The sequence below is a fragment of the Aliagarivorans marinus DSM 23064 genome (assembly GCF_000429485.1).
GTDB classification, from domain to species: Bacteria; Pseudomonadota; Gammaproteobacteria; order Enterobacterales; family Celerinatantimonadaceae; genus Aliagarivorans; species Aliagarivorans marinus.
The window spans coordinates 195,096-252,603 of sequence record NZ_KE386907.1; the positions used below are offsets into that span (position 1 = coordinate 195,096).

Sequence of the window (57,508 nt, forward strand, 5' to 3'; positions counted from 1 at the left end):
TGGTGGGTCGTGAAGGATTTGAACCTTCGACCAATTGATTAAAAGTCAACTGCTCTACCAACTGAGCTAACGACCCACATTTTATCTTTCAAAGTTGACCCGTTTCAGGCTTGCTGCCTACCCCGTCTCAACGGCGGCCTATGATACGGATTTAGCGTTCGTGTGCAACTTAATTTTGCATCTTTTTTTCCAAGCGGCGGTTTAATAAACGCATCCGATGAAAAGCCGAACATTTTGCTGAAAATTACAGCTTTTCAAGCGCTTATTTAACCAAGCTTGGCCAATTCTTTTTCTGCTAAACCGGCTGCACTGCTTCCCGGATACTCACTCAAAACCCGCTCAAAATACTGCTTGGCTTTTCCTTGATCACTATTGAAAGTGGCAATGGTGCCTAATTTTAGTAAGGACTCTGCTGCTTTGTTAGATTCAGGGAAACGATCGACCACAATTTCGAATTGGGTAGAGGCTTGATCGCGCTGGCCACGGGTAAAGTGTAGCTGGCCCAACCAATAGTGAGCGTTCGAGGCATAGCCTGACTCAGGGTAGCTGCTAATAAACGCTTCAAACGCCGGTATCGCCGCGTCGTAGTCACGCTGCTCCATCACCAAGGCCACAGCCGCGTCGTAGGCTTCATCTTCATTGGCGCTAGCAACTGGCGCTTGAACTTGAGGCTTTGCGGCAGCGGTATTTAGCTGGGCGAAGCGTCGGTCCAACTCTTGGTAGATTTCGCGCTGGCGCTGCACCATCTGCTGCATTTCGTAATCATTTTGCTCCATCTGGCCCATCAGAACCGCTACGCTATCGAGCAGCTCATCCAGTTGGTTTTGCATATCCAGCTGAACCTGATTACGCGCGGTTAGCATGCGCTCTAAGCGCTCTACCCGCTGGGTCACCGTCAAATCACTGGTCACGGCCACACGGGGCGTTTCAGAGGCGTCTGTACCACTGGCATCAACCACCGGAGCGGCGGCTGTGGCGTGGGTAGAAAATAAAGCGGCTACCAAGGTAGCCGCAATAGTCTTAATTCTCATAGTCAATCGCCTAACACGAGATTAGTAAACGAGAACCGCGCGACGGTTAGCAGCCCAAGCAGCTTCAGTATGCGAGCTGTTCACTGGCTTTTCTTGGCCGTAGCTTACGGTTGAGATTTGTGAAGCCAGCACACCTAGGCTTTGCAGGTGACGAGCTACAGCTTTAGCACGACGCTCGCCCAAGGCAACGTTGTACTCAGGCGTACCGCGCTCATCGGTGTGACCTTCAATCAGAACGGTTACCGATGGGTTGTCTAGCAGGTATGCAGCGTGTGCTTCTAGAATTTCAATGAACTCACCGCTAATTTCAGAGCGGTCGAATTCGAAGTAAACCACTTGGCTTTCCTGACGCATAGCTTCAACGCGCTGGCGTTCTTGCTCTTCTGCAGTCAGGATTGGCGATACACCATCAATCTCAACGTCAGCACCACCTTGTTGCGCGCCTTCGCCTACTTGTTGGCTGCCACCAGTGCTTTCTTGTGAGCTAACGTCACTGTCGGTTACTGAGTTAGAGCTACATGCCACTAGACCCAGCGCAGCTACACCTAAACATGCTGCTTTCAACAGATCTTTTAATTGCATTATTATTTTCCTTATTAAGGTTTTCTAGTTAAGAAACGGCGACCATGCTGGCGCGCGGACGTTGCCCGCCTTCGCCGGTAGGGTTGCCTTAAATCGACCATCCATTGATACCAAGGCCAGCACTTGTTTTCCACCGGCTACGGTGGAGTACATGATCATGCTGCCATTGGGCGCAACAGTTGGTGACTCATCCAAACGCGTACGCGTTAACACTTGTACATATCCTGTATCGAAGTCCTGGCGCGAGATGCGGAACTCGCCGTTTACGCGGCTTACCATCACCAGCGCAGAGCCATCGGGTACCACACTGCCGCCTAGGTTCATATCGCCTTCCCAAGTCACACGCTTAATGCGGTTGCTATCGAGGTTTACGCTGTAGATTTGCGGGTTACCGCCACGCTCTGAAGTAAACAGCAGCTCTTTGCCAGAAGGCATCCAAGTCGGCTCGGTATCAATACGGCGGCCTTTGGTTAGCTGACGAAGCTGCTTTGTCTCCAGATCCATCACATAGATATCTGGCTGACCACCTTTAGATAATACTAAGGCCAGCGAGTTACCATCCGGTGACCACTGCGGTGCACCATTAATCCCCGGGAAGGAGCTGACCAGCTCACGCTGCTGGTTGTAGATATCGTGGATGTAGATCTCGGCTTTACGGTTCTCAAAGCTCACATAAGCTAGCTTACGGCCATCTGGCGACCATGAAGGCGACATCAGCGGCTCTTGCGAGCGTAACAAGGTGCTTTCATTGTAGCCGTCGTAGTCTGCCACGCGCAGCTGGTAGGGATAACTGGCGTTCTCATCGACCACCACATAGGCGATGCGGGTTAAGAACGCACCTCGCTCGCCGGTCAAGGCTTGGTAAACGCGATCCGAAATCAGGTGCCCCATCTGGCGCATCTGCGGCTCACTAACGGTGCGGAAGCGATCCAATAGCACATGGTCATAGGTCTGAACCAACACGCCATCGCGCAGCTCTTGATTGCCCGATGCTTGCCCACGCAGGATATCCACCAAGGTGTAGCTGACGGTGTACTGGCCTTCTTGCTCAGCCGCAACCACGCTGCCCACAAGCACCGCCTCAACGCCTAATGCCGCCCACGCATCGAAGTCTACTTCGCTGTCGTCTTTCGGGGTTTGTGGCATTTGATTGACCGCGATGGGGTTAAACGCGCCGCTGCGACGTAGGTCGTCGGCAACCACCTTGGAGATGTCTAGAGGCACATCGCCAAAGCCTTGCCAATCAAAGGGGATAACCCCGATGGGACGAGCGCTGTCAACGCCCTCGGTGATGACAATTTCCAAACTGGCTTGAGCCCCTGCAATACTGCATAGCCACAGGCCAAACGTCAGCATCAGTCTTTTCATCATTCCTATTATTCCGGTCTTAAGATAAGCGTAATATTTCGCATTTGCGCAAACACTTCTGGGTCGTCCGACACTGGTAAACTGTTAACACTGTTTACCGCCCTGACGGCAGATTCACAAACGCGTCTGTCCCCTACTCCCTGGTCCACGGAAATCACGAACCCGGATGGCGCGAGCCGCAGCTCGAGCTTACATTCTTTGCCTTGCATACTGTTGTCGGTGCGCCAGTTGCGCTGGATGGCCGACAAAATCAAAGCCCGATATCGTTCAACCTCAGAGAGCACTCGGCGCTGCTGGCGAGCGCTGTTCTCTGCGGCCATTTCTTGCTGCATCTGCTGCTCAAAGGCCGCTTCCTGCTGAGCGATTTGTTCTTGGCGAACCCGCTCGGCCTCGGCGGCAGCGGCTCGCTCGGCGGCCTCTTTAGCAGCCTGCTCTTTGGCGATGCGTTCCTCTTCAGCCTTACGGGCAGCTTCTTCCGCCTGGCGCTGTTCTTCTAGCTTGCGCTGGCGAACCTCTTCAGCCTTCTGGGCTTCCGCTTCGGCGATGCGTTTTTGCTCTTCCTGCTTCTTGCGTTCAGCTTCAGCGATACGGCGCTGCTCTTCTTGTAGCTTGCGCTCGGCTTCAGCTTGCTTTGCACGCTCTTCTTCAAGGCGCTGCTTTTCGCGAGCCCGGCGCGCTTGCTCTTCGGCGCGCGCTTGTTCTTGTTCTTGTTGACGTTTTTTCAGTTCCAGCTCACGGATGCGCTTCTCTTCTTCGATGCGCTGACGGCGCGCAAGTTCCGCTTCTCGTTCAGCTTTTTCGATGCGCGCCTGTTCCGCCTGCTGTTTTTGCTGCTGCTGTTGCCTCAGTTGCTCAACATGGGCATCAATCTGTGACTGCTGAACAGCCACCGCATTAATGACCGGCGCACTGGGCTTAGGCTTCATTTTTACCCGCTCAATATTTACCGACCACAGTAACACGCCGAGGACAACACAGTGCAACACGGTGGAAAGAAATAATGAAGTACCAAACTTAAACTTCAAGGCTACCCTGCTTCTAGTTCTCTGGTTGAGTCATCAAACCCACTGAGGGCACACCTGCTTCTTGCAACAGCACCATCAGATTAATTACTTGCTCGTAACGAACGTTCTTATCGCCACGCACCACCACCGGCGCATCCGGATTAAGTTGCAGATGGGCGATCACCAACGCCTGGATATCATCGGCCGATAAGATCTGCGAATCATCGTTATCGCCACCAGTGTCGAGGTAGTAAAGGCCATTTTCGTCCACAGAGGCGACCAGTGGCGCGTTGCTCTCTTCTGGCAGGGGCTCGGCACTGCCCTGCGGCAGATCAACTTTCACCCCTTGGGTGATCAGCGGTGCGGTCACCATAAAGATCACCAACAGCACGAACAATACATCCACGTAAGGCACGATGTTGATGGTGGCTTCGGTTCTGCGACGGGTACGGCGATATTGGTTCATCACAAGCCCCTAGTTGCCCGACGCATGCGCCTGACGATGCAAGATGCCCGAGAACTCGTCCATAAAGTTAACGTAGTCGTTCTCAAGCTTGGCCACTGCTGCAGTAAAGCGGTTGTACGCGGTTACAGCTGGGATAGCGACAAACAGGCCCACAGCGGTCACGATCAGCGATTCCGCCATACCCGGCGCCACCATCGCCAGCGTTGCTTGCTGTACTTCCCCCAGCGCAACGAAGGCGTTCATAACCCCCCACACGGTGCCGAACAGACCAATGTAAGGACTGATCATGCCCATGCTGCCCAGTGTAGGTAGGTGGTTTTCCAGGGACTCAACCTCGCGCGACACGGAAACGCGCATGCTGCGGTAGCTGCCTTCCAGCACCGCATCGACACTCTTGGTGCCGCTTTTGTGCAGGCGGATATACTCGCGGAAGCCAGAATGGAAAATCTGCTCCATGCCCTGCAACTGATCTGAGCGGGCGTTCGCTTCTTGGTAGAGTTTATTGAGATCAACACCGGACCAAAAACGCTCTTCAAAACGTTTCACCGAACCCTTGGCGTTTTTGTAGGTTTTAATGCGGTTGATGATCATGGCCCACGAGGCCACTGACATGGCAAGCAGCGCCAGCATAATCACTTTGACCAATGGACTGGCGAGCCAGAAAAGCCCAAGGATCGACATATTAGCGTGCACGGATGAATTCCTCTTTAATTTCAGCCGGTAAAGCACAAGCTTTCATGGCAGATAGCGCAACACTGGCAACCGTTACAGTCGCTTCGGCAATCAGTTGTTGCTGAGAGTTGAAAATGGCTTGGGAAAAGCGCACTGATGCGCGCTTTACTTCAGAAACTTCGGTGGTGACTTGCAGCAAGTCATTAAACAGGGCGGGACGTCGGTATTGCACCGCGAGATCGCGGACAACAAAGCACAGATCATCTTCCATCAGACGATCCTGGTCATAGCCGCGCTCACGCAACCACTCGGTGCGCGCGCGCTCAAAATATTTGATGTGGTTGGCGTGGTAGACCACACCACCAGCGTCGGTATCTTCGTAATAGACTCGAACGGCTAAACTAGACATTGACTATCTCGTTAACTTGCAGCGCAAACTACTATACACAGCGCAGTCCTACAGGTTAAGAAGCAAGGCCAACATTTTGAGCTGCATCGTCCAATTCCAGTGTTAACTGCCTAAATTATGACTAATTTGTCTTAATAGGCGGCTAATCAAGCACTTCTGCAGCTCCGAAAAGTTACTTTTTGCGATCTAAACCAAGGTGTAGATAGGCACGGTCTGAGGCGATGCGCCCGCGTGGCGTGCGTTGAATGTAGCCTTGCTGGATCAAGAAAGGCTCAAGCACATCCTCGATGGTTTCCTTGTCTTCACCGATGGCAGCGGCCAGGTTATCCAAGCCCACCGGCCCACCGCCAAACTTGTCGATAATCGCCTCGAGCAGTTTACGGTCCATGTAATCAAAGCCAGCGCTGTCGACGTTCAGCAGTTCCAAGGACTGTGCGGCGATCTGCTGGTCGATCTTGCCTTCATGTTTTACCTCGGCAAAATCACGTACCCGACGTAGCAAGCGGTTGGCAATCCGTGGCGTGCCTCGCGAGCGTCTGGCCACCTCAAACGCGCCCTCTTGGTCCAGGCCGACGTTCAGGTAATGAGCACTGCGACTGACGATAGTGGCAAGATCTTCAGTGCGGTAGTACTCGAGCCGCTGCACAATACCGAAACGGTCGCGTAGCGGCGAGGTAAGCATGCCAGCGCGTGTGGTTGCGCCAATCAAAGTAAACGGCGGTAAGTCCAACTTGATTGAGCGGGCAGCAGGCCCCTCGCCAATCATGATATCCAGCTGATAGTCTTCCATTGCCGGATAAAGCACCTCTTCGACCACCGCGCTAAGGCGATGGATTTCATCGATAAACAACACATCGCCCGGCTCTAAGTTGGTAAGAAGCGCGGCTAGATCGCCGGCTTTTTCCAAAACCGGCCCGGAGGTGGTCTTGATATTCACGCCCAACTCGTTGGCGATGATGTTAGCCAAGGTGGTTTTACCCAGACCAGGTGGCCCGAATACCAACAAGTGGTCGAGGGCATCGTCACGGCGCTTGGCCGCTTCGATAAAGATTTCTAGCTGCTCCACCACCACCGGCTGACCGGTGTAATCGGCCAAGCGCTTGGGGCGGATCGCGCGATCAACGGTTTCTTCTTCGTTAATGGCGCTGGCACTGATGATACGATCGGCTTCAATCATGTGCTTTCCTTACAACGCGGCCTTAAGCGCATCGCGGATCAACTCTTCACTGGACATGCCTTCACGATAACAGGCTTTCACCAGCTTGTCGGCCTGAGCCGACTTGTAGCCGAGGCTCTCCAGTGCCGCCAGCGCTTCGGCTCTGGCATCCGCATTAACCGGGAACGACAGGTCACCGTTGACCGCCATACTGTCGGCAATTGGCGTAGCCGGTAGTTCCGCCACCAGATTCTTCAGGCGGTCCTTCATCTCAACCAGTAAACGCTCTGCAGTCTTTTTACCAATACCCGGCACCTTCACCAAGGAGCTAACATCGTCGTATTGCACCGCATGGATAAACTGTTCGCTGGTAAGCCCAGAGAGAATGGCCAAGGCCACCTTTGGACCTACTCCGTTGACCTTAATCAGCTCACGAAACAGGGTTCTGGACTGGTGATCGTTAAAACCGTATAGCAGCTGAGCATCTTCGCGAACGATAAAATGGGTCAGTAGCTTAACTGGTTGCTCTAGCTCCGGTAGTTGATAAAAGCAGTTCATCGGTAGCTGAACTTCATAGCCCAAGCCATTTACATCGATGACCACAAACGGTGGGGCCTTTTCAATCAGTGTTCCAGATAGTTGCGCGATCACGGAAAGGTCTCTTACTGTAAAAATCTGCAGTAAGCTTAACAAACCACCTGGATATTTATCCAGTTATTTTGTTCAGGCGCTCTGAGGTAGCTCACTCAATCTGCGACATTCAGCTAAACAAAGCCCTTTACAAAGCTATGGACTTTCAAGGACTTGTTCGCGCATCATAGCCCTATCACCCAATAGCAGTGGGCTCACTCAGCGCTATTGGTGCTTTCTCAGTTCTAACTCATCACATGCAACAGGAAATCCCATGGCAGAGCGAAAGCCAGTAATCGGACTTGCACTAGGCAGCGGCGCCGCCCGCGGCTGGGCACACCTCGGTGTCATCAGAGAACTCGAAGAGATGGGCATTCGACCCAGCGTGATCGCCGGCTGCTCAATCGGCTCGTTGGTTGGCGCAGCTTACGCCGGCGGTCAACTCGATACACTCGAGAAATGGGCCTTGGGACTGTCGAGTTGGGACGTGTTCAACTTAATGGATTTTTCTCTGCACAAGGGCGGGCTGGTCACCGGCGACAAAGTATTTGACGCCGCAGAGCAGCAGCTCGGCTCCTCTAACATCGAAGACCTCCCCCATCGTTTCGCCTGTGTTGCCACCGATCTCGAGACTGGTCGCGAGATCTGGCTACAGCAAGGTAAGGTGCGCGACGCGGTGCGCGCGTCTTGCGCCATGCCCGGCCTGATGGCCCCATTCCAACGCAATGGCCAGTGGCTGGTCGATGGCGCGGTGGTTAACCCCGTGCCGGTCGCGCTCTGTCGCGCCTTGGGGGCGGAGCTGGTGATTGCGGTTAACTTGAATAGCTATCATCGCAGTGAGTCATTGTTGCGCTCGGAGAACGGCGGTCTGGTACAGCCCAGTACGCCAGATGATCCAGACAACGGCTTTTGGCGCCTGCTCGGTGGTGGCAAAGACTTTATCAACTCGATGCTCACCAAGGTTAACCTCAACAACGATGCGCGCTCGCCCGGCATGGTGGGTGTGATGTCGGCGTCTATCGATATTATGCAAGAGCGTTTGGCGCGTGCACGTATGGCGGGCGATCCACCGGAAGTGCTGTTGAATCCTAAACTGGGAGAGATTGGTGTGATGGACTTTCATCGCGCCGAAGAGGCGATGGCCGAAGGGCGGCGGGTTGCGAAGGTAATGCGCCCGGCCATTTTCGAAGAGCTGCAGCTTTTGAGCTAGTCGCCTATTAACCGTTGCGAGTTTGCTAAACGGGAGGTTGTACTAGCGGCCTCCCTCACGGCGACGCACATACTGGACCAGTAAGACCGCCACCGACACAAAGCCCACCAGCTCAAACAGCGCCTTGCTTAATCCTGAACTACTGGCGGCAGCGAACAAGCTAACAATCACCAGCAACACTAAAACTACTCTACCCAGCATAGGTCCTCCTTGAGTGACCATGCTAAGCATCTGAGCGCGCGCTGAGAAATGCGTATCCGCTATAAGCTATAACCGCACAACGGCCTATCTAGAACTAGCGCCCTCTCACTGCATGACCTTGCCCCGCAAAACAGGTAATCGCTCTATCTTCAGTTTTTTCTAAGGGCTTTTTCGTGGCAATCACCCGACTCGCGGGTGACCATACTCGGGCAGGTGCGACAAAGTGAGTGCGGATCGGCGGTGATGGCGTGACCATAATGACGCTCCAATGCAGTTGGGTTTGTCAATAGTTAGACGCAGCGAAGGTAACGATAGTTCTTCGTTCCCTAAACCAGATACCCAAAGCGTGCACTTGCTCAATGTTCGTCAAATAAGTCTTTGTTGCGAATATACTTGCGCATGAAGTGATAGCTGATGGGCATCATCAACCAACTGAGCAGCGATTTACTAAAGCGGAATACCGCGGAGGTATTCTCGTAGATCTTCTCGTTGTGTAGCCACAGCATTCGGCCAACGTGCCAATACACCATCGGCAGCGGCGGAAGAAAACTCACCACATCGAGGTCACACACCACCCGATAGGTTCGCCGATGCAAGCAATAACCACGCTTAAAGCTCCAAAGCCCACAACTGGGCTGGCCAAAGGTGACCACCCGTTTAATACAGCCATGCCAACGGCGCTCAAGGCGATCGGCCAACAGTACCGACATTGCTCCGCCCGAAGAGTGGCCGGTTAGACTGACCCGCTTGCCCTGCTCCACCAGTGGCGTGAGGGTATCAATAATCTCTTGCTCGACGGTTTTGATGGTGTCAACGCGATCAGGCGGGCAGCTAATTTGGCTTAGCAATCTCTGATAGCCAGCGTGAATCTTGTACTTCACTTCGCCTTGTTGGTAGGTCACTGGCACGAAGTAGAGGTTGGTCAGCCAGTCAGAGAGCGATAAAGAGCCGCGAAACACCACGATCACTTCTTCTTTGTGCGCTTGCCAAAACACGCGCACCGTAGGCCTTCCCCAGCGGTCAAAGATCTCGCGAATACCAAATTCGCTTAACGGGTACTGTTCGATGTCGTTATTTGGGTAGGCCAACCGACATAGGATGGCATAGCGCTCGTACTGATATCGCTTCAGCTTTTTTAACTTTGCCACGGTCTCGATTTGTCACGCAGAACTGGCACCGAGCTAATCAAACTTTGGTGACAGTAGTGTGACATTTTCGCGACAAGCGGCGCTTCACTAACTAACGCGCGTAAAAATTGCGCCAGTAGCGCTGGGCACGTTCAGGTGTCGGTTCGATGGGCGTAAGCAGGTAGGTATCGTTACTATGGTGCAGCATAAAGAAGCCATTGGCCTGGCGGATCTCGCCGCAACACGCGCTGGACTCAGAGGCGATACGCCCCCATTGCGAATCAAAGCCCTGCTCGAAGGGCAGTAAGATCTGCACAAGCTGATCCTCACAGCTGGGGTCAAAGCCAATCTCTATCTGCCAGCCATCTATCTGACCCTGCATGTTCGGGCCGCTGAGCGCTTTCGGAGTGCGGATATCTACCACCAGCACGCTACCGAGCAACCGGTTTAGGGTATCTGCAAAGCACTGCTGAGTTTGAATGCGCGCCACCAAGCGCTGGGCATCGCCGGATTTGTCTTGGGAAGAGAGCTGGGTATGTTGAAGATTGTCCAGCGCCAAGCGCAGCTCAAGGTATGCGCCCTCAGTACCGGTGATAGTGAGCTGATTTGCTGCATTACCCACACTGGTAACAAGCAGCAAGGAGAGAAGAAAAAGTCTTTTAGTCATCGCTTAAATCCTGATTGCTGGCGAATCTTACGTGGATTTTGCGGCAAAATCACCTCCGCAGCTTGAAGGTTGGCGAATCGCTGCAAAATCGAACGAAACCAACTCAATAACACTCAAGTTGTTTCAGCCAACCAAATTTCCAGCCGCTGTTCCAGCCAGGTAGGCGCATCGAGAGGCAAATCATGCCCAGCCCATGGATGACGACACACCGACGCGCCAAGAAACTTGGCGAGTACTTCGCTGCAACGCGCAGAGACCAGTCGGTCTTGCTCGGAACTCACCAGCAAGCAGGGACAGTGCGGCGTGTGCAATGCGCGAAGTTTGCTGGCCAGCACTACCTGCCTCAGCATGTTTATCCCAGTGAGCGGATAGCGCCGCTTTGCGTCGATAAACCCCGCTAGCGCGCGTTCCCGAGCTGACTGCGCATTACTGGTAAGCGCTAAGATCCTCCGCTCGCTGGCCTCGGTGCCCGACCACAACAGCGGGAGTAAACGCCACCAAATCGTCCAGTTTAATCGCTGATGTGGCAATGACAGGTTGGCTACGCTGGTGTTCATCAAGGTCAAGCTAGCAATTTCATGGGGATAGCGGCGCTGCCAATCCAGCGCCAACATCGCCCCCATCGAAATTGCCACCAAATGCAAAGGCCTTGGCTTGGGTTGCTGCAAGCGCACTTGAATGCGAAAGCTTTGACAGGCGCTATAGCTGTTAAGCGGACTCGCTAAGTGATTGAGTCTGCCGTTGCCAGGCAGGTCAACACAGATCACTTGTGAGCCCGGGAAGCGCGCCGCTAGCCGCTCCGGCCAGTCCAGCCAATGCGCCTGATTACGAAAGATACCTCTGATAAGCACGATATCGGCAGTCATCGCTCAACCTCTCTGTACCAAAACGCCAACGCGTCACGACGCAACTGCTCGGTATTGTCACTGCTTTGCCATTGCGGGTAGCTGATCGCCGCGCGCATAAGAAAATCCATTAGCACCAAATGCCGGCGCAACACCCGCTGCACGCGGTGTGGCTTCATTGGATGATACAGCCCCAAGGAAGAAAACAGCTGCAAGGGGTTTTTCTTTAGCCATCGCCAAGAGCCCATTTCCAGCGTTAAGGGGATGAGCGTCTTGCCCTTATCAAGGCTATCGCCATAGGCATAATCCCAGATATCGCCGTGGGTGCAGTAATGAAGTGCTTGGGGCTCGAACAAATAAGCTTGGTGGGGATAGCTTCGAAAGAACAGCTCGCGCAACTGATACACCTGCGCCAGGTGGGGAATCGGTGTTTTTGAGCAAGCCAAGGGAAACCAGATGCGGTCGTGGGTGCCAAAGCCGCTGTGTAAGTCGAGCAGCAGCGTGCTAGGGCTGGACTCTACAACGTGTTGCATCACGAATTCCAGCAAGTGCTGGGCCTCCGGCTCCATCGCTTGGCCTGCTGCTCCGCGATACCAAGGCAGACACGCACTGATTCGATGCCCGCCTATCAGCCACAGCGCCGAATCTGACTCAACCGGGGCATTGCGCATCAGATCCACGCCATTGCCATTGGCCCTTCGCTGCGTGTGCATACCGCTTGGATTAACCAAGGGCACGAAATAGAGGCGCAGTCGCTCTAGCTGCTCATGTAACTGGGCATCCCAGCTTAGGCGCTCCAGCAAGCTTTGCAAAAAGGCCAACACCACTTGGGTACCAATCCGCTCAACGCCGTGCACCCCGCCCACCAAGCAAAGTGCAGGCGCATCGGGGGGCGCATTTCCAAGGCGAAGGTGATAAACCGGGTAGCGCAGCTCGCCAACGCGGCACAGCACGCCCACCTGCATATGCTGGGGGTAGTCATTAATCAGCCTTTCCAAATGTTCAAGTTCTGGAAATTGCATACTAACAACGCTGTATAGGGGTTAATTGATAGATGACATCAGAGCGAGTGCAAAGCCTTTGATTTTGCTTGCAACCTTCCCTTCAGTTACACTGTGGCTACGGTCAAACTATAGACTAACTTGATGGCAAATAACGAAAAATTAGACTTCTCTACGGTACTCGCCACTGCCGTGCATGACATGAAGAACTCACTATCGATGCTGACTCAGACAACCGAGTCTCTAGCCCGTGAGTCTTCAGCCCTAGGCCTTAGCAACAGTGACCAGTTGTCGCGCTTGCACTACGAGGTCAATCGAGTAAACGGCAGCCTGATGCAGCTCCTTGCACTCTACCGTTACGATAAGCAGCAGATGACGCTAAGTATCGAAGAAGTACTGCTCGATGACCTGCTGGTCGACTTAGCCAGTAACCACCAAGGACTCGTTGGCAGCTTGGGCAAAACCCTCGAGATTGACGTTGACCCCGATCTCACCTGGTACTGCGATCCGATACTACTTGAGTACCTACTTAACGATATCGTGGCAAATGGCTTACGCTATTGCCGCAATCAGATTAAGCTTTCCGCTCAGATCGTCGATAACAAGCTGAGCATCAGCGTATCTGATGATGGCGATGGCTACCCGGACTCTATCATTGAGCTGGCCAACAGCGAAGATGCAGTCACCGCGCAATTTTTGCAGAACCGAAGTGGACTAGGCTTATACTTTGCGAAAATCATCGCGTTGGCGCATACGAACAATGGGGAGCAAGGAAAGGTATCGCTGGCCAATGGTGGAGAACTTGGCGGAAGCGTGTTCTCTCTCTGCCTGCCTTAGAAATAATGGAACTACAAGGTAACGTTTAGTCTTATGATAGTCACACTGATATTGCTGGGAGTTGGTGCCTTACTGTTTTTGCTTATCGGCTACAACATGGTCCAGCAATTCAAACAACAGCAGGAAGCAGATCGCCGGCATACGCTTGCCAAATACAAGGCCATCATCACCGAAACCGAAGAGCTGCTGCTTAACTCATCACGCATTCCTTATAGCAAAGAGCTGATCCTGATCCTTCACCGCCGTGTTCTTGATGCGCTAATGCAAATTAAGAAAACCGATCCCGGCGTAAAGGGGCTGGAGAATCGCTTGGCCGCCACCAATGGTCAGATTCAGCAGATCCAAGCTTCCAGCCAAGAGATCGACCAACGCTTTCGCGCGCCCGGTAACGACAAAGATGCTCTGCAAATGCTGCAGCTGGTGAAGAAGATCCGCGGCGTTCTGCGCGTTGAACACTCCAAAAGCAAGCTCAACGCACAAGCCTTTGTACTGGAAGATCGCCGCCTTGAGCTGATGCTACTCAAGATTAACATCGAAAACGCCCTCAATCGCGCTCAGGAAGCGATGGCACTGCGTCAGTGGGGCACCGCAAGGCAACTACTTAACAAAGGCATTGGCGTGCTCAGCAACCTCTCTGACCGCGATGCTTATCTGGAAGAGAAGCTCAATTTTATGCGCCAGCTAAACAGCGAGATGGCAGATAAGCTTAAAAGTGTTAGTCAACAAGCGGTTGAAGAACAGGCTGAGAAGGATGCTGACGATCTGGATGTATTGTTCCAACCTAAGAAGAAATGGTAGATCTTGGTTAGCAACATCCCTTTTGCTATTGTCCCTGTTTAAAGGAATCACGCCCAACAAAAAAGCACGCCTCGGCGTGCTTTTTTAGTTCTTGTAGCCACCTACTGGAGATGGCTTATTCACCGCCCTACTTCTTGGGCTTCTTGCGTTTGTCTTCGATGTCCCACTTGCCACCGCTGAAGTAGGCGCGCCAACCAGTAGCTTTGCCGTTTACTTCAGTGCTCAGGTACTGCTCCTTGGTCTTACGTGAGTAACGTACCAGGGCTTTGTTACCGTCTGGGTCTTGCTGCGGGCCATCTGCCAGATAGATAAACTTGGCTGGCAGGCGGTCTTTGAAGCGATGCAGCTCTTCGACCAGCGGCGCACGAGTTTCCCGTGAGCGTGGGAAGTTACTAGCGGCCATAAAGATGCCCGATGCGCCATCGCGCAGCACGAAGTAGGCGTCGCTCTTCTCACACGGCAGCTCCGGCAGGTGTACCGGATCTTCGCGTGGTGGCGCCACTTCACCATTTTTCAGGATCTTACGGGTATTACCACAGCTCTCGTTGGTACAGGCCATGTACTTGCCGAAACGACCGGTGCGCAGTTGCATGTCGCTGCCACACTTCTCACACTCAACCACTGGGCCATCGTAGCCTTTGATCTTGAACTTGCCTTTTTCAACCACGTAGCCTTCACAATCGGGGTTGTTACCACAAACGTGAAGCTTGCGATCTTCATCGATCAGGTAGCTGTCCATGGCGGTGCCACAGATTGGGCAGCGCTCTTTAGCGCGCAGTGCTTCGGTTTCCTGCTCCTCGCTGTCGGCGGCTACCGCTTCTTCACCGGGGATCAGGTTGATGGTGCATTTACAGCGCTCTTTTGGCGGCAGGGCATAGCCCGAACAGCCCAAGAACACACCGGTACTCGCAGTACGAATACCCATCGGACGGCCGCAGTCTGGGCAGCTGATGTCGGTCAGTACCGGGGTGTTAGCACGCATGCCGCCTTCGTCAGCTTCGGCTTTAGATAGCTGGCCGACAAAGTCGTCATAGAAGTTATTCAGGGTATCTTTCCACTCGATGTTGCCATCAGCCACCAAGTCGAGCTTTTGCTCCATGTCGGCGGTAAAGTCGTAGCTCATCAAGTCGCTGAAGCTTTCACACAGGCGCTCAGAGACAATCTCACCCATCTTCTCGGCGTAAAAACGACGGTTTTCAGTACGCACATAGCCACGGTCTTGAATGGTTGAGATGATCGACGCATAGGTAGAAGGTCGGCCAATACCGCGCTTCTCCAGCTCTTTCACCAGCGAGGCTTCGTTGTAACGCGCCGGCGGCTTGGTGAAGTGCTGTTTAGGATCGATTGCATCAAGATTAAGGTTATCGCCCGACTCAAGCACAGGTAGCTCCACGTCGCCGTCTTTGCCGGATTTGGCAACGGGCTGCACCTTGGTCCAACCGGCAAAGCGTAGGATCTTACCTTTCGCGCGCAGCTGGTAGTCACCGGCTTGCACGGTAATGGTGGTGGTATCGTATTGCGCATCTGTCATCTGACAGGCCACAAACTGGCGCCAGATCAGCTCGTAGAGCTTACGGCCATCGGCATCGATCTCTTTGCCCAAGTCTGAAGCCAACACGTTGACGTCTGAAGGACGGATCGCTTCGTGCGCCTCTTGCGCGCCCTCTTTGCTGGAGTAGCGGCGTGGCTGCTCAGGCAGATACTGCTCACCGAGGTTATCCGAGATGTAGCCGCGCACTGCATCGACCGCATCCTGACTTAGGTTGGTCGAGTCGGTACGCATATAGGTGATGTAACCCGCTTCGTACAAGCGCTGGGCCAACATCATGGTGCGTTTCACCCCGTAGCCCATGCGGGTGCTCGCCGCTTGCTGCAGGGTTGAGGTAATAAACGGTGCCCGCGGCTTGCTGCGGGTTGGCTTGTCTTCACGGCCAACCACCTCATACTTCGCCGCTTCCAGCGCTTTGACCGCAACATCGGCCTGCTCTTGGTTGACGGGCTTAAAGGCGCTGCCCAGGTAACGCACCACTTCCATGCGCAGTTCTTGCTTGCTGGCAGTTTGCAGATCGGCGTGAATGTCCCAGAACTCTTCCGGCACAAAGGCTTTGATCTCGCGCTCTTTCTCTACCACAAGACGGACGGCAACAGACTGTACCCGACCTGCAGAGAGACCACGGGCGATCTTCTTCCACAGCAGCGGCGATACCATGTAGCCAACCACGCGGTCGAGGAAGCGACGCGCCTGCTGAGCATTAACCCGGGCCATGTTCAGCTCGCCGGGCTCGGCGAAGGCCTCTTGGATGGCGCTCTTAGTAATTTCGTTAAACACAACGCGCTTAAAGCGTTGCTCGTCGCCACCGATGATTTCCCGCAGGTGCCAGGCAATTGCCTCCCCCTCGCGGTCCAAATCCGTTGCGAGATAGACAGTGTCGGCGTCTTCGGCCAAGGCTTTAAGTTCGTTAACGACCTTTTCTTTGCCAGGAACGATCTGGTAGTTAGCCTGCCAGTCCTTTTCTGGGTCGACGCCCATACGCGCGACCAGCGACTTTTTGTCTTTCTCTTTCTTTATACGGGCCTTCTCTTCTGCAGACAGGCCTTTAGTAGAAACAGGGGCGGCTTTCTTTTTGGTGGTAGTACTGCCACTGGTGGGCAGATCTCGAATGTGACCCACACTCGATTTCACGACGTACTGTCGTCCCAGATACTTATTAATGGTTTTCGCTTTGGCTGGCGATTCCACGATGACCAGTGATCTACTCATGCTTTCGTATTCTTCTCCACAATTGCCCGAGCGTTGGCAGGTTTGTTGGTGGTTCTATTTTTTAAAATTGCCCGAGATTCCCTTTAGGTCAATCACTTTTTTTTACCGGTGTTCTGTTGGCTGAGATTTTAATCACTCGACCACCCTTAGGTGACTTGCTAACATCGAAGCCGACGTAGTTAGCTTAGCTTGATAGCTAAGAACTGGATCATTCCCGGATTCCGATAAGGGAAAAACACCGCACCATACACCGGAGTGCGCTGTTGTAAAAGGAATTTTATGAAGCATTTTGAAGTAAACTTTGATGGCCTGGTCGGCCCAACCCACAATTATGCTGGTCTCTCATTTGGCAACGTCGCCTCGCAGCATAATGCCAAGCAAGTCGCCAACCCACAGCAAGCCGCCAAGCAAGGCCTCGATAAAATGAAGGCGCTGGCTGACTTAGGATTTAAGCAAGGGGTATTAGCCCCCCAGCAACGCCCAGATCTGCAGCTGTTGCGCCGTATCGGCTTTAGTGGCAGCGATGCCAAGGTTATCAGCCAGGCAGCCTCGGCAGCCCCCGATGCGCTGCTTGCCGCCTACTCGGCCTCAAGCATGTGGACAGCCAACGCCGCCACCGTCTCTCCAAGCGCGGATACCACCGATGGCAAAGTCCATTTCACCCCGGCAAACCTCACCAACAAACTGCATCGCTCCCTGGAGCCGCAGGTTACCGGCAATATTTTGCGCGCGGTATTCAATGACTCGAAGTACTTTGCCCATCACCAGCACCTGCCGGAGAACGACTATTATGGCGATGAAGGCGCCGCCAACCACACCCGCTTGTGCGGGCAATATGGCGATGCGGGCCTAGAGCTATTTGTTTACGGGCGCTCTGCGGCCGACGCCAGCCAGCCCGCGCCCACCCGCTACCCGGCCCGGCAAACCCTGGAGGCCAGCCAAGCCATCGCTCGCCTGCATGGCCTGTCGGAAGATACCGCGCTATTCATCCAGCAAAACCCTCAGGTGATAGACAAGGGCGTGTTCCATAACGACGTGATTGCTGTAGGTAACCGCAACGTATTGTTCTATCACCAAGAAGCGTTTCTTGACACAGAGAAGCAACTCGCGCGCATGCGCCAGGCCCTGCCGGATGTGGACCTGCACTTTATTGAAGTGCCAGCGGCTCAGGTGAGTGTTGAAGATGCGGTAACAAGCTACCTGTTCAATACCCAGTTGGTGAGCCTTGCGGATAATAAGATGGCGCTGATTGCGCCTACCGATTGTCAGGAGAACCCCGCTGTTGCCGCCTACCTCAGCGACCTGCTAAGCCAAGACACGCCCATTCAAGATGTTCACTATATGGATGTGAAGCAGAGCATGCGCAATGGTGGGGGTCCTGCGTGTTTGCGACTGCGCGTGGCGCTAACCGATCAAGAGCTATCTGCGGTTAACCCCTACACCCTGCTGGACAACGAGCTATATACCACCCTCAATCAGTGGGTCGATAAACACTACCGTGACCGCTTGAGCTTTGACGACCTCAAAGATCCACAGTTGGTCACCGAGGTGTGTACCGCTTTGGATGAGCTCACCCGCATCCTCAATATCGGCTCGGTTTACCCCTTCCAACAGTAAGCAAATCACTGAGCAGTAGCCATAAAAAACCCCGCGATGACGCGGGGTTTGTGTTTGTAGCCTTTGGCGCTTAGGCATTGGCGAGTTGCTTCAGCTCATCAGCAACAAACTCGACCTCTGGCCCAATTACCACCTGTAGCGCGGTTTTGCTGGCCACAATCACACCGGGCACATGCTTTTTAAGCTCGCTTACAGCTACTCGGTCTGAATCTTTCACTTCGAGGCGCAGACGGGTGGCACAGTTATCAATCAAGGTCAGATTGTCTTTGCCACCAAGTAGTCGCAGCACCAAACCGGCGACCTCACCATGACTGCTTGCACCAGCGGCTGTACCTTGTGCAACCTCATCACTTTCGGCAGCTTCACGGCCCGGGGTTTTCAGATTAAAGGTGAGGATAAGGCCTCTGAACACGAAGTAGTACAGCACAAAGAATACAAAGCCTTGGGCAACCAACATAAGCGGCTGATTAGCCAGCGGCGTTTGCGACGATAGCACCAAGTCCACCAAGCCTGCCGAGAAGCCAAAGCCGGCAATCCACTGCATACTGGCGGCGATAAATACCGACACGCCGGTTAGCAAGGCATGCACCACGTACAAAAGCGGCGCGACAAACATAAAGGCAAACTCGAGCGGCTCGGTAACCCCGGTAAAGAACGAACAGAAGGCTGCCGCAACCATAATGGAGGCCACCTTGGCTTTGTTCTCGGGGCGAGCGGTGTGGTAAATCGCCAGTGCCGCACCCGGCAGGCCAAACATCATCACCGGGAAGAACCCTGCCATGTAACGTCCGGTCTCACCCAGAACCGCTGCGCCTGAATCCAGCGCTTCCTGACCGGCCCAGAAGTTACCCAGATCATTAATGCCCGCCAAGTCGAACCAAAACACCGCGTTCAGTGCATGGTGCAAGCCAAGGGGGATCAATAAGCGATTGAAGAAACCATAGATACCCGCGCCCACGTTGCCCATCTCAGTGACCTGAGTACCAAAGCCAACCAAGCCGCTAAATACCACCGGCCATACGTACATCAGCACAAACGATAGCGCCATGGCCACCACTGAGGTAACAATCGGCACCAGGCGCTTACCACTAAAAAAGCTCAGCGCCTTGGGCAGCTCGACTCGATAGAAGCGGTTGTAGATCTCGGCGGCAATCACCCCGCTCAGGATACCCACGAACTGGTTGTTGATTTTAGAGAAGGCCAGCTCAGAGTTGGTGGTGATTTCAACCAGCCCAATTTGGGCAACCGCGCCCGCTGAGCACAAGGTGGTGACCACCATAAAGCCGATAAAGCCTGCCAGCGCAGCCGCACCGTCTTTGTCGCGAGACATGCCGTAGGCCACGCCAATGGCGAACAACACCGACATGTTATCGATAATTGCCGCACCCGATTTAATGAAGAACGCCGCCAAGGCGTTATTGCCGCCCCACCCTGCCGGGTCAATCCAGTAGCCAACCCCCATAAGAACAGCGGCGGCAGGCATTACCGCCACCGGTACCATTAACGCGCGACCAATTTTTTGTAAGTAGCTAAACATAGTTCCCTCATAATCGTTTGGTGACAGATGGTGTTTGCTCGAGCTTAGTGCTCCCTCAAACATATTTCGCACAGTAAATTATGATTCATTTAAGGGAAACTTTAAGTCGTTAAAAGTGTGACAAATGACGACTTAAAATACGTAAAAGGCGGATTTCAATGATTTACAAGCGCGCTTATTTCTCTTCGTGAAATATTGTGCTAAGTTAATTTCAGAAACGAATAAAGGAGTAATACCGTGCGCCTAATCCCCCTAGATACCGCTCAACAAGTAGGCCATTGGTCGGCCCGCTATATCGTCGACAAGATCAACGCCTACGCCCCTAGCGAAGCGCGACCTTTCGTACTCGGTTGCCCTACCGGTGGCACGCCACTGGCCACTTACCGCCGCTTAATTGAGCTTCATCGCGCAGGCGAAGTGAGCTTTGAGCACGTGGTAACCTTCAATATGGACGAGTATGTCGGCATTCCTCAGGATCACCCAGAAAGCTACCACAGCTTTATGTATCAGAACTTTTTCGATCACATCGACATCCCCGCCGAGAACATCAACCTGCTCGATGGCAACGCCGAAGATCTCGAGGCCGAATGCCTGCGCTATGAGCAGAAGATAAAAGCCTACGGTGGCATCCATCTGTTTATGGGGGGCGTGGGTGTCGACGGCCACATTGCCTTCAATGAGCCAGCCTCCTCACTGTCATCCCGTACCCGGATTAAAACCCTGACCTATGACACCCGTATGGCCAACTCACGCTTTTTTAGCAACATTGAAGAAGTCCCCAAGATGGCGCTTACCGTTGGCGTAGGCACTCTACTCGATGCCGAAGAGATTATGATCCTGGCTAGTGGCCACAACAAATCACTGGCGATTCAAGCCGGTGTAGAAGGCAGCGTAAACCATTTATGGACCATTTCTGCGCTGCAGTTGCATCCTAAAAGTATGATCGTCTGCGACGAGCCATCGACCTTGGAGCTTAAAGTTAAAACTGTTAAGTACTTCAAAGACTTAGAATCTGATAATATGCGCAATCTTTAGGGGAGTAGCATGTACGCGTTAGTAAATTGTCGCATCTTTGACGGTCAGCAACTGTTCGACCAGCACGCCGTTATTATCGAAGGTCTAAGGGTTAACGCCCTCCTCCCCTTGAGCGAGATTAACCAAGATATCCAACAGATTGATCTCCATGGTATGACCCTGTGCCCAGGCTTTATCGACCTCCAGCTAAACGGTTGCGGCGGTGTGATGCTAAACGATGAATTCTCGCATGCCACCTTAGCGCACATGCATCAAACCAACCTGCGCAGTGGTACCACATCGTTTCTTCCCACGCTGATCACCACCAACGACGAGATGATGCTGCAAGCGCTTGAAGTGATGGGCAATCTACCAGCACATAGCCAAACCTTGGGTTTACATCTCGAAGGCCCCTACCTTAGTCATGAAAAGCACGGTATCCACTCAACCCAATTGATCCGCTCACTCGACAAGCCCGCTATCGACACCTTGCTAGCTCACGCCGGTGTGATTACCAAGATAACCCTGGCCCCGGAGTCGACTACCCCAGAGCAGGTAGCCTTGCTAAGTGATGCTGGCATTCTGGTTGCGCTCGGCCATAGCAACTGTAGTTATCAGCAGGCCAGCGAGTTTATCGCTGCCGGAGCGCGCTTTGCGACCCACCTGTTCAATGCGATGAGTAGCTTAACTGGTCGCGATCCCGGTTTGGTGGGCGCGGTGTACGACCATCAATTGGCCTGTGGGATCATCGCCGATGGGCTGCATGTGGCCGATGCCAATATCCGTGTCAGCCACCGCTTGCTCGGCGACAAGCTCTGCTTGGTCAGTGATGCCACCGCCGCGGCAGGTGCGGATATCGACAGCTTTGATTTTGTTGGCACCACTATCTTTGTTGAGCAAGGGCGCTGCGTTTCCAAAGATGGCACCTTAGGCGGTAGCTCCTTAACGATGATCGACGCGGTAAAACACTGTGTAGAACAGGTAGGTCTGCCGCTTGTCGATACGCTACAGATGGCGTCGCTCAACCCGGCCAAAGCCATTGGACAAGATTCACGATTAGGTAAAATCAAGGCCGGTTACTGTGCTAATCTCACTGCTTTTGATAGTCGCTACAAGGTTGGGCTGACTATCTCTGATGGGCAGATACACCGCTTCGACACCTAAACAGCAGCCACGGACCACTCTATTGAAAAAGCAAATCGTCAACGTCGATCACGTCAAACAAGTTAACTCGGCCACCGTCTATCGCATCATCGACCAACAGGGGCCGATATCGCGCATCCAGGTCGCCGAGCAAACCCAACTGGCACCCGCCAGTGTCACCAAGATCACCCGCCAGCTGCTGGCGAAAAAGCTGATCAAGGAAGTCGCTCAGCAGGCCTCAACCGGCGGGCGACGTGCTATCTCGTTGATGGTGGAAGAGCAGGCCTTTCACTTTGTCTCGCTTAAGTTAGGCCGTGGCTGTGCCGACATCGGCCTGTTTACCCTTGGCGGTAGTTTAGCGGCCAGCGAGCACGTAGCGTTTGATGCCTTAGATGACGAGGCGGTTGCCGACGAGCTTACCCGGCTGCTCAAACGCTTTATTCAATCCCATGCGAAGTCTTTACAGTTGATTGCTATCGCGGTGACCTTGTCTGGCTTGGTCAATCCCGGTGAAGGCTTGGTGGTGTATACACCCCATTATCGCCTGCGTAACTACCCGCTAGCGCAACGCCTGCAAAACGTGTTCTCGCTACCGGTCTATCTGGGCAACGATACCCGCGCTGCCGCCCTTGCAGAGCATTACTATGGCGCTACCAAAGATAGCCTCGACTCGGTGCTTATTTCGGTTCATGGCGGCACCAGCGCCGGTATCATCATTAACGGCGAAGTGTTTATGAGCCAGCATCGCGATGTGGGCGAGATTGGTCATATCCAGATTGACCCATTCGGTAAGAAGTGCCATTGCGGCAATATCGGCTGCCTGGAAACACTGGTCTCTAACCCGGCTATCATCGAACAGGTTGAGACCATGCTGACCCAAGGCAGCCCTAGTAGTTTGTCAGTGGATGAGCTCAGTATCGAGTCCATCTGTGATGCTGCGAATGAGGGCGACTTGGTCGCCAGGCAGGTGCTGGTACGCACCGGTCAGATGCTGGGTCGCGCCATCGCCATCATGATCAACCTGTTTCATCCGCAAAAGGTGGTACTTACCGGCGAGTTGATGCGCGCTAAAGAGATTGTGTTAGATGCGATTAACCAATGCGTCGAACATCAAGCATTAGCATCGTTTCGCGATAACCTGCCCATCGTTCAAGCAGAGGTAGTAGACCAACCGGCTTGGGGTGGCGTAGCGCTAGTGAAGCGCGCGTTGCTCAATGGCGAGTTACTTCAAACGCTGCTTAACAGTGACGACGAATAACTCGCTACTGAATGTCCGGCACAGCCCGCCAGTCTGCCACTCTGGGGTTAAGCACCCCGGCAGCTTCCAACGCTTTGTGTAAACTGCCGCGCTGCTGTAGCTCTGTCATTCCCCGATCGAGGGCGTCACTGACCACCTCAGACAACGGATGATTTTTAGACACCATGAAGTGACGGCTTTGCTGGAAATTCACTCGCCAATCACTGATTGGTAGAAAACGACCATTGGGATGGTCAATGGCGAGCTGCTGATTATCTGGAAACTCGAAAAAGGCGAAATCTGCCCGACCACGCTTGACCATGGTCAGTATTGCATCGGCACGGTTTGCGAATTGAATGTTGCTGAAGCCATGTGCTTCTAGAACCTCGATATCGTTGTACCAGGTCTTCTCCACCAGCACACTCGCCTCTCGGATGTCAGCTAATGACCAAGTTCGTTCTAGCAGTGGCGAGTCTTCGTGCACAAAGAACCCCTTGGTGAACTCGTCCTTGCTCACTACCGGCAGCGAACGATTGACTGTGTTATCGAACTCGCTGATCCACATATCAGAGGCCAGCAGCAACACACTACCAGACTTCACCATACGGATATTACGCGCAGGCGTGGTGGAGGCGACAAAGTCGAACTCAAAATCCAACCCTCCCAGCGTTAATGCCTGCTTCAGCAACAGCAGCGAAATTGACGGGCGAAACGAGTAGCTACTGCGGTAATCGCTAATCGTCATGGGATCGCCACCTTTCTCCTCAACCAACTGCAAGTAGGATTGATAAACGATGGGATCGCCAATAATGCTGATCTGAAGCGGATGTTGTTCGGCAAATACGCTGGTTTGAAATAGTAGGACCAAGGCGATCCAGAGACTTTTTTTCACGCGCAACCTGTTAATGAGTTGGGATAACTTACTAATGCTATTGATAATTTATTGCTTAACCACAGAGGTTTGGTGGCTATTATTGAAAGCTAGACTTTAGTTTGCAGAGCGTCCAATCCTCGCCTCACAATCCATAAAAAAAGCACGCCGAAGCGTGCTTTTTTAGTCAACTTGCGACTAATTAGTGATCGTGAGCATCACCGGCCCCTTTCGGGAAGCGAATACTTTCGACCAAGTCTTGTACATCTTGTGGCACTTCTGCGGTCACTTTATTCACCGCGATAGAAACCACGAAGTTCACCAGCATACCCAAGGTACCAATGCCCTCTGGAGAGATACCAAACCACCAGTTTGCAGGCACGTTGGCCGCGGGGTTAATGAACTTGAAGTAGATAATGTAGGCTGAGGTAAACAGGATACCCGCCAACATACCGGCAATCGCGCCTTCTTTGTTCATCTTCTTATAGAAGATCCCAAGGATAATCGCCGGGAAGAAACTCGATGCCGCTAAGCCGAAGGCAAACGCCACCACCTGTGCCACAAAGCCAGGCGGGTTAATCCCCAGATAGCCGGCACAGATTACTGCGAGGACTGCCGCACAGCGCGCAGCCAGTAGCTCTTGCTTGTCGGTCATATCCGGTTTAAACCCTTTTTTGAGTAAGTCGTGGGATATCGATGTGGATATCACCAACAACAAGCCCGCTGCCGTGGACAACGCTGCCGCCAAGCCCCCCGCGGCCAGTAGTGCCACAACCCAGTTAGGCAATTGCGCCAGCTCTGGAGAGGCCAGTACGATAATGTCGCGGTTAATCGACATCTCGTTGCGGTCATCGCCCGAGTAGAACATACGGCCATCGCCATTCTTATCTTCCCACTTAACCAGGCCAGTTTTGCTCCAGTTGTCGATCCACCCCGGAGCCTGCTCCGCCGGTACACCTTTCATCTCAGGGCCGTTGATCGACTCGATCATGTTGACGCGAGCAAAGGCTGCTACCGCTGGTGCAGTGGTGTACAGGATTGCAATGAAGATCAGTGCGTAACCTGCAGAGATACGCGCATCTTTAACCCGAGGTACAGTGAAGAAGCGAATAATCACGTGAGGCAGACCCGCAGTACCGACCATCAGCGCTGCACAAATAAAGAACACGTCGACCGTGGACTTGGAGCCGTCCGTATACTGATTAAACCCGAGCTCTTGGGAAAGACCATCGACCTTATCCAGCAGATACATCCCCGAGCCATCGGTGACGGTGCTACCAAAGCCTATTTGCGGGAATACATTACCGGTTACCGCCAGCGAGGTGAAAATCGCCGGTACCAAGAACGCGAAAATCAGTACGCAGTACTGCGCCACTTGGGTGTAGGTAATCCCCTTCATACCGCCCATCACCGCGTAGAAGAACACGATGGCCATACCGATGATTACGCCGAGGTTAATGTCGACCTCCAGGAAGCGCGAGAACACCACGCCTACCCCACGCATCTGTCCCGCAACATAGGTAAAGGAGACAAAGATTGCGCAGAATACCGCCACCATACGCGCGGTCTGAGAGTAGTAACGATCGCCGATAAAGTCTGGCACGGTAAACTTACCAAACTTACGCAGATAAGGAGCCAGACATAGCGCCAACAGCACATAGCCACCAGTCCAACCCATCAAGTACACACCGCCGTCGTAACCAATAAAGGAGATAATCCCCGCCATGGAGATAAAGGATGCTGCCGACATCCAGTCAGCGGCGGTTGCCATACCGTTGGCAACCGGGTGTACGCCTTTACCAGCAACATAAAACTCGCCGGTAGATGCAGCGCGGGCCCAAATAGCAATACCGATGTAGAGCGAGAAGCTCAAGCCAACCAGTATGAAAGTCCAAGTTTGAATATCCATTTCGTATCCTGCCTACTCTTCTTCTACGCCGTACTTTTTGTCGAGCGCGTTCATTTTCGCTACATAAACAAAAATCAATGCCACGAACACATAAATCGCCCCTTGCTGAGCGAACCAGAAGCCGAGCTTGAAGCCGCCCAAGCGTATAGCGTTCAGCTGATCAACCAGCAAAATCCCGCAGACATACGAGACGACAAACCATATGGCCAGCAGTGAGCCCATAATGGTGAGATTTTCTTTCCAGTAGGCTCTCGCCATTTCATCAGATTGAAATGCCATTTCATCCTTCTCCTTGTTAGCTGAAAGGCTATTAACCCACCGCTCAATGGTTAATAATTTGTTACAGCAAAAAGGTAAGCTGCGCACTGTCGTTTGAAACTTAGACTTTGGTATAGCGGCTACTGGACGATTTGAGTTGGCTCACAGAACCAAGGGCTTTTTGGCCATTTCCACCGCAGAATTGCCACTAAAGTCTGACACCCGGTGCATGGCCAAAAGCTCTTGGAGTTACGGGATTTTTTCGAGTTGGGCAAAAAAAAGGCTTTTGCAATGCAAAAGCCTAAAGGAAACGTGCTTGTGAAACCTTCAACACTACTCCCCTCTGATGTAGTGTTCGCCGACCAAAGCAAGAAGGTTTGAAGCTACATGTCTAAAATTATCACTCAAATCTTCAATTGCAACCTTTTATTTACATCACGATCACATTTACAGCAAGCATTTTGCTGTCTAATCAATAAGGCATGAGGATTGTTTTACGGCGTGATGAATCCAGTTTTCCACAAAAACCGTAAACAACAGTAATTACCGCAATTGCTACAGTAAGTTACTCGTCTGAAAATAAAAATTTCTTAATTTTTAGAACGTTATTTTTACCGTGGTATAGACTTATTTTTGAGCCCTTTGAAATTTTTGTCGCCAACTCACGATCTAAATGTGGGTAAAGTAGTCTTAGGAGGCCTTGGCAATGAGTATTTTCGACCATTATCAAAAGCGCTATGAACTGGCCCAAGAAGAAGAACTTTCGCTAGAGCAATTTTTACAACTTTGTAAAGAAGACCCCGCAACCTATGCAAGCCCTGCCGAACGCCTGTTAATGGCAATCGGTGAACCCGAAACCATAGACACCTCCAAAGACCCCAGATTAAGTAGACTCTTTTCGAACCGTGTGATTTCTCGTTATCCGGCCTTCGCCGACTTCTACGGTATGGAAGACAGCATCGAACAGATTGTCTCCTACTTAAAACACTCCTCCCAAGGTTTGGAAGAGAAGAAGCAAATCCTGTATCTACTCGGCCCTGTGGGCGGTGGTAAATCGTCGTTAGCCGAGAAGTTAAAGGCTTTGATGCAGCAAGTACCTATTTATAAGCTAAAAGACTCGCCGGTCAACGACCACCCTTTCTGCTTGTTCGACCCCAATGAAGACGGCAAGATTCTGGAACAGGAGTACGGGATTAACCCACGTCACCTGAGACCGATAATGTCGCCTTGGGCGGCTAAACGTTTGACTGAGTTCGGTGGCGACATCAGCAAGTTTAAAGTAGTTAAGTGCCACCCCTCTATTCTTCATCAAGTGGGTATCGCTAAAACTGAGCCCGGCGATGAAAACAACCAAGACATCTCCTCGCTGGTGGGCAAGGTCGATATCCGCAAACTGGAACATTTCGCGCAGAACGATCCCGATGCCTACAGCTACTCCGGTGCACTGTGCCGCGCAAACCAAGGTTTAATGGAGTTTGTGGAGATGTTTAAGGCCCCCATCAAGGTGCTACACCCACTACTTACCGCCACCCAAGAAGGCAACTTCAACGGCACTGAAGGCCTGAGCGCGATACCGTTTGATGGCATTATCTTGGCGCACTCCAACGAGTCGGAATGGCAGAGCTTTAGAAACAACAAAAACAATGAGGCCTTCCTCGATCGGGTATACATCGTGAAGGTGCCTTACTGTCTGCGCGTCAATGAAGAAGTAAACATCTATCAAAAGCTGCTAGACAACAGCGAGCTGAACACCGCCAAATGCGCACCTTCTACCCTAGAGCTGCTGGCTCAATTTTCAGTGTTATCACGCCTGAAAGATCCGGAGAACTCCAGCGTGTACTCGAAGATGCGGGTCTACGACGGTGAAACCCTTAAAGACACCGATCCAAAAGCAAAATCCTATCAAGAGTACCGCGACTACGCCGGTGTCGATGAGGGGATGGAAGGGTTATCCACCCGCTTTGCCTTTAAGATCCTATCGCGCGTGTTCAACTTCGATACCACCGAGGTGGCCGCCAACCCGGTTCACTTATTCTATGTGCTAGAGCAGCAAGTGGAGCGTGAGCAGTTCCCGCAAGAGATGGCTGACCGTTATCTTGAGCACCTCAAAGGTTATTTGATTCCTAAGTACGTCGACTTCATCGGCAAAGAGATCCAGACCGCCTATCTCGAGTCTTACTCTGAGTACGGTCAGAACATCTTTGACCGCTACGTCACCTACGCCGACTTCTGGATCCAAGACCAAGAGTATCGCGACCCCGATACTGGCCAGTTGTTCGACCGAGCTGCCTTGAACGCAGAACTGGAGAAGATTGAGAAGCCAGCGGGTATCAGCAACCCGAAAGACTTCCGCAACGAGATCGTTAACTTCGTACTTCGGGCGAAAGCCAGTAACTCAGGCTCAAATCCAAACTGGACCAGCTACGAGAAACTGCGCACCGTTATCGAGAAGAAAATGTTCTCCAACACCGAAGATCTGCTGCCGGTTATCTCGTTCAACACCAAGACCTCGGCGGATGATCAGAAGAAACACGACGACTTTGTCGCGCGTATGATGGAGAAAGGCTACACCCGTAAACAAGTCAGGCTACTGGCTGAGTGGTACCTGCGCGTACGGAAATCCTCGTAGCGAAGGAGGTAAAAGCCTATGGCTCATTTCATCGATCGCCGTCTTAACGGCAAGAACAAAAGCGCTGTCAATCGGCAGCGCTTCTTACGGCGCTACAAAAAACAGATCAAGGAAGCGGTGTCTGATGCAGTTAATCAACGCAGCATCCAGGACCTGGAAGCCAGTGAGAATATCAGTATCCCCCAGCGGGATATCAACGAACCCTTCTTCCATCAAGGCCAGGGAGGCGACCGCCAGCGGGTGCTGCCCGGTAACGATCAGTTCACCAAGGGCGATAAAGTGGAGCGCCCACCACAAGGCCAAGGTAGCGGCAGCGGCGATGGCGACGCCAGCGACTCCGGCGAAGGCCAAGACGAGTTCCAGTTCAATATATCGAAAGACGAGTACTTGGATATTCTGTTCGACGATTTGGAGCTGCCTAACCTGCAAGAAACCGATGTCGACCAGCTCATCGAGTACAAAACCTCTCGCGCTGGTTTTACCAATGACGGCGTACCAAGCAACATTAATATCGTGCGCAGCCTGCAATCTTCGCTGGCGCGGCGTATTGCTATGGGAGCCAGCAAGCGCTCTCGCCTGCGCGAACTAACCACTCGCTTGGAGGAAGCACGTAACGACCCGCACTGCCCTCAGCAAGATATTGTCGCCTTAGAGCAGGAGGTGGAAGAGCTTAAGAAGATGCTGGCCGCGATACCCTTCATTGACACTTTCGACCTTAAATTCAATAACTTCGTCAAAACACCGGTGCCCAGTACTCAGGCGGTGATGTTTTGCCTGATGGACGTATCCGGCTCGATGGACCAAGCCACCAAAGATATGGCCAAACGCTTTTTCTTGTTGCTCTACCTATTCTTGACCCGCAGCTACGAGAAGATCGAAGTGGTGTTTATCCGCCATCACACTCAAGCCAAAGAGGTAGATGAGCACGAGTTTTTCTATTCTCAGGAAACCGGCGGCACCATCGTATCAAGTGCCCTGCAACTGACTAAGGAGATCATTGAGGAGCGTTATCCTCCCAGCCAATGGAACATCTACGCCGCTCAAGCGTCCGATGGCGATAACTGGGCCGATGATTCGCCCAAATGTCGTCAGCTGCTCGATAAGCATTTGTTACCTGCTGTGCGTCACTACTCGTACATCGAAATAACTAGCCGTGCCCACCAAACGCTATGGCATGAATACGCTGAACTGTCACAGCAATATGCCAATTTCGCTATTCGCCATGTTAAGCATGCCGAAGAGATCCTGCCCACTTTCCGCGACCTGTTTGCGAAAAAAGTAGCCTGAGGTAGTTATGTCAGCCAACAAGCCCTTACCTGATGGACCGGATTGGACGTTTGACCTTCTGGAGGATTATCACCAGGCTATCGCCGAGGTAGCCAAGCTGTATCGCCTAGATACCTACCCCAACCAAATTGAGGTAATCACCGCCGAGCAGATGATGGATGCCTACTCTAGCGTGGGCATGCCCATTGGCTACAACCACTGGTCCTATGGCAAGAAGTTTATTCAAACCGAGCAGACCTATAAGCGCGGCCAGATGGGCTTGGCCTACGAGATTGTGATCAACTCCAGCCCATGTATCGCCTATTTAATGGAAGAGAACACCCTGCCGATGCAGGCGCTGGTAATGGCGCACGCCTGCTATGGCCACAACAGTTTCTTTAAGAACAACTACCTGTTTAAGACCTGGACCGACGCCAGCTCTATAATCGACTACCTGGTGTTTGCCAAAAACTACATCAGTGAATGTGAAGCGCGCTATGGCGTTGATGAAGTGGAAGAAATCCTCGACTCCTGTCATGCACTTATGAATTACGGGGTGGATCGTTACAAACGCCCTACTCCAATCTCCATGGAAGAGGAAAAGAGCCGTCAACAAGCACGCACCGAGTACTTACAAAGCCAAATCAACGAGCTGTGGCGAACCATTCCGACCAAACAAAAAGATGAAACTCTGAAGTCGGTGAAGTTCCCGGCATCCCCTGAGGAGAACATTCTCTACTTTATCGAGAAAAACGCGCCGCTGCTCGAGACCTGGCAGCGGGAGATCATCCGCATCGTGCGCAAGATCAGCCAGTACTTCTATCCGCAAAAACAAACTCAAGTGATGAACGAGGGTTGGGCCACCTTCTGGCATTACACCATCATGAATCACCTGTATGACCATGGACAGATCACCGAAAAAGTACTGCTGGAAGTGCTACATAGCCACACCTCAGTGGTAATGCAGCCGGAGTACAACAGCCCCTACTACAGCGGAATCAACCCCTACGCACTGGGTTTTGCAATGATGCGTGATATTCGCCGCATCTGCGAGCACCCAACCCCGGAAGACTGTCGTTGGTTCCCCGATATCGCAGGTAAGGACTGGCTAGAGACCCTGCACTTCGCCATGCATAACTTCAAAGATGAGTCGTTTATCGCTCAGTACTTATCACCGCAGGTTATCCGCGACTTTAAACTGTTTACCCTGCACGACGATGATAAGAAGCCCTATCTGGAGATCGACGCAATCCACGATGAACAGGGCTATCAAGACATTCGCTCTGCCTTATCTGCCCAATACAACCTCAGTAACATTGAGCCGAATATTCAGGTGTACAATGTCGCGCTGCGCGGCGACCGTTCGCTGACTCTGCGCTACGTTCCCCATCAGGGAATACCTTTAGCCGATAGCTTAGATGAAGTGTTGAAGCATTTGCATAGATTGTGGGGCTTTGAAGTAGTACTTGAGCAAGTGAACCCCAGCGGGAAGGTGGAAATATTAGGGCGCTGTCCTCCAGCGCCCTAATCAAAACTTAGTCTTCCATAATGTCATTTGGCATGCGCTGGCGAACGCGCTGCCAGATGGCGCTACTTTCGATACCATAGCGACGCACTACTTGCAGGGTTTTGTCGTACTCACCTGAGCCGGCTAGCACGCCCAATTGGGTGTAGAAGTCATTGGCCAAGCGGCGTGCTTCTGGGTCGTCGAAGTAGTAGCTACCTACCGATTCGTACAAGCCTTTAAAGCCATTCAAAATCAGTGCGTACAAGGGGTTGCCAGAGGCAAACGCAAGGCCATGTAGCAGGGTGTAGTCAAACTCTGCATAGACCTTACCTTCCTGTGCTAGCTCGCTATGACGGGCAATCAACTCTTGGCTCTTCTCAGGGTTGTTTTTCAGTGCTGCACGAATAAAAATCACGCTAATGTTAGTGCGCGCAGAAAGCAGCTGCTCAAACAGCTCGGGTACTTGCTCTTTATCCAGCTTGGCGAGGGTTTCCAGGATATTAAGTCCAGCGGTTTCCCAGAAATTGTTCACTTTGGTGGGTTTACCATGTTGAATGGTCAACCATCCATCACGTGCAAGGCGCTGCAGCACTTCACGCAAGGTGGTGCGAGTCACACCAATAAGCTCGGAGAGCTCACGCTCTGCGGGCAAAATGGAACCGGGCGCAAATCGGTTATTCCAGATTGATTCGATGATGTATTGTTCTGCAAAGCCTGCGGGGCTTTTTGCTTTTATTACCATGCCTAGTTCTCTATTACCGCTGTGTTAATGCCCCGCGATAATAGCAAAGCACTGTATAAAGCAAAAGCACTGGTCTGAACTCAAACCTTTGTAAGGCTATGTAAAGTTGTTTAATAGAGCTTGATCACGTCTTGTAACAAGCACTTAGCGCAGGTTAAAGTTGGCTTTCACAATAGCTCGCCCCGAGTGAGTATTTTTTGACCTGAATGTTAAGGTAATAAGGATGTATCAGTTTCTAAGCGACATGCCCAAACAACGTTGGCCATGGTTGTTATTGGCGTTCTCCGCTTTTGCGCTAGAGCTTACCGCCCTCTTCTTCCAATACGGTCTGAAGCTAGACCCATGCGTGATGTGTGTTTACGAGCGTACCGCGATGATGGGCGTGATGTTTGCGGGACTGTTGGGCGCCACCTTCCCGCGTTCTTGGCTGGTTAGGCTGGTGGGCTTTGGTTTGTGGATACCCAGCAGCATCTGGGGCTTGGATCTGGCCATTACCCATACCGATTACCAACTTAACCCGAGCCCCTTTGCCACCTGCGACTTTTTCGCCAGCTATCCCAGCTGGTTCAAGCTAGATGTGTGGTTCCCAGCGGTGTTCAACCCCAACGGCTTCTGTGATGAAATCGACTGGATCTTTATGGGGTGGACCATGCCGCAATGGCTGATTGTGGTGTTCGCCGTCTATCTCGGCTTGGCTGCTATCTTTAGCCTGCTTTCGGTTGTCAGCATCTTTAAGAAGTAACCTTCAAGTTATACGCGCCCACAAAAAAGCCGCTTAATGCGGCTTTTCTTTTATTACTTGCTAGAAGAGTTGGCTTACTCGCAGTCTTCAATCGGCCAGGTAACGATGTAGTCCTGCGCAGGGCCTCGCAGCTCACTTTCGCAAATCACCTTACCGCGGATCGATGCGCCTGCCTGATGCATCTTGGACTTCTTACCTTTGTGTAGCAAAGGATGCCAACTCGGCAGGTCACGCCCCTCCACCAAACGGCGGTAGGCACAGGTGGTCGGCAGCCACTGAAAGGCTTCCATATCATCGAGGGTAATCTTTACGCAGTCGCTAACCTTGGCAAAGCGATTGGGATAGTCTGAACATTGGCAGGTTTTATTGTTCAGCAGCACACAAGCGATGTTGGTGAAGTACAGTTCATCGGTATCTTCATCGATTAGCTTGGACAAACAACACTTGCCACAGCCATCGCAAAGGGCTTCCCACTCCTGATCGTTCATCTGAGCCAGGGTTTTACTACGCCAAAATTCGGGTTCTAACACTTACACTACTCGGGTCTGCATGGAAATCTCACCCACTTGCAATTTGATGTCATCACCAACCTGCAAGGGGCCTACGCCTGCGGGCGTGCCTGTGAACAGCACGTCGCCGGGCGCAAGGGTAAAGCAGTGTGAGGCCTGTGACAACAAGGTTGCAATAGAACGCAGCAATTGCCGCGTATTTCCTTGTTGACGAAGCTCGCCATTGCAGTGAAGCTGCAAATCCATCTCAGCAAGCGCCCGCAACGCCTCTTTAGAATCGACCAGCACAAACGCCGATATCGCAGCACTGCCGTCGAAGGCTTTCGACCGCTCCCAGGGATGACCGCGCTGCTTAAGCTCTGCTTGCACGTCCCGCAAGGTCAGGTCCAAGCCGGCGGCATAGCCCACAATCGCTTGCAGGCACTCTTCCTCAGAGGCATTGGTCAGCGCTTTGCCAAGCAACACCACGAGTTCCAGCTCAAAATGCACCGCACCTTGATTCCTGGGTATTGCGAGTTGCTCCGATAAACCGACAAACGCACTGAGCGGTTTGATAAAGAACATCGCTTCGCTGACAGGCGCGCCGCCCATTTCCTGCATATGTGCAAGGTAGTTTTGCCCAACGCACACCGCTTTTTGCGGTGTTGGCAGCGCTAAGTGATCGTCGAAAAAGTGGTGCTGATAGGCAGCCATATTACATCACCGGTGGGTACGCGATAGCATCCGACAGATAGCCAACTGCAGAGACAAAGTAGTAGCTACGATTCCAGCGCATCAGGGTACGGTAGTTATCGTAAGCCAAGTACACCCGTCCCTCGATGCCATCCGGCGCAACCACTGAGGCCATCAAGTCTCGCTGCGGCAAGTCATTGCCATCCATGCGGCGCACGCCTAGGTCTTGCAGATCTGACAAGCTAAGTTGCTTGTCTAGCCCCAACAAGTTCTGGTCGAATCCTTCCGGCAATCGTACCTGACGTCCCCAAGTCTGATCGTCATTCCAACCGTGGGAATGAAGGTAGTTAGCCGCAGATGCCAAGGCGTCATCGGTATTGCCCCAAATATCTTGTTTGCCATCGCCACTTTGATCCACGGCATAGGCCAAGAACGAGCTTGGCATAAACTGCACCTGCCCCATCGCGCCCGCCCACGAGCCTTTCATGTTGTCGATGGAGATATGCTGTTGTTCCAAAATCTTGAGCGCATCCATTAGCTGGTTAGAGAAGAACTCCTCGCGACGCCCTTCGAACGCCATGGTCGATAGCGCCGACACCACGTTGTAGTTGCCCATATAGCGACCAAAGTTGGACTCTACGCCCCACAAGGCCACCACAAAGCGCGGTTGAACCTGATACTTCTCTGCGATTTGCTCTAACACTGGATAGTGTTTCTTATACAGCGCTCGCGCCTGCTGCACCTTCCATTTAGGCACCGCGCGAGGAATATACTCATCCAGCGTGAGCTTCTTTTCGGGTTGGTTACGGTCAGCCGAGATTGCCCGTGGCACATACTCGGCTTGCGCCAAGGCGGCGCGACTGATCTCTTGGGAAATACCGGCCTCATCAGCACGCTGCTGTAAGGTCTCGAGGTAGGCTTGAAAATCGGCGTTGGCACTCAGGTTTAGGCTAAAACTGCAGCCCGCCAGCAAAAGGAATCGTTTGATCACCTTTTACCCTCCTTTTTTTGTTTTTCTTGCTTATGTTGCTTGTGTTGTTTGAGGTGGTCAATCGGAGGAGGAGGCAGTTGAAGGTGGTAGCCTTGATCGCTAAGAGAGTCTGCCAATTCATCGATTGTGACCTGCACCAAATCCTTTTCCGGGCGCTTGGCCATTAGCATTACCAGCTCTAATTGGCCGAGTAATGTCAGTAGTTCCTGAGGAACCTTGGAGAAATCGTCCTTTTTCTCGACATACAAATAGGTTTGTTGCTTTTTGAGGCTTTTATAGACTGCACAGAACATCAAATAACTAGTATCCTTGGGAACTCAGGCTTGAATCAAAAAAACTATAACAGAGTCATTTGTAAACATCATGACTAATCATCGCTAAGCGCAGCAGAAAGGACCCGCAGTTGCAAACATCACCGGATATCGAATTTAAAGGCACTGGCTTCACCCTTACCGTGATTAAGCTAGGCAGCAACAGCTTGGACGCGCTTCAAAACATACTTATGGATAAGATTGCCAAGGCGCCCCACTTTTTCAATTGTGCACCGGTGGTCGTCGATGTATCACAAGCCGATGATGAACTAGATTTTGTCCAGCTCAAAGAGGTGGTCGAGGGACAAGATTTTGTCCCGGTTGGTGTCACAGCCTGTCGCAACCAACAGCAAAAGGACTCGGCACGTAGTGCGGGCTTAGCTGTGATGACAGCGGGTGCGCTGCAAAGTGAGAGCCGACCTGCAAACCCGCCCACTCCAGCTCCTCAATCCGCCAACTCAGCCACAAAAGTTGTCCATGGCCATGTACGCTCCGGCCAGCAAGTTTATGCTGATAGCGGCGATTTGGTCATCGTCGGCTCGGTCAGTAATGGCGCAGAGGTAATCGCCGACGGTGATATTCATATCTATGGCGCACTGCGCGGACGCGCGATTGCGGGTGCCAAAGGGATTAAACAAGCCAAGATTTTTTGTCAGGACCTGCAAGCAGAATTAGTCTCTATTGCGGGCACCTATTTATTAAATGAACAGATGGTCGAGTCCCTAGCTCGCGCCAGTCTTGTTCATATTGAACAAGACAAGCTAGTGATTCGCTCACTGGCTTAGTTACACATTAAAATAAGGATTTCCCATGTCTAAAGTGGTAGTTGTTACCTCCGGTAAAGGTGGCGTCGGAAAAACCACCTCCAGTGCCGCCATCGGCACTGGCTTAGCATTAAGCGGCTTTAAAACCGTTATCATCGATTTTGATATTGGCCTACGTAACCTCGATCTGATTATGGGTTGTGAGCGTCGAGTGGTGTATGACTTTGTTAACGTCATCAAAGGCGAGTCAAACCTCAACCAAAGCCTGATTAAAGACAAGCGCGTCGATAACCTTTACGTGCTTCCTGCCTCGCAAACCCGCGACAAAGACGCGCTTACCAAAGAAGGCGTGCAAACTGTACTGAATAACCTGCGCGATATGGAGTTCGACTTCATCATCTGCGACTCACCAGCAGGCATCGAGACTGGCGCAATTATGGCGCTCTACTTCGCCGACGAAGCGATTATCACCACCAACCCAGAAGTAAGCTCGGTTCGCGACTCTGACCGCATTTTGGGCATGCTTAGTAGCAAATCCCAGCGAGCAGAGCAAGGGCTCGAGCCTGTGCGCGAACATCTGCTGCTCACCCGTTACGACCCAAGTCGGGTTAACCGCGGCGATATGTTAAGCGTGGAAGATGTTGAAGAGATCTTGGCGATCCCGCTGTTAGGTGTGATCCCAGAATCACAAGCCGTGCTAAAAGCCTCTAACTCTGGTGAGCCAGTTATTCTCGATGATGAGAGCGATGCAGGTAAGGCCTACCGTGACGCAGTAGATCGTTTATTAGGTAAGGAAGTGGATTTCCGTTTTCTGACAGAAGAAAAGAAAGGCTTATTCAGCCGCCTATTTGGAGCATAAGTCATGTCGTTATTGGATTATTTTCGTCAGAGCAAACCGGAAGCTACCGCTAAGCAAGCCAAAGAACGACTGCAGATCATCGTGGCCCACGAGCGCAATCAGCGCAATGGGCCTGATTACCTGCCCGATCTGCAGCGTGACATCTTGGAAGTGATCAAGAAGTACGTTGCGGTTGAGCAGGATGATGTAAAGGTGAGTCTGGATAACCGCAGCGAGGAGCTCAGCGTATTAGAGCTCAACATCACCCTGCCAGATAACCGCTAGGCTATACGTCCAACTCCGCTAACGGCCCTTCCATTAGCGTTTTACGCCAGCCACATAGCACTTGTGGCTGGTTTTCCACGCGCCCTTCCCAATGCCAACGTAAGTACTCGTGCATCAGCTTCTTGGTGGCCAGCATGTCCTCCGGAATGCCTTTTTCCGCCGCGATACCCGCAATCATCTCTCGGAACGCTTTCATGGCGGGCTTGTAGTTGGGGTAATCAACCATCCGTTTAACCTTCTCAGGATAATCGCTCGCCTCAGTTTGCAGGCCGTGCTTAATCAGCTTTATCAAGCGGTTGCCATGGATCTTCACTTCCATCGGTGGTAGCCCCATCGCTTGTAACTGGGTAAAGTTGTTCGGCTGCTTGCGCGCAAGCTCCCACAGCGAGTCGCCCTTCACTACATTATTCAGCGCCAGATCGCGGCGCTCGGCTTCAAGCACACGCCAGGTAGCCATTGGCTTTAACACCGCCAGTTGCTGTGAGGATAGACGCCAGATGTTCTTCACATCCAGATAGGCTAGCTCAGGGTCATTCTTAAGCAGCTTGGCGTCGGCCATGCGTTGGCTCTCTTCGATAGCTGCAGACCACCAGCCAGCATCTTGCAGCTGAGCTTTAAGCTCTTGATAGGCGGGCAACAGATAGATCACATCCTGCGCTGCATAATTGAGCTGGGCTTGGGTAAGCGGACGCGCTAACCAATCGGTACGCGCTTCACCTTTATCGACTTGCACCGACAAGAAGTGCTCCACAAAACGCTGGAAGCCCATGCTCGCACCATGTTCGAGGAAGGCGGCCCCTAGTTGGGTGTCGAACACACTTAAGCCAAACCCACCAGCCAAACGGTTAATAATCTCAAGGTCTTCGTTAAAGGCGTGCAAAATCCAGTGATGACGGCGTAACAGCTGCCACATGTCAGTCAGGTCGAGCGTAGTTGGGTCAACCAAATAGCAGGTCTCGCCATCAAATACCTGTAACAAACCCAATTTGGCGAAGTAGGTACGGGTGCGAATAAACTCGGTATCAAGCGCCAGCAAAAGCGGCTCAGGCGATTGGAGTAAACGTAGCAGAGGCGCTAATTGCGCCTCTGTTTCAATAAGTTGGTAGCTGTGGTCTGTCAACGCAGCCACTCCTCAAGAAAGCAGGATTTGCCTGCTATTTTAAGGGCTATTGCTCGTCACGCAAAGCGCGCCGTAGAATTTTACCGACATTGGTCTTGGGAAGCTCCTCACGAAACTCTACTAATTTCGGCACTTTATAGGCGGTGAGGTTCTCTTTACAGTGAGCCAGTAGCGACTCTTCAGTCAGGTTAGCTTCGCGTTTCACCACAAAAATCTTCACCACTTCGCCGCTTACATTGTGGGGCACCCCGACAGCAGCCACCTCTAGCACTCCGTCATGCATGGCCACCACTTCTTCAACCTCATTGGGGAACACATTAAAGCCGGAGACAAGGATCATATCCTTCTTGCGGTCAACGATGTGGAAGAAGCCGTCTTCATCCACCGTGGCGATATCGCCGGTGGCGAACCAGCCATCAGGCATTGCCTCTTTTGTGGCCTGTTCGCGTTGCCAATAACCGCGCATCACCTGCGGACCTTGAACCAGCAACTCCCCCGCTTCGCCTAAGCCCACTTCTTTGCCGTTCTCATCTACCAGTTTTACATCGGTGGACGGCGCGGGCAGACCAATACTGCCATTGTAGGCCTCAAGGTTGTAGGGACAAACGGTGACCAAGGGGGCACATTCGGTGAGGCCATAGCCCTCAATCAGCCGACAATGGGTTACCGATTGCCAGCGATCAGCCACCGCTTTTTGCACCGCCATACCGCCACCCATCGACAGCCGTAGTTGCGAGAAATCCAGTTTGGAGAAATCAGGGTGGTTCACCAAGGCATTGAACAAGGTATTCACCCCGGTAATCGCCGTGAACTTCACTTTCCCCAACTCCTTCACAAAGTTAGGTATATCCCGCGGATTGGTAATCAGCAGGTTCTGGCAGCCGAGCATAAAGAACAGCAGCCCGTTCGCCAGCAATGCGAAGATGTGATAGAGCGGTAAGGCTGTTACCACCAGCTCTTCGTGCTCTCGCAAGCAAGGGCCGACGATGGCCTGCGCCTGCAGCAGGTTTGCCACCATGTTGCGGTGACTCAGCATGGCGCCTTTAGCCACGCCCGTCGTACCGCCGGTGTATTGCAAGAACGCCAAGTCTTCGGCTTCAACCTTAGGGCGAATGTATTGCAGATGTTGGCCTTTGGAGAGCACATAGCGCAGCGACTGTGCCCCCGGAAGATTGTACTTTGGCACCATCTTTTTCACGTACTTGACCACAAAGTTCACCAAGGTGCGCTTGGTGGGTGAGAGCTGATCACCCAAGCTGGTCAAAATCACGTTCTTAACTGGGGTATCGGCCACTACTTCTTCGAGGGTATGAGCGAAGTTAGAAACCAATACAATGGTGGTTGCACCGCTATCGTTTAGCTGGTGCTTGAGCTCGCGCGGGGTGTACAGCGGGTTAACATTCACCACGGTGACGCCGGCGCGCAGTGCACCGAATAAGCAGATCGGGTACTGCAGCAGGTTGGGCATCATAATCGCGACCCGGTCACCTTTTTGCAGCTTTAATTCATTTTGCAGATACGCGGCGAATGCACGGCTTTGCTCTTCGACGCGGCGGTAGGTCATCACTTGACCCATATTGATATAAGCGATTCGGTCGGCATTTTTCGCCACGCTTTCTTCAAATACTTCCAGCAGTGACGGATAGCGAGCAGGATCAATGTCTGCCGGTACATCTTCCGGATAGCGGTTTAGCCAAATCTTATCCACGCAGCTCTCCTCAGGGATCGATTAGTTGATTCTAATTATATGTGCGTTGCGAAGTTTCACCTTGTTAATGGCAGCCTTGCCAAACAAACCTAGAGTTAATGCTCTAGTGCGAAAGTGATTGTTTCACTCAGCATAGAGAATAACAAGGCGATAACATTTAACTAACAAAAGCAATGTTAAAAGTTTTGATGTGGCTCAAATGTTTTAAGCATCCGTTTGATTATTAAAGCGCATTCCTTTGCTGAGCTCATATGCAGATGATGCCCCTCACCCACATGGCTTACGTCCAGCTGTTTAAACCATGCCGAGCGTTGGACTAACACGGCATCTGATAAGTAACTGCCTTGCGCAGCCCTTAACAGCAATAGCGGTGCTTGCACAGCCTCGCAGAACACTTGTGCCTGCTGATCACTCATCCGCAGTGGCGAGCTGAGTTTCAACCTAGAATCATGGCGCCAATGCCAAACTCTATCGGCTCGGAGTATACCCCGCTCCACCAGTAACAGACTGTTTTCATACGACAGTTTTGAACTGCTCGCGCGAATTTTGACCGCAAAGTCGACAGAGGACAGAGCTCTTACCTTGAGTGGTTGTCGGCGCTGCTCAATCGCTCGCCGAAAATGCTCGACTTGTTGGTCCAGTGGCAGACTAAGCGGCCCTAAGCCATCGACAAACACCAGCGCATGAACCAGCTCAGGAAAGGTGGCCGCAAACACCGTCGCGACCAGAGCGCCCAAGGAGTGGCCTACTAGAACTACCGGTTTGCTGGATTCTAGTTGGGCGAGAGCGAGGTGGAGGTCGTCGACATAGTCCGCGAAGTGATAATAGTCATCACGATGAGCAGAGTGACCATGGCCAGGCCACTCTAGAACAACAAAGTGCTGCTCGGGCATGGCGTCCATCAGTGGGAAAAAGCTCGCGGCGTTATCCATCCAGCCATGCAGTGCGACGATCAAGGTGTCGCTATCCGCCGGCTGTTCGATGCAAGCGAGTCCATTGGGCGTGACGAACTCAGAGCGCCTAGCGGATGCGGTAGAGCAGGAATCAGACATCAGAGGGAGACGTGGCGCTAGGCATACAGGTCTACACCGAACAGAGCGTTAATTTCTTGACGCTTAAGCTGACCGTCAACATTGCGGTAGTGGTTTATCGCATCATTGGCCGCGCCGGGGGCTGCATCATATTGCACTGAAGCGGCGCCTTGCAGCGTCGCTTCCATATGCGGAGCCCACGGCCGCAACACCCCACCCTTGCGGGCAGGCTGTTCGCTGCTTTGGTCGATTGGCAGGGCTTTAGGCTGGCTCTGCGGCTGTAGACCGTGGTTGACTCCATTGATGCGCATGCCCTACTCCCTTTATCAGCGCACTAACATTGATCTGCCAGAAGCAAGTCTGCGAGAACCGGTTTACTCGCGACCCGGTAGTTTCTTCCACGTGACCTTATCTCGAAGATACACCGGCTGAGCCTCACAGGCCGGGCAGTGCTTGCCCTGCGCGTAGGCCCATTGACCATAATCAAGCATATCTTGTGCCGAAGGATACAAGGGGTTCTCAACGAGCATTGCATTAGGGTAGCGTTGTTGCAGCAGCTCAGCGTAGGTCTGCCATCCGGTACCAACCGCACAGGCCGCCACGTCGCTAGCAGACAAGGCCTCCGGCGGGATGACCTGCTCTTCGCCTTGCAAGGTCATCAGGCCATCGACCAAGGCATACTCGCCCCAGTACACTTCATTCATGCGCGCATCGATGGCTGCAAGGCAACGCTCTGCGCCATGCAGGCGAGCTACCGCTTGCGACATGGCTTGCAGGGTTGAACCGCCAATCATCGGTAAATCAGCACCAAAAGCCAGCCCCTGTGCGGTAGAAACGCCAATGCGCACTCCGGTAAAGCTGCCCGGGCCACGACCAAATACAATAGCGTCAAGCTGACTTAAGCCAATTCCCGCCTGGCTTAGGATCTGTTGTACAAAAGGCAGCACCTTTTTGGTGTGATCGCGCGGCGCATACTCTTCAATGTGCAGACGCTCCCCTTGGTAATCCAAGGCTACCGAGCAGTTTTCGGTGGCAGTATCCAGGGCCAGTAAATTAGCTGTCGCCATTTTTCTCTCTAATAAATTGTTCAACTTTCTTTAAATCGCGGGTGCGTGGCATCGGAGGCAGGCTGGCCACAAAGGTGGCGCCATAGTTGCGATTTACCAAGCGGTTGTCGCAGATGATTACCACGCCTCGATCTTGCTGATCGCGGATCAAGCGCCCCACCCCTTGCTTGAGGGTGATAGCAGCGTGCGGCAAATATACCTGAGAGAAGGCATCCCCGCCACGCATTCGGCAATCTTCACTCTTCGCTTTCATCAATGGGTCATCCGGCGAGGCAAACGGCAGCTTATCGATAATCACTAACGATAGTGCATCACCCGGCACGTCCACCCCTTCCCAAAAGGTTGCAGTAGCCACCAACACGCTGTTTTCCTCGGCGGTGAAACGCTGCAATAACTCCAACTTAGCCCCCTCGCCTTGCACTAGCACGTTTAGCGAGCTTAGCTCACGTAGCGCACTTGCAACGCGTTGGGTCATGCTGTGGCTAGTACACAAAAAGAAGCAGCGCCCTTGGTTAAGTTCAATCAGCGGTTGCAGCTGCGATAGCATCAGGTACTCGGCGCGCTGCGCCTTGGTGTCGGGCAGGTAACGCGGTACACACAACAAGCCCTGTGTTTGGTAGTCAAAAGGGCTGTCGAGCAGCACCGTTTTCGCGTCCTTGATTCCCAACTGGGTTTGGAAATGATCAAAGGCGCCATTCACCGCCAAGGTAGCCGAGGTAAACACCCACGCGGCCTCGCGCGCTTCTGCCTCGGTGGCAAAGCGCTCTGCGATATTGAGCGGAGTCAAATGCAGGGAAAAGTGTAAACGGGTGGTCTCGTACCAGTAGCTAAAGCCGGTTTGGTCCACATCCATCACCTTGGCCAACAGTGCGCGCTGCGAGGCCAGACGTTCAAAGCAGCTATCCGCCAGCTCGCTCCGCCCCAGTGCCAGCTTAAGCACTTGATAGACGAACTCCATATCATCACGTAACCGGGCCATCGCCTCGACAAAGCGTGGCTGCTTGGCCAGCGGACGCCACTCGCCTTTATCACGCATCCCCTCAAAGTTAAGCCGGCAGTCTTTAAGCTGCTTCTCTAATTTGAGCGCAGCCCGGGCCAGCTGCGCCATATCGCGCAGTTCGGTTTGATAGGCCAGATTGACATCGCGACATAAGTCCTGCACCTGACGCGAGGAGAAATGCTCACCGAAGTAGGTGGCAGCAATATCCGGTAACTGATGGGCCTCATCGAAGATATAGGCATCGACATTGGGCAGCAGCTCGCCAAAGCCGGTCTCCTTTACCGCCATATCGGCAAAGAACAGATGGTGATTCACCACCACCAACTCAGCCTCCATCGCACGGTTGCGTGCCTTCACCAGATAGCAGTCCTTATAGGACGGGCAATCGCGCCCCAGGCAGTTATCGTTGGTGGAGGTAATCAGGTTGGCGATATCCGGCTGCTCGGCCATCGGGCCAAGCTCAGAGATGTCGCCACTGCTCGAGCCCTGCTCCCACGCTTTGATCTTGGTGAGAATCGACAAGGTATGCCTATCCTGACCCGAGCCGGTGTGGGCAAAGCCGTTTAAGCGTTCAATACACAGGTAGTTGGCGCGACCTTTGAGCAGCGCCACATGATGGCCGCCGCCTAAGGCTTTAACCATGCGTGGCAAGTCTTTGTTATAGAGCTGGTCTTGCAAGGCCTTAGAGCCGGTGCTGATGATGACTTTCTTGCCCGATTCCAAGGCGGGAACCAGATACGCAAAGGTCTTACCGGTACCGGTACCCGCTTCCACCAGTAACTGCTGTTGCTGATCCAGCGTTTCGGCCACGGCTTTTGCCATCACTTGCTGTTGAGGACGAGGGGAAAACCCGGGGAGTTTTTTTGCCAAAAGCCCATCGTTGGCAAAGTGTTGCATGGGCGCGCCTTGGGGTCGATTTTAAGTCGGCACACTATAGCAGGCGGCAGCACCTGCGCCAAACGTCAGCGCGCTTCAAACAAACACATCAATATCATGCCCATCATCTTTGGGCTTCTTGCGTTTTTGCTGCTCACCTTTTGGCTTCACCCGCGTTTTTACATCCGCCTGCCCTTCGGCCGCGGTTTTCTTGTAGACCTCACCGGTCTTAATCGGTCGTTCTTTGCGTGTGGGCACAGCAGGCTTAGGTGGTAGTACCTGCCCGATAAAGTCCTGACTCATAAGCCCCCCCAATGCGCTGTCTTTGTATAATTATCGTCCAAGCGCAGCTTTACTTGAATTTTGCGCTTAAAAAACGCTTGCATTTTGTCCGGGGATTGGTAACGATAACGGCACATTTAAGCGCACTAGCGCGGCAAGGAATCAGCAACTATGAACACCAACTTTCTGAAGCATCATCGCCATCATCATCCAGAGTAGCTTTCAGGAGGTTTGCTGCTGGAAGTGAAATTTGAACTTCCGGTGGTGTTAAAACAGTCAAATTTATAACCCTCGGAAGGTCAGCCCTCCGGGGGTTTTTAATTTAAAGAATAGGGAAAACAATGACTGAACAAACACGACTACGCATCGCCATTCAAAAATCTGGACGTTTGAGCGATGACTCACAAGCCCTGCTAAAAAGCTGTGGTATGAAGATAAACCTTCGTCAGCAGCGCCTGATCGCTCACTCTGAAAACATGCCTATCGACCTACTGCGGGTTCGCGATGACGATATCCCCGGTTTGGTAATGGACGGCGTGGTTGACCTCGGTATCGTTGGCGAAAACGTGCTGGAAGAAGAAACCATGCTACGCACTGCCCAGAGCGAGCCCACCGACTGTGACGTACTTAAGCGTCTCGACTTCGGCGGTTGCCGCTTCTCACTGGCGGTGCCAGAAGAGTTCGATTACACCGGCCCGCAGTGTCTGGCCAATACCCGTATCGCTACCTCTTACCCGGGCATCCTGAAGCGCTACCTCGACGAGCAAGGCGTGCCCTTCTCCACCTGTATGCTGAACGGCTCGGTGGAAGTTGCCCCGCGCGCAGGCCTGGCCGACGCTATCTGTGACTTGGTATCAACCGGTGCGACCTTGGAAGCCAATGGCTTGAAAGAAGTAGAGGTTATCTACCGCTCACAAGCCGTGCTGATCAAATCCAAACGCCAGCTTGAGCCTGAGATGCAAGCCTTCCTCGATAAAATCCTGCTGCGTATGCAGGGCATGATGGAAGCCAAAGAGAGCAAGTACATCATGCTACACGCGCCTAAGACCAAACTGGATGAAGTGATTGAGCTGCTGCCAGGTAGCGAGAATCCAACCGTACTGGATCTGGCCAGCGATAACGACAAGGTTGCCCTGCATGTGGTATCTACCGAGAACCTGTTCTGGGAGACGATGGAGAAACTTAAAGCGCTAGGCGCGAGCTCCATCTTGGTAATGCCAATCGAAAAAATGTTGAGATAAGCATGCAAGTCGTTAATTGGAATCAACTGGCGCAAGATGTCAAGCAAGCAGTGCTGTCGCGCCCTGCCGTAGCGGCGGGTGGCGATGTCAGCAGCATTGTAAGCGACGTTATCACAGCAGTACGTCAGCAAGGTGATAGTGCCCTGATTGAGTACGCCAAGCGCTTCGACAATACCGAGCTCACTCAGGTTCGCCTGAGCGAGCAGGACATAAGCAACGCGGAGCAGGGACTCAGTGAGGAATTCAAGGCCGCAGTGGCTCAGGCGAAAGCCAACATACAAGCCTTCCACCAAGCTCAAAAGCCACAGACTGTGGTACTGGAAACACAGCCAGGAGTGGTCTGTGAACAGCACTCGGCGCCCATCGAGAGAGTCGGACTCTACGTGCCAGGCGGCACAGCTCCCCTGCCTTCAACTGTCTTGATGCTGGCAGTGCCCGCGCAGATTGCCGGTTGTGAGAAGGTGGTACTGTGCTCGCCGCCACCGATTGCTCCAGAGATTGTTTACACCGCCGCACTATGTGGCGTGGACGAAATCTACTGCGCCGGTGGCGCGCAAGCGGTCGCTGCAATGGCTTTTGGTACGGATACCGTCGCCAAAGTGGACAAGATCTTCGGCCCCGGCAACGCCTTTGTGACGGAAGCCAAGCAGCAGGTCAGCAAAGACCATGCAGGCGCGGCGATTGATATGCCGGCTGGCCCTTCTGAAGTGCTGGTCATCGCCGACGCCAAGGCCAATGCCGCCTATGTCGCCGCCGACTTGCTATCGCAAGCCGAGCACGGCCCTGACTCTCAGGTGATTCTGGTTACTGACTCCCAAGCGCAAGCCGAAGCGGTAAACGCCGAGCTAGAACGTCAACTGGCGCTACTTAGCCGCGGCAACATTGCCGACCAAGCACTGTCGCACAGCACCGCAGTGGTGGTGGACTCCATCGAGCAAGCCATTGAGGTGAGCAACGAGTACGGTCCGGAGCACTTAATCGTGCAAACCGAGGCGCCACGCGCGCTGCTGCCTAAGCTCAAGCACGCCGGTAGCATCTTCTTGGGCGAGTACACGCCGGAGTCGGTGGGCGATTATGCCAGTGGCACCAACCACACCCTGCCCACCTACGGCTATACCCGTAACTACAACAGCTTGGGCACAGCAGATTTTATGAAGCGCTACACCGTGCAGGAAGTTAGCCGCGAAGGCCTACAAGGGCTACGCGATGCGGTAGTGCCGCTAGCCAACGCCGAAGGGCTGGATGCACACCGCCGTGCGCTTACCCTGCGCCTTGGGGAGGAACGTTAATGTCTTTGGAAAAACTGGCACGTGAGAACGTGCAAAAGCTAACGCCCTACCAAAGTGCGCGCCGTATCGGTGGCAGCGGTGAAGTATGGCTAAACGCCAACGAAAGCCCCGATTGCCAAGCCTTCTCGCTAAGCGATAACGAGCTAAATCGCTACCCGGAGTTTCAGCCGGAAGCCTTGATTGATGGTTACGCCAGTTACGCTGGTGTCGACAGCAGCCAAGTGCTGGCCAGCCGCGGCGCCGATGAAGCGATTGAAGTGCTTATCCGCACCTTCTGTGAGCCGGGCGTTGATCGCATCCTGATCTGCCCCCCCACCTACGGCATGTATACCGTTAGCGCTGAAACCATTGGCGTAGAGATTGCCAAGCTTGAGCTCGATGCGCAGTTCAACGTGGATTACGACGGGCTGTGTCAGGCCGATGCCAAACTGATCTTTTTGTGCGCACCGAACAACCCAACCGGCAATATGCTCGACCACGACAAGCTCTGCCAAGTGCTCGAAGCCCAGCGCGACAAAGCCATCGTGGTGGTCGATGAAGCCTACATCGAGTTTATCCCCGAGCAAACCGTGGTGCCGCTGATTAAGCGCTACCCCAACTTGGTGGTTACCCGCACCCTGAGCAAAGCCTTTGCGCTGGCGGGTCTGCGTTGCGGCTTCACGGTGGCCGACCCGGAAGTAATCGCACTGATGATGAAGGTGATCGCCCCCTACCCGGTGCCACGCCCCATCGCCGATATCGCCACTCAAGCGCTCAGCGCCGAGGGGCTGGATGTGATGCGTAGTCGAGTGAGCGAGCTTAACCGCCTGCGCAGCGAAGCGGTCGACACCCTAAGCGGCTTAAAGATGGTCAGCGAGGTATTCCCGGCTACCGGTAACTATGTGCTGGCGCGTTTTAGCGATTCAGCTTCAGTGTTTAAGGCCATGGGCGAGCGCGGTATTGTACTACGAGACTTCGCTAATAAGCCGCGCTTAGAAGGCTGTATTCGAATCAGCATCGGTGATGCCAGCGAGATGGCGCAAACTCTGGCCGCATTGCGCGAGCTGGACGCCCTGTAACGGCATGGGCCTGATAAGCTAGGCCCACATTATAAGAACAGAATAAAGCAACAAGGACTCACGTTGTGAACACACAGAAAATCCTATTCATCGACCGCGATGGCACCCTTATCGATGAGCCCATCACCGATAAGCAGGTAGACAGCCTCGAGAAGGTCAAACTTGAGCCACAGGTGATCCCTGTTTTGCTTAAGCTACAAGCGGCCGGTTACCGTTTGGTCATGGTTAGCAACCAAGATGGCCTGGGTACCGACAGCTTCCCCACTGCCGACTTCGAGCTGGCGCAAAACTACATGATGGACATCTTCACCTCCCAAGGCGTGGTGTTCGACGAGGTATTGATTTGCCCGCACTTCCCAGAAGATAACTGCAGCTGCCGCAAGCCCAACCTAGGGCTGGTTAAAGGCTACCTGCGCAGCGGCGTGATCGACTTTGCCAACTCCTTTGTGATTGGTGATCGCAAGACCGACGTGCAGCTGGCCGAGAACATGGGCTTGGAGGGCATTCAGTACAACCGCGAGAGCATGGACTGGCCTGCCATTGAGCGCCGCCTGACCCAGCTTGGCCGCAAAGCGACCATCGAGCGCAACACTAAGGAGACCCAAATCAAGATTGCGGTTGACTTGGACAACGCCGGCGGCAACCAAATCGACACCGGTCTTGGCTTTTTTGATCACATGCTTGATCAAATTGCCACCCACGGCGGCTTCCAACTACAAGCCAAAGTGGTCGGCGATTATCACATCGATGATCACCACAGCGTGGAAGACACCGCCATTGCCTTGGGCAATGCGCTAAAAGAAGCCCTTGGCGATAAGCGTGGCATTGGCCGCTTTGGCTTTGTTCTGCCAATGGATGAGTGTCTGGCGCAATGTGCCCTCGACCTAAGCGGCCGTGCCCACCTTGAGTTTAACGCCGACTTCCCACGCGAGAATATCGGCGATTTTGCCACCGAGATGGTGCCGCACTTTTTCCGCTCACTCTCCGATGCCATGGCTTGTACCCTGCACTTGGAGACCACCGGCAAGAACACCCACCACATGGTAGAAGCACTGTTTAAAGTATTCGGCCGCGCCCTGGGCCAAGCGATTATTAAATCTGGCGATGCCCTGCCTAGCAGCAAAGGCATGTTGTAGGAGAAACGATGATAGTCATTATTGATACCGGTTGTGCCAACCTAAGCTCGGTCAAATTCGCCGTTGAGCGTTTGGGCTACAAGGTGGTGATCTCCAAAGAACGTGAAGACATCCTTGGCGCTGACAAGCTGTTCCTACCCGGCGTAGGCACTGCCACCGAGGCCATGGAAAACCTGCGCCAACGCGGCCTGATTGAGCTGGTCAAGCAAGTGGATAAGCCGCTGCTAGGGATCTGCTTGGGCATGCAAATGCTGGCGGAGTTCTCTATCGAAGGCGGCGCTAAGCAAGCGGAAGAGCCTGTTCCTTGTTTAGGCCTGGTGCCTGGCACCGTTAGCCTGATGGAACCGGCACCCGGCCAGCGCCTACCGCATATGGGCTGGAACCAGATCCAACCGCAAAGCGATCACCCGCTGTTTAAAGATATCGAACCAGGCAGCTACTTCTACTTTGTTCACAGCTATGCCCTGCCAGTCGGAGAGCACACCCTAGCGGAATGTGATTACGGCAATGCCTTCACCGCAGCAGTGGGCCGCGATAACTTCTTCGGCGTGCAGTTCCACCCTGAGCGCAGTGGCAAGGCCGGTGCCCAACTGATTAAGAATTTCTTGGAGATGTAAGATGATCATCCCAGCATTAGATCTGATTGATGGAAAAATCGTGCGCCTTTACCAAGGCGACTACGCACAAAAAACCGTTTACGGCGACGACCCTCAGAGCCAGTTTAACGACTACAACCAACAAGGTGCCGACTGGCTGCACTTGGTTGACTTAGATGGCGCCAAAGACACCAGCGCCCGTCAGCTGGACGTGATTCGAGAGCTTCTGGCTAATACCCCAGCCAAGATCCAAATCGGCGGCGGCGTGCGCAGCGAACAAGACGTGATTGACCTGCTCGACGCCGGTGCGCAGCGCGTAGTGGTGGGCTCCACCGCGGTGAAACAGCCAGAAATGGTAGCAGGCTGGATGCGCAAGTACGGCGCCGAGCACATTGTGTTAGCGCTGGATCTAAACATCGACGCCAAAGGCAATAAGTTTGTCGCCATCTCTGGCTGGCAAGAAGACAGCGGCGTCAGCATTGAGCAGCTGCTTGATATCTACAAGCCGGCAGGCCTTAAGCACGTGCTGTGTACCGATATCAGCCGCGATGGCACCTTGGTCGGCTCCAACGTTGAGCTCTACCAAGAGTTATGCGCCCTCTACCCTGAGGTGCACTGGCAAAGCAGCGGCGGCATCGGCAAGTTAGATGATATTGCAGCCCTACGGGGTAGCGGCGTTTCTGGCGTTATCGTTGGCCGCGCCCTGCTTGAGGGTAAGTTCACAGTACGCGAGGCGATTGCCTGTCTGGCCGGTGAAGACTTAGTGGGAGGCCAAGGCTAATGCTAGCGAAACGGATTATTCCCTGTCTGGACGTAAAAGATGGCGTGGTGGTCAAGGGCGTCAAGTTCCGCAACCACGAAGTGATGGGCGACATTGTGCCACTGGCCAAGCGCTACGCAGAAGAAGGTGCCGATGAGTTGGTGTTCTATGACATTACCGCCAGCTCCGATGCTCGCGTAGTCGACAAAAGCTGGGTAAGCCGCGTGGCAGAAGTGATCGATATTCCCTTCTGCGTGGCAGGCGGGATCAAAACCATCGACGATGCCAACCGCACTCTGCAACACGGCGCTGATAAGGTGTCGATTAACTCCCCTGCCCTGGCCGATCCCAGTCTGATTACCAAGCTGGCCGATAAGTTTGGCGTGCAGTGCATCGTGGTGGGTATCGACTCCTACTACTGCGAAGAAACCAAGCAATACCAAGTGAAGCAGTTTACCGGCGATGAGAAACGCACCGTAACCACCACTTGGAACACCTTTGATTGGGTGAAAGAAGTCCAAGAGCGCGGCGCAGGTGAAATCGTGCTAAACGTAATGAACCAAGACGGCGTCCGCCAAGGCTACGATTTAGAGCAGCTATCGCGGGTACGCGAGATCTGTAAGGTGCCGCTCATCGCGTCTGGCGGCGCAGGCGAGATGCAACACTTTGCCGACGCCTTTAACCAAAGCGACGTTGACGGCGCCCTCGCCGCCAGCGTGTTCCACAAGAGTATTATCAACATCGGTGAGCTAAAACAGTTCCTGAAACAACAAGAGGTGGCGATCCGACTATGAGCCAGTTAGAACAATTACAACAAGCAATCGACTGGGACAAAGTTGATGGAATGATCCCGGTCGTGGTGCAAAACGACCACAGCGGCAAGGTTTTGATGCTCGGGTATATGAACCAAGATGCCTTGGCCAAAACCTTGGAGACCAAACAGGTCACCTTCTTCTCGCGCACCAAGCAGCGCTTGTGGACCAAGGGTGAAACCTCGGGCAACGTGCTACAGCTTAAAAGCATCACGCTAGACTGCGACCAAGATACTCTACTGGTTGCGGTTGACCCTATCGGCCCTACCTGCCACCTTGGCAATGAAACCTGCTTCGATGGCCATAAAGATCCGGACCTGACCTTTATCGCCGATCTACAGCAAGTGTTGCACGAACGTAAGAGTGCCGATCCAGAGCAAAGCTACACCGCCAAGCTATTCGCCAAGGGCACCAAGCGCATTAGCCAAAAGGTCGGTGAAGAAGGCGTAGAAGTGGCGCTGGCCGCTATGGCTAACGACCGTGAAGAGCTGATCAACGAAAGCGCCGATCTGATGTACCACCTGTTGGTACTGCTGGAGAAGCAAGAAGTAAGCTTCGCTGAAGTGGTTGAGTGCTTAGCTAATCGCCACAAGTAACGCGTTGGGAGGTGAAGTATTCTGTCTTCGCCTCCTTCTCTTTTTCCTGTTTCCTCTTTTCTCTCCGTTCTCTTCTTCCCGTCCTGGTCTTTCCACTCGCCACACTACTCGACACCCACCGCCTACCGCCACGTTGCGTCGCAAAATATCGAGATGACTCAGCCTAAGCTTAGACCTGATACAAGCCGTGCCTCCAACCGTGTAATCGCCGCATATTTTCATCCTAAAAAGTCGGGGTGGAAGCCATACTTCATCATCAAAAGTACTCGGATATGGTAGTATTCGCCTTTAATAACAATAACTTGAAAAGGTATTTAGATGGATTCCACCACTTCTCGCTCCTCGCTACCCCACTATCTTGCTTTGGGCGTACTGCTGCTCACTAACCTCTACTATTGCCAATATGTAATCCTAGACTTGTCGGAAGGCCGACTTCCTTTGGTTTGGGTGATTACTATGTTGATGGACGATCCATTGCCAATATGGGGGCTGGTGTTGTTCAGTCAGATATTCACTATTGGTTTGACCCTTGCGTTTGTCGTTATAACGGTAATGGCCTTACAGAAGAACCCGCATTGGCAGAAGTCAGTCAAACCGTTAGCCTTGCTAACGATGATCCGCCAATTAGCCATGCCAATTGCCTATCCGATTGCTATTTTTTTTAGCTACCAAGACGCTACGTTAAATGGTTCTGTATTTGCACATATCGAGAGAGGATTAATAGGTGCCTTTTCTCCAGCAGAACCAATGGCTTGGCTCAGTTATTTGTTACTTATCAGTGCCGGCTATCTACTAGCAAACCAAGGCTCATCAAAGGGCGTCCGAGCCCGACGCAAAGGTCCGATGTCTGACAGCGAGCGTTTAGCGGCGATGCAGCAACAAAACCGCTAGCGACTCCAGCTCACTGCAACAAACGGCAAGCCACTATACAGGCTTGCCACAACACCTATTCAGGAAGGTAGTTACTGACTAGCGTGTCACTTTTAACCCCCTCTCACTAAGCAGCAAATCACAGGGTTTTGGCTACACTGTTAGCATGATTGCAACACCCACTGCTCACAAAATCCTGTTACTCGTCGGTCCTTTCGTCGCGGCAATACTCCTTCCCCTTGTCTTTCATACCGTTAAATCTGTCGATAGCAGTTATGGCCAGATTGCTAATCATTCCATAGACAACTTTTCCTTCGCCAGTGGCCATCAATTTAACGATTATCAAGGTCGTTACCTGTTCGCTTTTTTCGGCTATCAGGGGTGCAGTCAGTCCTGCCCTCGGCAACTACTCAATTTGTTGGCTCTGGCCCAACAGCCTAGCTTGGCTGATAGTACTTTTGTCTACGTCGACCTAGCCCCAAACCCGCACGCTAACGCCTCTACTGCCAGCTTGGAAGATAACGCCGTGCACTACCAGCAAGTCACAGATATCGCGCAAACCCGCAGACTTTCTGCCCAACTTCCCGGTTTTATCAGCACCGGCTATCAGCAGCAAGTTGTCGACCATTCAGCCTATATCTACCTAATTGATCCTCAAGGTGTGGTTCGCCGCGTTTATGGGCAGTTAACGCTTAACCTAGAGCAAGTAATCAACGATCTAAACCAGTTACAGCAAGAGAGTATGTTATGAGCGCCCAAGCAAACCATTCAGCCGATAAGTTCGTCTACTACATCCTACTGGCTCATTTTCCGGTGGTGGGCTTGTTGATCCCGATCGGCTATGGCAGCTTTGGTTTTGCGTTAATCATGTCGTTAGTCATCACCATCATCGCGTCGCTGGCTTACTTTAACTATCGGGGAACCCGCATCGCGTCATGCTGCAATGCCATGTTGCTGATGCTCTACTCCGCGGTGATGATCCAAGCCCAACTCGGCGCCTCTGAGATGCACTTTCATATCTTTGTCGCGCTCGCTTTCTTGCTGATTTACAAAGACTGGATGCCCATCGTCGCGGCAGCCGGCTTTATCGCCGTTCATCACCTGCTGTTTACCGGGCTACAGCTCGGTGGAGCATCCATGGGCGAAGTGCCATTGGTTATCTACAACGACGGCTGCTCGTGGGGCAAAGCCATGCTACACGCCGCCTTTGTGGTGGTAGAGAGTGCTGTGCTGATTAGCTACGCGGTGATGATGAAAAAAGACAGCGACGTCTCCGATGCGGTTATCGCCGCGGTGGGCCGCGTTGCCGAGCACAAAGATTTGGATGTGCAGCTAACTCACCACCAGCAACACCCTACCGTGCTCGCCTTCAATCAGATGATGGCGACCTTCAACAGCCTGCTGGTAACCCTTAAACGCGCCACCGGAGAGTTTCATCAAGCCTTTGGCCAGGTCAGCGAGCAAAGCCAAGAGACCCACCAAGTGGTTGAAGCGCAGATGCAGCAAAGCGAACTGGTTGCCAGCGCTGCGGTTGAGCTTTCGCAATCCGCCCAGAACGTGTCGGCAAACGCCGATTCTGCTGCACAATCCGCAGCAACGGTGGAAGAAACTGTCCAACATGGCGCTGATTTGGTGGCAGACTCGGTCAACGCAACCCACGCCCTCAATCAGCTTCTGAATGACTCTGAAGCGCAAGTCACCCGCCTCGATGATAACGTGCAAGAGATAAATTCAGTGATAGAGGTTATTCAGAGTATCTCCGAGCAGACCAACCTGCTAGCACTGAACGCGGCGATTGAAGCAGCCCGCGCCGGCGAGCTTGGCCGGGGCTTTGCGGTGGTGGCCGATGAAGTACGCGCACTTGCGGCCAGAACCCAGCAATCCACGGGTGAGGTGCGTACCATAATCGAGAACCTGCAAAGCAATACTCGGCAGGTGGTTAGCTCTATGCAAACCGGCCGTAATCACTCCAACGAGTCTACCGAGAAGATCGAGGCCGGGGGCAATGCCCTTGGCACTATCAGTGCCAACGTGCAAGAGATGCGCGATGTAAATACCTTGATTGCCTCCAGCACCCTGGAGCAGACCGACGCCTGTGGCCAGATTGAGCAAAGCATTGAAGAGATCAGCATGCAGAGCAAAAACCTGCTGACCCAGAGTGATTTGGTCAGCTCGGCCATTGATAAGCTGCAAGCCACACTCAATGATATCGACACGCTGGTTTCGCAGTATCAAACCAAGCAGTAGTGGCAAGGCGGCTAATCGCCCACATCGGGCGTGCCACTGGAAAAGCTGCCTTTAAACTTGCCTAGCTCAAGGCTGTGCATGTCGTCGAGAAAGCGTTGGAACTCGGGGTGGGAAAACAGCAGGTTTTGACCCGCTTTGATCACCTCATCCACCTGCTCTTCATCGAGATTAAACGAGGTGGGGATCTGGTTGATAAACTGCAGGCGGTCAACGTCGGTGATGGCCTCGAAACTCAGGTCAACAAAGTAATGGTGGGTGTCGATGGCACCATCACCCAGCTCTTCATCCCAATCTTCCAACCGTTGCTTAATCAAATCGATGGTCGCTGCGTTATATCGATGCAGCTGTACGTCGCTCATGGCGCTTACCGCCGCCTCAATCGACGGCGGTCGCTTACGCTTCCCCAAGTTGTACTGGGGCTTGGTGGAGGCGTTCACTGAAATCACTAAAAAGGTGGGTGATGGCTCCATATTTAAACGCTCCATAACAGCAGCTACCCCGCCCATCGCCTCGGTGGTTTCGTGGATCGCCAAGAGGCCAAGATTATCGGTGATCCCACCATCGACCAAATGAATATAGCGGCGATTCACTTTATCGCTATAGCTATGCAAGTCATCGAACAGTTGCTGAGTCTGAGTGCTATCGTGCTGCCGGCTCTGACCAAACTGCTGCTCGTAGGCCCCACCATCACAGCCCTCATAGTTTTCGAGGATCACAGGGTTGAACAGCACCGGTACCGCACTGGAAGCCGTCACCGCTCGGGCTACTGGGAAATCGGCGATATCCGAGCAGAGCAAATCAAAATACTCCTGAGTAAAGGAGAAGCGCGTGCCCTGAGCCAGATCGGAGGCATTGATAAACAGCAAGGGTCCCCCGGCCGCTTCTAAATCCGCGAAGGTGGCGCCATTAAACAGGATGTCTTCGTAGTAGCGGATCGCCATCTCAGTGCGACCGTGTTTAGAGAACCACAAGCGTGGGCTAAACAGGCCATGCAACAATGCGCCGCTCACATCACGGTTGAGAAAGTCATCTTCAAAGTCTTCAAAGATGTACTCGCCATTTAAGCCAAAGTAGGCGGCGGTAAAACTCCCGCCAGACACCGAGCTGATGATATCCACCTCATCCAACAAGCGGCGCTCACTGCCATCGATTATCACCGAGGTATCGCGCAGCGCCTTAAGCACACCATAGGACATCGCCGCAGCCCGGGTTCCGCCGCCGGAAAAGGCCAACACCACCGTGGTTTTACTGGAGCGTTGCTCGCTGAGAGCCAGCTTGTCGATTCGATACTCACTAGCAGCCTGTTGTTGGGCGGGTTGGTTTTGGATATTGGCGACACTGCTACAGGCTTGCAACAGTGCTAATACAGACAAGGTAACGACTATTCTCATGATTTAACTAACTTTGTGCGCGGTTTCATTGACTTAAGGGCATGGCGATAACCTTAGTCCAAAATTGCAGCACTCGGAGTCAAAGCCGCACGCAAGGCTGGTAATTACACCTTTATCTGTAATATTAATGTCGTAATCTGGAAGGCAAACTCCCTTAGAGGAACATGCATGTTAAACCGTTATGGTGAACCGGTTACCCGTCGCGAAGTACTCGGTTGGGCGCTCTACGATGTCGCCAACTCTTCTTACACCACCGTGGTAATTTCGCTGGTTTACTCGGTCTTTTTCGTCAATTTCATCGTGCCCGAAGGGGCGGTGCTGCGCGATAGCTATTGGTCGCTGGCGATTGCCATCTCCACAGTGATTACCTTGGTCATCTCTCCGCTGGTTGGCGTGCTGTGTGATTACTCCGGGAACAAGAAGGCCTACTTGCTGGTGTGCACCCTCGCCTGCAGCGTATTTACCGCCCTACTGTTTTTTGTGGCTCCCGGACAGATCTGGTTGGGCATCGCATTGATTGTGCTCAGTAACGTGCCGTGGATGATGAGTGAGGCCTTTTGCGGGGCGCTGCTGACCGATATTTCAAACGAAAAGAACATCTCGCGCCTATCGGGGATTGGCTGGGGGATTGGCTACCTTGGCGGGCTACTGAGCATCATCTTGGTTAACTTTGGCATTGTTACTGCCGACCCTGACAGCGCGACCGCCAGCTATGTCAGCCAGGTTCAATGGGCGATGGTAGCGATTGCGCTTTACTACGTGATCTTCTCACTACCCACTTTTCTGTTGGTAAAAGACCGCTATCACCCCCACCCTGAGTT

At 52.9% G+C, this 57,508-nt stretch carries 58 protein-coding genes, 1 tRNA gene and 1 other annotated feature (1 of these 60 running past the window's edge); of the genes, 26 read left to right on the forward strand and 33 right to left on the reverse strand.

Annotation, left to right across the window (positions count from 1 at the left end):
- The 10 genes from G461_RS0115245 to ruvA form a co-directional block, all read right to left on the reverse strand.
- Positions 1–76 (reverse strand) — tRNA-Lys (locus tag G461_RS0115245).
- A 190-nt stretch (positions 77–266) separates the two neighbouring features.
- Entirely contained in the window at positions 267–1,031 is a 765-nt protein-coding gene (gene ybgF / locus G461_RS0115250; protein WP_035480436.1) for a tol-pal system protein YbgF, read from the reverse strand.
- Between the two features lie 21 nt (positions 1,032–1,052).
- On the reverse strand, positions 1,053–1,613 hold the full coding sequence (pal, locus tag G461_RS0115255; RefSeq protein ID WP_026972487.1) for a peptidoglycan-associated lipoprotein Pal: 561 nt from the start codon (positions 1,611–1,613) through the stop codon (positions 1,053–1,055).
- Between the two features lie 24 nt (positions 1,614–1,637).
- Positions 1,638–2,984 carry a Tol-Pal system beta propeller repeat protein TolB gene (tolB, locus tag G461_RS0115260; RefSeq protein WP_026972488.1) on the reverse strand — a complete coding sequence of 449 codons (1,347 nt, stop codon included), beginning with the start codon at positions 2,982–2,984 and terminating at the stop codon, positions 1,638–1,640.
- A gap of 5 nt (positions 2,985–2,989) precedes the next feature.
- Positions 2,990–4,006, reverse strand: a complete 1,017-nt coding sequence (gene tolA, locus G461_RS25595) for a cell envelope integrity protein TolA (RefSeq protein ID WP_026972489.1) — start codon at positions 4,004–4,006, stop codon at positions 2,990–2,992.
- Positions 4,007–4,019: 13 nt separating this feature from the next.
- Positions 4,020–4,451, reverse strand: coding sequence for a protein TolR (tolR, locus tag G461_RS0115270; protein ID WP_026960321.1), 432 nt, complete (start codon positions 4,449–4,451; stop codon positions 4,020–4,022).
- Positions 4,452–4,460: 9 nt separating this feature from the next.
- Entirely contained in the window at positions 4,461–5,144 is a 684-nt protein-coding gene (gene tolQ, locus G461_RS0115275; RefSeq protein WP_026960320.1) for a protein TolQ, read from the reverse strand.
- Positions 5,134–5,532, reverse strand: coding sequence for a tol-pal system-associated acyl-CoA thioesterase (gene ybgC, locus G461_RS0115280; RefSeq protein WP_026960319.1), 399 nt, complete (start codon positions 5,530–5,532; stop codon positions 5,134–5,136). Before ybgC ends, tolQ begins: the two co-directional genes overlap by 11 nt.
- A gap of 172 nt (positions 5,533–5,704) precedes the next feature.
- Complete coding sequence (gene ruvB, locus G461_RS0115285; protein ID WP_026972490.1) at positions 5,705–6,709, reverse strand: Holliday junction branch migration DNA helicase RuvB; 1,005 nt, start codon at positions 6,707–6,709, stop codon at positions 5,705–5,707.
- Positions 6,710–6,718: 9 nt separating this feature from the next.
- Complete coding sequence (ruvA, locus tag G461_RS0115290; protein WP_026972491.1) at positions 6,719–7,339, reverse strand: Holliday junction branch migration protein RuvA; 621 nt, start codon at positions 7,337–7,339, stop codon at positions 6,719–6,721.
- Positions 7,340–7,592: 253 nt separating this feature from the next.
- Here ruvA and rssA point away from each other — a divergent pair, with 253 nt between their 5' ends.
- Entirely contained in the window at positions 7,593–8,528 is a 936-nt protein-coding gene (gene rssA / locus G461_RS0115295) for a patatin-like phospholipase RssA (protein ID WP_026960316.1), read from the forward strand.
- Positions 8,529–8,570: 42 nt separating this feature from the next.
- Here rssA and G461_RS26145 read toward each other — a convergent pair whose 3' ends face one another.
- The 5 genes from G461_RS26145 to G461_RS0115320 all read right to left on the reverse strand — a co-directional run bounded on the left by G461_RS26145 (position 8,571) and on the right by G461_RS0115320 (position 12,390).
- Positions 8,571–8,729, reverse strand: coding sequence for a hypothetical protein (locus G461_RS26145; RefSeq protein WP_157360333.1), 159 nt, complete (start codon positions 8,727–8,729; stop codon positions 8,571–8,573).
- Between the two features lie 356 nt (positions 8,730–9,085).
- Positions 9,086–9,877 carry a lipase family protein gene (locus G461_RS0115305; RefSeq protein ID WP_035480437.1) on the reverse strand — a complete coding sequence of 264 codons (792 nt, stop codon included), beginning with the start codon at positions 9,875–9,877 and terminating at the stop codon, positions 9,086–9,088.
- Between the two features lie 91 nt (positions 9,878–9,968).
- Positions 9,969–10,523: a hypothetical protein gene (locus G461_RS0115310; RefSeq protein ID WP_157360334.1), complete on the reverse strand. Its 555-nt coding sequence runs from the start codon at positions 10,521–10,523 to the stop codon at positions 9,969–9,971.
- A gap of 113 nt (positions 10,524–10,636) precedes the next feature.
- Positions 10,637–11,389: an alpha/beta fold hydrolase gene (locus tag G461_RS24415; RefSeq protein WP_035480438.1), complete on the reverse strand. Its 753-nt coding sequence runs from the start codon at positions 11,387–11,389 to the stop codon at positions 10,637–10,639.
- Complete coding sequence (locus G461_RS0115320; protein WP_026972494.1) at positions 11,386–12,390, reverse strand: M14 family zinc carboxypeptidase; 1,005 nt, start codon at positions 12,388–12,390, stop codon at positions 11,386–11,388. Before G461_RS0115320 ends, G461_RS24415 begins: the two co-directional genes overlap by 4 nt.
- Before the next feature lie 123 nt (positions 12,391–12,513).
- Between G461_RS0115320 and G461_RS0115325 the strand changes: the two genes are divergently transcribed.
- Positions 12,514–13,206, forward strand: a complete 693-nt coding sequence (locus G461_RS0115325) for a sensor histidine kinase (protein ID WP_026972495.1) — start codon at positions 12,514–12,516, stop codon at positions 13,204–13,206.
- 33 nt (positions 13,207–13,239) lie between these two features.
- Positions 13,240–14,004 (forward strand): hypothetical protein, encoded by a 765-nt coding sequence (locus G461_RS0115330; protein ID WP_026972496.1) that lies wholly within the window; start codon positions 13,240–13,242, stop codon positions 14,002–14,004.
- Between the two features lie 127 nt (positions 14,005–14,131).
- Here G461_RS0115330 and topA read toward each other — a convergent pair whose 3' ends face one another.
- Positions 14,132–16,765 (reverse strand): type I DNA topoisomerase, encoded by a 2,634-nt coding sequence (topA, locus tag G461_RS0115335; protein ID WP_026972497.1) that lies wholly within the window; start codon positions 16,763–16,765, stop codon positions 14,132–14,134.
- Between the two features lie 279 nt (positions 16,766–17,044).
- Between topA and astB the strand changes: the two genes are divergently transcribed.
- The gene (astB, locus tag G461_RS0115340; protein ID WP_026972498.1) at positions 17,045–18,382 is read left to right on the forward strand and encodes an N-succinylarginine dihydrolase; all 1,338 of its coding nucleotides are present in this window, start codon (positions 17,045–17,047) and stop codon (positions 18,380–18,382) included.
- Positions 18,383–18,452: 70 nt separating this feature from the next.
- Here astB and nagE read toward each other — a convergent pair whose 3' ends face one another.
- The gene (gene nagE, locus G461_RS0115345) at positions 18,453–19,919 is read right to left on the reverse strand and encodes an N-acetylglucosamine-specific PTS transporter subunit IIBC (RefSeq protein WP_026972499.1); all 1,467 of its coding nucleotides are present in this window, start codon (positions 19,917–19,919) and stop codon (positions 18,453–18,455) included.
- Between the two features lie 237 nt (positions 19,920–20,156).
- Here nagE and nagB point away from each other — a divergent pair, with 237 nt between their 5' ends.
- From nagB to G461_RS0115360, 3 genes are read left to right on the forward strand one after another with little or no spacing between them, the layout of a single operon-like run.
- The gene (gene nagB / locus G461_RS0115350) at positions 20,157–20,954 is read left to right on the forward strand and encodes a glucosamine-6-phosphate deaminase (RefSeq protein WP_026972500.1); all 798 of its coding nucleotides are present in this window, start codon (positions 20,157–20,159) and stop codon (positions 20,952–20,954) included.
- Positions 20,955–20,963: 9 nt separating this feature from the next.
- Complete coding sequence (gene nagA, locus G461_RS0115355; RefSeq protein WP_026972501.1) at positions 20,964–22,097, forward strand: N-acetylglucosamine-6-phosphate deacetylase; 1,134 nt, start codon at positions 20,964–20,966, stop codon at positions 22,095–22,097.
- Between the two features lie 22 nt (positions 22,098–22,119).
- Positions 22,120–23,334: an ROK family transcriptional regulator gene (locus G461_RS0115360; protein WP_026972502.1), complete on the forward strand. Its 1,215-nt coding sequence runs from the start codon at positions 22,120–22,122 to the stop codon at positions 23,332–23,334.
- 4 nt (positions 23,335–23,338) lie between these two features.
- On the opposite strand, the gene G461_RS0115365 is transcribed toward G461_RS0115360, so the two are convergent.
- From G461_RS0115365 to G461_RS0115375, 3 genes are all read right to left on the reverse strand, one after another.
- Entirely contained in the window at positions 23,339–24,181 is an 843-nt protein-coding gene (locus G461_RS0115365) for a type 2 periplasmic-binding domain-containing protein (RefSeq protein ID WP_157360335.1), read from the reverse strand.
- A 205-nt stretch (positions 24,182–24,386) separates the two neighbouring features.
- Positions 24,387–26,093 carry a sodium:solute symporter family protein gene (locus G461_RS0115370; protein WP_026972504.1) on the reverse strand — a complete coding sequence of 569 codons (1,707 nt, stop codon included), beginning with the start codon at positions 26,091–26,093 and terminating at the stop codon, positions 24,387–24,389.
- Positions 26,094–26,105: 12 nt separating this feature from the next.
- Positions 26,106–26,372, reverse strand: coding sequence for a DUF4212 domain-containing protein (locus G461_RS0115375; RefSeq protein WP_026959965.1), 267 nt, complete (start codon positions 26,370–26,372; stop codon positions 26,106–26,108).
- Between the two features lie 685 nt (positions 26,373–27,057).
- On the opposite strand from G461_RS0115375, the gene G461_RS0115380 reads away from it, so the two are divergent.
- From G461_RS0115380 to G461_RS0115390, 3 genes are read left to right on the forward strand one after another with little or no spacing between them, the layout of a single operon-like run.
- Positions 27,058–28,980 (forward strand): PrkA family serine protein kinase, encoded by a 1,923-nt coding sequence (locus G461_RS0115380; RefSeq protein ID WP_026959964.1) that lies wholly within the window; start codon positions 27,058–27,060, stop codon positions 28,978–28,980.
- 18 nt (positions 28,981–28,998) lie between these two features.
- A complete protein-coding gene (locus tag G461_RS0115385) occupies positions 28,999–30,267 on the forward strand; it encodes a YeaH/YhbH family protein (protein WP_026959963.1) in 1,269 nt (422 codons plus the stop codon).
- Between the two features lie 7 nt (positions 30,268–30,274).
- Positions 30,275–31,774 (forward strand): SpoVR family protein, encoded by a 1,500-nt coding sequence (locus G461_RS0115390; protein ID WP_026972505.1) that lies wholly within the window; start codon positions 30,275–30,277, stop codon positions 31,772–31,774.
- Positions 31,775–31,781: 7 nt separating this feature from the next.
- Here the strand turns inward: G461_RS0115390 and fadR are convergent, their stop codons facing one another.
- The gene (gene fadR / locus G461_RS0115395) at positions 31,782–32,495 is read right to left on the reverse strand and encodes a fatty acid metabolism transcriptional regulator FadR (protein ID WP_026959961.1); all 714 of its coding nucleotides are present in this window, start codon (positions 32,493–32,495) and stop codon (positions 31,782–31,784) included.
- A 223-nt stretch (positions 32,496–32,718) separates the two neighbouring features.
- Here fadR and dsbB point away from each other — a divergent pair, with 223 nt between their 5' ends.
- Positions 32,719–33,237: a disulfide bond formation protein DsbB gene (gene dsbB / locus G461_RS0115400; protein ID WP_026972506.1), complete on the forward strand. Its 519-nt coding sequence runs from the start codon at positions 32,719–32,721 to the stop codon at positions 33,235–33,237.
- A gap of 74 nt (positions 33,238–33,311) precedes the next feature.
- On the opposite strand, the gene G461_RS0115405 is transcribed toward dsbB, so the two are convergent.
- Genes G461_RS0115405 through G461_RS0115420 form a run of 4 tightly spaced genes read right to left on the reverse strand, consistent with a single transcriptional unit; the run spans position 33,312 to position 35,702 of the window.
- Positions 33,312–33,767: a YcgN family cysteine cluster protein gene (locus G461_RS0115405; RefSeq protein WP_026959959.1), complete on the reverse strand. Its 456-nt coding sequence runs from the start codon at positions 33,765–33,767 to the stop codon at positions 33,312–33,314.
- Positions 33,768–34,439 (reverse strand): fumarylacetoacetate hydrolase family protein, encoded by a 672-nt coding sequence (locus G461_RS0115410; RefSeq protein ID WP_026972507.1) that lies wholly within the window; start codon positions 34,437–34,439, stop codon positions 33,768–33,770.
- Between the two features lies 1 nt (position 34,440).
- Positions 34,441–35,409, reverse strand: coding sequence for a lytic murein transglycosylase (locus tag G461_RS0115415; protein ID WP_211236286.1), 969 nt, complete (start codon positions 35,407–35,409; stop codon positions 34,441–34,443).
- Positions 35,406–35,702: a YcgL domain-containing protein gene (locus G461_RS0115420; RefSeq protein WP_026972509.1), complete on the reverse strand. Its 297-nt coding sequence runs from the start codon at positions 35,700–35,702 to the stop codon at positions 35,406–35,408. The genes G461_RS0115415 and G461_RS0115420 overlap by 4 nt, the downstream gene beginning before the upstream one ends.
- Positions 35,703–35,812: 110 nt before the next feature.
- Here G461_RS0115420 and minC point away from each other — a divergent pair, with 110 nt between their 5' ends.
- The 3 genes from minC to minE are packed head-to-tail and all read left to right on the forward strand — an operon-like array spanning position 35,813 to position 37,607.
- Positions 35,813–36,505, forward strand: a complete 693-nt coding sequence (gene minC, locus G461_RS0115425) for a septum site-determining protein MinC (protein ID WP_026972510.1) — start codon at positions 35,813–35,815, stop codon at positions 36,503–36,505.
- Positions 36,506–36,530: 25 nt separating this feature from the next.
- Complete coding sequence (minD, locus tag G461_RS0115430) at positions 36,531–37,343, forward strand: septum site-determining protein MinD (RefSeq protein ID WP_026972511.1); 813 nt, start codon at positions 36,531–36,533, stop codon at positions 37,341–37,343.
- Positions 37,344–37,346: 3 nt separating this feature from the next.
- Positions 37,347–37,607, forward strand: coding sequence for a cell division topological specificity factor MinE (gene minE, locus G461_RS0115435; RefSeq protein WP_026959954.1), 261 nt, complete (start codon positions 37,347–37,349; stop codon positions 37,605–37,607).
- Between the two features lies 1 nt (position 37,608).
- Here minE and rnd read toward each other — a convergent pair whose 3' ends face one another.
- From rnd to G461_RS0115470, 7 genes are all read right to left on the reverse strand, one after another.
- A complete protein-coding gene (rnd, locus tag G461_RS0115440; protein WP_051333601.1) occupies positions 37,609–38,727 on the reverse strand; it encodes a ribonuclease D in 1,119 nt (372 codons plus the stop codon).
- 46 nt (positions 38,728–38,773) lie between these two features.
- Positions 38,774–40,435: a long-chain-fatty-acid--CoA ligase FadD gene (gene fadD / locus G461_RS0115445; protein ID WP_026972513.1), complete on the reverse strand. Its 1,662-nt coding sequence runs from the start codon at positions 40,433–40,435 to the stop codon at positions 38,774–38,776.
- A gap of 176 nt (positions 40,436–40,611) precedes the next feature.
- Positions 40,612–41,487, reverse strand: a complete 876-nt coding sequence (locus G461_RS24420; protein WP_084429292.1) for an alpha/beta hydrolase — start codon at positions 41,485–41,487, stop codon at positions 40,612–40,614.
- Between the two features lie 17 nt (positions 41,488–41,504).
- Positions 41,505–41,777 carry a hypothetical protein gene (locus tag G461_RS24425; RefSeq protein WP_035480439.1) on the reverse strand — a complete coding sequence of 91 codons (273 nt, stop codon included), beginning with the start codon at positions 41,775–41,777 and terminating at the stop codon, positions 41,505–41,507.
- Between the two features lie 63 nt (positions 41,778–41,840).
- On the reverse strand, positions 41,841–42,533 hold the full coding sequence (gene tsaB, locus G461_RS0115460; RefSeq protein WP_026972514.1) for a tRNA (adenosine(37)-N6)-threonylcarbamoyltransferase complex dimerization subunit type 1 TsaB: 693 nt from the start codon (positions 42,531–42,533) through the stop codon (positions 41,841–41,843).
- Positions 42,520–44,430 carry a DNA repair helicase YoaA gene (gene yoaA / locus G461_RS0115465; RefSeq protein WP_026972515.1) on the reverse strand — a complete coding sequence of 637 codons (1,911 nt, stop codon included), beginning with the start codon at positions 44,428–44,430 and terminating at the stop codon, positions 42,520–42,522. The genes tsaB and yoaA overlap by 14 nt, the downstream gene beginning before the upstream one ends.
- A gap of 75 nt (positions 44,431–44,505) precedes the next feature.
- A complete protein-coding gene (locus tag G461_RS0115470) occupies positions 44,506–44,712 on the reverse strand; it encodes a hypothetical protein (RefSeq protein WP_026972516.1) in 207 nt (68 codons plus the stop codon).
- Between the two features lie 173 nt (positions 44,713–44,885).
- Positions 44,886–45,014: a sequence feature (His leader region), on the forward strand.
- An 18-nt stretch (positions 45,015–45,032) separates the two neighbouring features.
- Here G461_RS0115470 and hisG point away from each other — a divergent pair.
- From hisG to G461_RS0115530, 11 genes are all read left to right on the forward strand, one after another.
- Complete coding sequence (gene hisG, locus G461_RS0115475; RefSeq protein WP_026972517.1) at positions 45,033–45,932, forward strand: ATP phosphoribosyltransferase; 900 nt, start codon at positions 45,033–45,035, stop codon at positions 45,930–45,932.
- 2 nt (positions 45,933–45,934) lie between these two features.
- Positions 45,935–47,221 (forward strand): histidinol dehydrogenase, encoded by a 1,287-nt coding sequence (gene hisD / locus G461_RS0115480; RefSeq protein WP_026972518.1) that lies wholly within the window; start codon positions 45,935–45,937, stop codon positions 47,219–47,221.
- Complete coding sequence (hisC, locus tag G461_RS0115485; protein ID WP_026972519.1) at positions 47,221–48,279, forward strand: histidinol-phosphate transaminase; 1,059 nt, start codon at positions 47,221–47,223, stop codon at positions 48,277–48,279. The genes hisD and hisC overlap by 1 nt, the downstream gene beginning before the upstream one ends.
- Before the next feature lie 65 nt (positions 48,280–48,344).
- Positions 48,345–49,415, forward strand: a complete 1,071-nt coding sequence (hisB, locus tag G461_RS0115490; protein ID WP_026972520.1) for a bifunctional histidinol-phosphatase/imidazoleglycerol-phosphate dehydratase HisB — start codon at positions 48,345–48,347, stop codon at positions 49,413–49,415.
- Between the two features lie 8 nt (positions 49,416–49,423).
- Positions 49,424–50,032, forward strand: a complete 609-nt coding sequence (gene hisH, locus G461_RS0115495; RefSeq protein ID WP_026972521.1) for an imidazole glycerol phosphate synthase subunit HisH — start codon at positions 49,424–49,426, stop codon at positions 50,030–50,032.
- Between the two features lies 1 nt (position 50,033).
- Positions 50,034–50,792: a 1-(5-phosphoribosyl)-5-[(5-phosphoribosylamino)methylideneamino]imidazole-4-carboxamide isomerase gene (gene hisA / locus G461_RS24430; RefSeq protein ID WP_051333603.1), complete on the forward strand. Its 759-nt coding sequence runs from the start codon at positions 50,034–50,036 to the stop codon at positions 50,790–50,792.
- Positions 50,792–51,565, forward strand: a complete 774-nt coding sequence (gene hisF, locus G461_RS0115505; RefSeq protein ID WP_026959943.1) for an imidazole glycerol phosphate synthase subunit HisF — start codon at positions 50,792–50,794, stop codon at positions 51,563–51,565. Before hisA ends, hisF begins: the two co-directional genes overlap by 1 nt.
- On the forward strand, positions 51,562–52,179 hold the full coding sequence (hisIE, locus tag G461_RS0115510) for a bifunctional phosphoribosyl-AMP cyclohydrolase/phosphoribosyl-ATP diphosphatase HisIE (RefSeq protein ID WP_026972522.1): 618 nt from the start codon (positions 51,562–51,564) through the stop codon (positions 52,177–52,179). The genes hisF and hisIE overlap by 4 nt, the downstream gene beginning before the upstream one ends.
- Before the next feature lie 318 nt (positions 52,180–52,497).
- A complete protein-coding gene (locus tag G461_RS0115515) occupies positions 52,498–53,070 on the forward strand; it encodes a hypothetical protein (RefSeq protein WP_026972523.1) in 573 nt (190 codons plus the stop codon).
- A 145-nt stretch (positions 53,071–53,215) separates the two neighbouring features.
- Positions 53,216–53,800: an SCO family protein gene (locus G461_RS26575; protein ID WP_169727268.1), complete on the forward strand. Its 585-nt coding sequence runs from the start codon at positions 53,216–53,218 to the stop codon at positions 53,798–53,800.
- Positions 53,797–55,296 (forward strand): methyl-accepting chemotaxis protein, encoded by a 1,500-nt coding sequence (locus G461_RS0115530; RefSeq protein ID WP_026972526.1) that lies wholly within the window; start codon positions 53,797–53,799, stop codon positions 55,294–55,296. The genes G461_RS26575 and G461_RS0115530 overlap by 4 nt, the downstream gene beginning before the upstream one ends.
- Positions 55,297–55,307: 11 nt before the next feature.
- Here the strand turns inward: G461_RS0115530 and G461_RS24435 are convergent, their stop codons facing one another.
- Positions 55,308–56,687, reverse strand: coding sequence for a patatin-like phospholipase family protein (locus G461_RS24435; protein WP_084429294.1), 1,380 nt, complete (start codon positions 56,685–56,687; stop codon positions 55,308–55,310).
- Between the two features lie 168 nt (positions 56,688–56,855).
- Between G461_RS24435 and G461_RS0115540 the strand changes: the two genes are divergently transcribed.
- A protein-coding gene (locus tag G461_RS0115540) for an MFS transporter (protein WP_026972527.1) crosses the window boundary here: on the forward strand, positions 56,856–57,508 show its start. The gene runs 670 nt beyond the window's last position; the window shows 653 of its 1,323 coding nt (coding positions 1–653); the start codon lies at positions 56,856–56,858; its stop codon lies off the right edge, out of view.

Bases quoted from the DNA above. Each gene is read 5' to 3' on its own strand.
- ybgF (WP_035480436.1), bottom strand. From the start codon at position 1,031: ATGAGAATTAAGACTATTGCGGCTACCTTGGTAGCCGCTTTATTTTCT.
- pal (WP_026972487.1), bottom strand. From the start codon at position 1,613: ATGCAATTAAAAGATCTGTTGAAAGCAGCATGTTTAGGTGTAGCTGCG.
- tolB (WP_026972488.1), bottom strand. From the start codon at position 2,984: ATGATGAAAAGACTGATGCTGACGTTTGGCCTGTGGCTATGCAGTATT.
- tolR (WP_026960321.1), bottom strand. From the start codon at position 4,451: ATGAACCAATATCGCCGTACCCGTCGCAGAACCGAAGCCACCATCAAC.
- ybgC (WP_026960319.1), bottom strand. From the start codon at position 5,532: ATGTCTAGTTTAGCCGTTCGAGTCTATTACGAAGATACCGACGCTGGT.
- ruvB (WP_026972490.1), bottom strand. From the start codon at position 6,709: ATGATTGAAGCCGATCGTATCATCAGTGCCAGCGCCATTAACGAAGAA.
- rssA (WP_026960316.1), top strand. From the start codon at position 7,593: ATGGCAGAGCGAAAGCCAGTAATCGGACTTGCACTAGGCAGCGGCGCC.
- G461_RS26145 (WP_157360333.1), bottom strand. From the start codon at position 8,729: ATGCTGGGTAGAGTAGTTTTAGTGTTGCTGGTGATTGTTAGCTTGTTC.
- G461_RS0115310 (WP_157360334.1), bottom strand. From the start codon at position 10,523: ATGACTAAAAGACTTTTTCTTCTCTCCTTGCTGCTTGTTACCAGTGTG.
- G461_RS24415 (WP_035480438.1), bottom strand. From the start codon at position 11,389: ATGACTGCCGATATCGTGCTTATCAGAGGTATCTTTCGTAATCAGGCG.
- G461_RS0115320 (WP_026972494.1), bottom strand. From the start codon at position 12,390: ATGCAATTTCCAGAACTTGAACATTTGGAAAGGCTGATTAATGACTAC.
- G461_RS0115325 (WP_026972495.1), top strand. From the start codon at position 12,514: ATGGCAAATAACGAAAAATTAGACTTCTCTACGGTACTCGCCACTGCC.
- G461_RS0115330 (WP_026972496.1), top strand. From the start codon at position 13,240: ATGATAGTCACACTGATATTGCTGGGAGTTGGTGCCTTACTGTTTTTG.
- topA (WP_026972497.1), bottom strand. From the start codon at position 16,765: ATGAGTAGATCACTGGTCATCGTGGAATCGCCAGCCAAAGCGAAAACC.
- astB (WP_026972498.1), top strand. From the start codon at position 17,045: ATGAAGCATTTTGAAGTAAACTTTGATGGCCTGGTCGGCCCAACCCAC.
- nagE (WP_026972499.1), bottom strand. From the start codon at position 19,919: ATGTTTAGCTACTTACAAAAAATTGGTCGCGCGTTAATGGTACCGGTG.
- nagA (WP_026972501.1), top strand. From the start codon at position 20,964: ATGTACGCGTTAGTAAATTGTCGCATCTTTGACGGTCAGCAACTGTTC.
- G461_RS0115370 (WP_026972504.1), bottom strand. From the start codon at position 26,093: ATGGATATTCAAACTTGGACTTTCATACTGGTTGGCTTGAGCTTCTCG.
- G461_RS0115375 (WP_026959965.1), bottom strand. From the start codon at position 26,372: ATGGCATTTCAATCTGATGAAATGGCGAGAGCCTACTGGAAAGAAAAT.
- G461_RS0115380 (WP_026959964.1), top strand. From the start codon at position 27,058: ATGAGTATTTTCGACCATTATCAAAAGCGCTATGAACTGGCCCAAGAA.
- G461_RS0115385 (WP_026959963.1), top strand. From the start codon at position 28,999: ATGGCTCATTTCATCGATCGCCGTCTTAACGGCAAGAACAAAAGCGCT.
- G461_RS0115390 (WP_026972505.1), top strand. From the start codon at position 30,275: ATGTCAGCCAACAAGCCCTTACCTGATGGACCGGATTGGACGTTTGAC.
- fadR (WP_026959961.1), bottom strand. From the start codon at position 32,495: ATGGTAATAAAAGCAAAAAGCCCCGCAGGCTTTGCAGAACAATACATC.
- dsbB (WP_026972506.1), top strand. From the start codon at position 32,719: ATGTATCAGTTTCTAAGCGACATGCCCAAACAACGTTGGCCATGGTTG.
- G461_RS0115410 (WP_026972507.1), bottom strand. From the start codon at position 34,439: ATGGCTGCCTATCAGCACCACTTTTTCGACGATCACTTAGCGCTGCCA.
- G461_RS0115420 (WP_026972509.1), bottom strand. From the start codon at position 35,702: ATGTTCTGTGCAGTCTATAAAAGCCTCAAAAAGCAACAAACCTATTTG.
- minD (WP_026972511.1), top strand. From the start codon at position 36,531: ATGTCTAAAGTGGTAGTTGTTACCTCCGGTAAAGGTGGCGTCGGAAAA.
- minE (WP_026959954.1), top strand. From the start codon at position 37,347: ATGTCGTTATTGGATTATTTTCGTCAGAGCAAACCGGAAGCTACCGCT.
- G461_RS24420 (WP_084429292.1), bottom strand. From the start codon at position 41,487: ATGTCTGATTCCTGCTCTACCGCATCCGCTAGGCGCTCTGAGTTCGTC.
- G461_RS24425 (WP_035480439.1), bottom strand. From the start codon at position 41,777: ATGCGCATCAATGGAGTCAACCACGGTCTACAGCCGCAGAGCCAGCCT.
- tsaB (WP_026972514.1), bottom strand. From the start codon at position 42,533: ATGGCGACAGCTAATTTACTGGCCCTGGATACTGCCACCGAAAACTGC.
- yoaA (WP_026972515.1), bottom strand. From the start codon at position 44,430: ATGCAACACTTTGCCAACGATGGGCTTTTGGCAAAAAAACTCCCCGGG.
- G461_RS0115470 (WP_026972516.1), bottom strand. From the start codon at position 44,712: ATGAGTCAGGACTTTATCGGGCAGGTACTACCACCTAAGCCTGCTGTG.
- hisG (WP_026972517.1), top strand. From the start codon at position 45,033: ATGACTGAACAAACACGACTACGCATCGCCATTCAAAAATCTGGACGT.
- hisD (WP_026972518.1), top strand. From the start codon at position 45,935: ATGCAAGTCGTTAATTGGAATCAACTGGCGCAAGATGTCAAGCAAGCA.
- hisC (WP_026972519.1), top strand. From the start codon at position 47,221: ATGTCTTTGGAAAAACTGGCACGTGAGAACGTGCAAAAGCTAACGCCC.
- hisH (WP_026972521.1), top strand. From the start codon at position 49,424: ATGATAGTCATTATTGATACCGGTTGTGCCAACCTAAGCTCGGTCAAA.
- hisA (WP_051333603.1), top strand. From the start codon at position 50,034: ATGATCATCCCAGCATTAGATCTGATTGATGGAAAAATCGTGCGCCTT.
- hisF (WP_026959943.1), top strand. From the start codon at position 50,792: ATGCTAGCGAAACGGATTATTCCCTGTCTGGACGTAAAAGATGGCGTG.
- hisIE (WP_026972522.1), top strand. From the start codon at position 51,562: ATGAGCCAGTTAGAACAATTACAACAAGCAATCGACTGGGACAAAGTT.
- G461_RS0115515 (WP_026972523.1), top strand. From the start codon at position 52,498: ATGGATTCCACCACTTCTCGCTCCTCGCTACCCCACTATCTTGCTTTG.
- G461_RS26575 (WP_169727268.1), top strand. From the start codon at position 53,216: ATGATTGCAACACCCACTGCTCACAAAATCCTGTTACTCGTCGGTCCT.
- G461_RS0115530 (WP_026972526.1), top strand. From the start codon at position 53,797: ATGAGCGCCCAAGCAAACCATTCAGCCGATAAGTTCGTCTACTACATC.
- G461_RS24435 (WP_084429294.1), bottom strand. From the start codon at position 56,687: ATGAGAATAGTCGTTACCTTGTCTGTATTAGCACTGTTGCAAGCCTGT.